49 protein-coding genes and 3 pseudogenes (1 of these 52 running past the window's edge) are annotated in these 57,671 nt (G+C 61.9%); 26 read left to right on the forward strand and 26 right to left on the reverse strand.

Translation table 11 applies throughout. The features are described from left to right. The 6 genes and pseudogenes from ABJ363_14695 to ABJ363_14720 all read left to right on the forward strand — a co-directional run. Nucleotides 1-3,718: choice-of-anchor C family protein (locus ABJ363_14695; protein ID MEP4380245.1), on the forward strand; the 3,718-nt coding region annotated here is incomplete at its 5' end. Nucleotides 3,719-3,813: 95 nt separating this feature from the next. Beyond that, complete coding sequence (locus ABJ363_14700; protein MEP4380246.1) at nucleotides 3,814-4,587, forward strand: sulfite exporter TauE/SafE family protein; 774 nt, start codon at nucleotides 3,814-3,816, stop codon at nucleotides 4,585-4,587. Nucleotides 4,588-4,726: 139 nt separating this feature from the next. Further along, nucleotides 4,727-4,975, forward strand: a complete 249-nt coding sequence (locus ABJ363_14705; GenBank protein ID MEP4380247.1) for a hypothetical protein — start codon at nucleotides 4,727-4,729, stop codon at nucleotides 4,973-4,975. A 12-nt stretch (nucleotides 4,976-4,987) separates the two neighbouring features. Continuing rightward, nucleotides 4,988-5,371: pseudogene (locus tag ABJ363_14710) on the forward strand (redoxin domain-containing protein). A gap of 268 nt (nucleotides 5,372-5,639) precedes the next feature. Then, on the forward strand, nucleotides 5,640-5,888 hold the full coding sequence (locus ABJ363_14715; protein MEP4380248.1) for a hypothetical protein: 249 nt from the start codon (nucleotides 5,640-5,642) through the stop codon (nucleotides 5,886-5,888). Between the two features lie 12 nt (nucleotides 5,889-5,900). Beyond that, nucleotides 5,901-6,284, forward strand: a pseudogene (locus ABJ363_14720) (redoxin domain-containing protein). Between the two features lie 144 nt (nucleotides 6,285-6,428). Here ABJ363_14720 and ABJ363_14725 read toward each other — a convergent pair. Next, nucleotides 6,429-6,887: a PAS domain-containing protein gene (locus ABJ363_14725; GenBank protein ID MEP4380249.1), complete on the reverse strand. Its 459-nt coding sequence runs from the start codon at nucleotides 6,885-6,887 to the stop codon at nucleotides 6,429-6,431. Nucleotides 6,888-7,044: 157 nt separating this feature from the next. On the opposite strand from ABJ363_14725, the gene ABJ363_14730 reads away from it, so the two are divergent. Beyond that, the gene (locus tag ABJ363_14730) at nucleotides 7,045-8,736 is read left to right on the forward strand and encodes an AMP-binding protein (protein ID MEP4380250.1); all 1,692 of its coding nucleotides are present in this window, start codon (nucleotides 7,045-7,047) and stop codon (nucleotides 8,734-8,736) included. Between the two features lie 97 nt (nucleotides 8,737-8,833). On the opposite strand, the gene ABJ363_14735 is transcribed toward ABJ363_14730, so the two are convergent. The 3 genes from ABJ363_14735 to ABJ363_14745 all read right to left on the reverse strand — a co-directional run bounded on the left by ABJ363_14735 (nucleotide 8,834) and on the right by ABJ363_14745 (nucleotide 12,681). Then, the gene (locus ABJ363_14735; GenBank protein ID MEP4380251.1) at nucleotides 8,834-9,484 is read right to left on the reverse strand and encodes a flavin reductase family protein; all 651 of its coding nucleotides are present in this window, start codon (nucleotides 9,482-9,484) and stop codon (nucleotides 8,834-8,836) included. A 439-nt stretch (nucleotides 9,485-9,923) separates the two neighbouring features. Further along, nucleotides 9,924-11,372: a Si-specific NAD(P)(+) transhydrogenase gene (sthA, locus tag ABJ363_14740; protein MEP4380252.1), complete on the reverse strand. Its 1,449-nt coding sequence runs from the start codon at nucleotides 11,370-11,372 to the stop codon at nucleotides 9,924-9,926. A gap of 103 nt (nucleotides 11,373-11,475) precedes the next feature. After that, nucleotides 11,476-12,681, reverse strand: a complete 1,206-nt coding sequence (locus ABJ363_14745; GenBank protein ID MEP4380253.1) for an FAD-dependent monooxygenase — start codon at nucleotides 12,679-12,681, stop codon at nucleotides 11,476-11,478. A 116-nt stretch (nucleotides 12,682-12,797) separates the two neighbouring features. On the opposite strand from ABJ363_14745, the gene ABJ363_14750 reads away from it, so the two are divergent. The 4 genes from ABJ363_14750 to ABJ363_14765 are packed head-to-tail and all read left to right on the forward strand — an operon-like array spanning nucleotide 12,798 to nucleotide 15,593. Next, a complete protein-coding gene (locus tag ABJ363_14750; GenBank protein MEP4380254.1) occupies nucleotides 12,798-13,553 on the forward strand; it encodes an IclR family transcriptional regulator in 756 nt (251 codons plus the stop codon). Beyond that, the gene (locus ABJ363_14755) at nucleotides 13,550-14,083 is read left to right on the forward strand and encodes a phosphonopyruvate decarboxylase (protein ID MEP4380255.1); all 534 of its coding nucleotides are present in this window, start codon (nucleotides 13,550-13,552) and stop codon (nucleotides 14,081-14,083) included. The genes ABJ363_14750 and ABJ363_14755 overlap by 4 nt, the downstream gene beginning before the upstream one ends. 1 nt (nucleotide 14,084) lies before the next feature. Then, nucleotides 14,085-14,675, forward strand: coding sequence for a thiamine pyrophosphate-dependent enzyme (locus tag ABJ363_14760; GenBank protein ID MEP4380256.1), 591 nt, complete (start codon nucleotides 14,085-14,087; stop codon nucleotides 14,673-14,675). 39 nt (nucleotides 14,676-14,714) lie between these two features. After that, on the forward strand, nucleotides 14,715-15,593 hold the full coding sequence (locus tag ABJ363_14765; protein MEP4380257.1) for an NAD(P)-dependent oxidoreductase: 879 nt from the start codon (nucleotides 14,715-14,717) through the stop codon (nucleotides 15,591-15,593). Between the two features lie 25 nt (nucleotides 15,594-15,618). On the opposite strand, the gene meaB is transcribed toward ABJ363_14765, so the two are convergent. The 7 genes from meaB to ABJ363_14800 all read right to left on the reverse strand — a co-directional run bounded on the left by meaB (nucleotide 15,619) and on the right by ABJ363_14800 (nucleotide 22,744). Further along, nucleotides 15,619-16,506: a methylmalonyl Co-A mutase-associated GTPase MeaB gene (meaB, locus tag ABJ363_14770; GenBank protein ID MEP4380258.1), complete on the reverse strand. Its 888-nt coding sequence runs from the start codon at nucleotides 16,504-16,506 to the stop codon at nucleotides 15,619-15,621. Next, nucleotides 16,503-17,645 carry a CoA transferase gene (locus tag ABJ363_14775; protein MEP4380259.1) on the reverse strand — a complete coding sequence of 381 codons (1,143 nt, stop codon included), beginning with the start codon at nucleotides 17,643-17,645 and terminating at the stop codon, nucleotides 16,503-16,505. Before ABJ363_14775 ends, meaB begins: the two co-directional genes overlap by 4 nt. Beyond that, nucleotides 17,642-18,040 (reverse strand): cobalamin-dependent protein, encoded by a 399-nt coding sequence (locus ABJ363_14780; protein ID MEP4380260.1) that lies wholly within the window; start codon nucleotides 18,038-18,040, stop codon nucleotides 17,642-17,644. The genes ABJ363_14775 and ABJ363_14780 overlap by 4 nt, the downstream gene beginning before the upstream one ends. Nucleotides 18,041-18,051: 11 nt before the next feature. Continuing rightward, the gene (locus ABJ363_14785) at nucleotides 18,052-19,692 is read right to left on the reverse strand and encodes a methylmalonyl-CoA mutase family protein (protein MEP4380261.1); all 1,641 of its coding nucleotides are present in this window, start codon (nucleotides 19,690-19,692) and stop codon (nucleotides 18,052-18,054) included. A gap of 4 nt (nucleotides 19,693-19,696) precedes the next feature. Further along, a complete protein-coding gene (locus tag ABJ363_14790; GenBank protein ID MEP4380262.1) occupies nucleotides 19,697-20,470 on the reverse strand; it encodes an enoyl-CoA hydratase/isomerase family protein in 774 nt (257 codons plus the stop codon). A gap of 47 nt (nucleotides 20,471-20,517) precedes the next feature. Then, the gene (locus tag ABJ363_14795; protein MEP4380263.1) at nucleotides 20,518-21,549 is read right to left on the reverse strand and encodes a 2-oxoglutarate and iron-dependent oxygenase domain-containing protein; all 1,032 of its coding nucleotides are present in this window, start codon (nucleotides 21,547-21,549) and stop codon (nucleotides 20,518-20,520) included. A gap of 82 nt (nucleotides 21,550-21,631) precedes the next feature. Beyond that, nucleotides 21,632-22,744, reverse strand: coding sequence for an LLM class flavin-dependent oxidoreductase (locus ABJ363_14800; GenBank protein MEP4380264.1), 1,113 nt, complete (start codon nucleotides 22,742-22,744; stop codon nucleotides 21,632-21,634). Nucleotides 22,745-22,937: 193 nt separating this feature from the next. Between ABJ363_14800 and ABJ363_14805 the strand changes: the two genes are divergently transcribed. Both ABJ363_14805 and ABJ363_14810 read left to right on the forward strand, forming a co-directional pair. Next, a complete protein-coding gene (locus ABJ363_14805) occupies nucleotides 22,938-23,717 on the forward strand; it encodes a citryl-CoA lyase (GenBank protein MEP4380265.1) in 780 nt (259 codons plus the stop codon). A gap of 5 nt (nucleotides 23,718-23,722) precedes the next feature. After that, nucleotides 23,723-25,054 (forward strand): AMP-binding protein, encoded by a 1,332-nt coding sequence (locus ABJ363_14810; GenBank protein ID MEP4380266.1) that lies wholly within the window; start codon nucleotides 23,723-23,725, stop codon nucleotides 25,052-25,054. A gap of 7 nt (nucleotides 25,055-25,061) precedes the next feature. Here ABJ363_14810 and ABJ363_14815 read toward each other — a convergent pair whose 3' ends face one another. Beyond that, nucleotides 25,062-25,694, reverse strand: a complete 633-nt coding sequence (locus ABJ363_14815) for a YbhB/YbcL family Raf kinase inhibitor-like protein (protein MEP4380267.1) — start codon at nucleotides 25,692-25,694, stop codon at nucleotides 25,062-25,064. Nucleotides 25,695-25,814: 120 nt separating this feature from the next. After that, entirely contained in the window at nucleotides 25,815-26,783 is a 969-nt protein-coding gene (locus ABJ363_14820; protein MEP4380268.1) for a lipid A deacylase LpxR family protein, read from the reverse strand. A 167-nt stretch (nucleotides 26,784-26,950) separates the two neighbouring features. Between ABJ363_14820 and queA the strand changes: the two genes are divergently transcribed. The 6 genes from queA (at nucleotide 26,951) to ettA (ending at nucleotide 32,583) form a co-directional block, all read left to right on the forward strand. Then, complete coding sequence (gene queA, locus ABJ363_14825) at nucleotides 26,951-27,979, forward strand: tRNA preQ1(34) S-adenosylmethionine ribosyltransferase-isomerase QueA (protein ID MEP4380269.1); 1,029 nt, start codon at nucleotides 26,951-26,953, stop codon at nucleotides 27,977-27,979. A 66-nt stretch (nucleotides 27,980-28,045) separates the two neighbouring features. After that, entirely contained in the window at nucleotides 28,046-28,510 is a 465-nt protein-coding gene (gene queF, locus ABJ363_14830; GenBank protein ID MEP4380270.1) for a preQ(1) synthase, read from the forward strand. Nucleotides 28,511-28,516: 6 nt separating this feature from the next. Next, a complete protein-coding gene (gene queG / locus ABJ363_14835; protein MEP4380271.1) occupies nucleotides 28,517-29,659 on the forward strand; it encodes a tRNA epoxyqueuosine(34) reductase QueG in 1,143 nt (380 codons plus the stop codon). 31 nt (nucleotides 29,660-29,690) lie between these two features. Beyond that, nucleotides 29,691-30,191 carry a hypothetical protein gene (locus ABJ363_14840; GenBank protein MEP4380272.1) on the forward strand — a complete coding sequence of 167 codons (501 nt, stop codon included), beginning with the start codon at nucleotides 29,691-29,693 and terminating at the stop codon, nucleotides 30,189-30,191. A 9-nt stretch (nucleotides 30,192-30,200) separates the two neighbouring features. Continuing rightward, entirely contained in the window at nucleotides 30,201-30,806 is a 606-nt protein-coding gene (locus ABJ363_14845; protein MEP4380273.1) for a YciI family protein, read from the forward strand. Between the two features lie 97 nt (nucleotides 30,807-30,903). After that, complete coding sequence (ettA, locus tag ABJ363_14850) at nucleotides 30,904-32,583, forward strand: energy-dependent translational throttle protein EttA (protein MEP4380274.1); 1,680 nt, start codon at nucleotides 30,904-30,906, stop codon at nucleotides 32,581-32,583. Between the two features lie 37 nt (nucleotides 32,584-32,620). Here the strand turns inward: ettA and ABJ363_14855 are convergent, their stop codons facing one another. Together ABJ363_14855 and ABJ363_14860 are read right to left on the reverse strand one after the other, a co-directional pair. After that, nucleotides 32,621-33,238: an ABC transporter substrate-binding protein gene (locus ABJ363_14855; GenBank protein MEP4380275.1), complete on the reverse strand. Its 618-nt coding sequence runs from the start codon at nucleotides 33,236-33,238 to the stop codon at nucleotides 32,621-32,623. A gap of 12 nt (nucleotides 33,239-33,250) precedes the next feature. Beyond that, nucleotides 33,251-34,048 carry a VacJ family lipoprotein gene (locus ABJ363_14860; GenBank protein ID MEP4380276.1) on the reverse strand — a complete coding sequence of 266 codons (798 nt, stop codon included), beginning with the start codon at nucleotides 34,046-34,048 and terminating at the stop codon, nucleotides 33,251-33,253. Between the two features lie 412 nt (nucleotides 34,049-34,460). Here ABJ363_14860 and ABJ363_14865 point away from each other — a divergent pair, with 412 nt between their 5' ends. From ABJ363_14865 to metH, 3 genes and pseudogenes are all read left to right on the forward strand, one after another. Beyond that, complete coding sequence (locus ABJ363_14865; protein ID MEP4380277.1) at nucleotides 34,461-35,429, forward strand: metalloregulator ArsR/SmtB family transcription factor; 969 nt, start codon at nucleotides 34,461-34,463, stop codon at nucleotides 35,427-35,429. Nucleotides 35,430-35,437: 8 nt separating this feature from the next. After that, nucleotides 35,438-36,346 carry a methylenetetrahydrofolate reductase [NAD(P)H] gene (gene metF, locus ABJ363_14870; GenBank protein MEP4380278.1) on the forward strand — a complete coding sequence of 303 codons (909 nt, stop codon included), beginning with the start codon at nucleotides 35,438-35,440 and terminating at the stop codon, nucleotides 36,344-36,346. Next, nucleotides 36,343-40,109, forward strand: a pseudogene (metH, locus tag ABJ363_14875) (methionine synthase). The gene metF and the pseudogene metH overlap by 4 nt, the downstream one beginning before the upstream one ends. Before the next feature lie 21 nt (nucleotides 40,110-40,130). On the opposite strand, the gene ABJ363_14880 reads toward metH, so the two are convergent. The 11 genes from ABJ363_14880 to ABJ363_14930 form a co-directional block, all read right to left on the reverse strand. Further along, nucleotides 40,131-41,363 (reverse strand): amidohydrolase family protein, encoded by a 1,233-nt coding sequence (locus ABJ363_14880; protein MEP4380279.1) that lies wholly within the window; start codon nucleotides 41,361-41,363, stop codon nucleotides 40,131-40,133. Between the two features lie 4 nt (nucleotides 41,364-41,367). Then, nucleotides 41,368-42,588, reverse strand: coding sequence for an FAD-dependent monooxygenase (locus ABJ363_14885; protein MEP4380280.1), 1,221 nt, complete (start codon nucleotides 42,586-42,588; stop codon nucleotides 41,368-41,370). A gap of 38 nt (nucleotides 42,589-42,626) precedes the next feature. Beyond that, nucleotides 42,627-43,721: a ring-opening amidohydrolase gene (locus ABJ363_14890; GenBank protein ID MEP4380281.1), complete on the reverse strand. Its 1,095-nt coding sequence runs from the start codon at nucleotides 43,719-43,721 to the stop codon at nucleotides 42,627-42,629. Nucleotides 43,722-43,777: 56 nt separating this feature from the next. Beyond that, nucleotides 43,778-45,202, reverse strand: a complete 1,425-nt coding sequence (locus ABJ363_14895; GenBank protein ID MEP4380282.1) for an amidase — start codon at nucleotides 45,200-45,202, stop codon at nucleotides 43,778-43,780. Continuing rightward, on the reverse strand, nucleotides 45,180-45,947 hold the full coding sequence (locus ABJ363_14900) for an ABC transporter permease subunit (protein ID MEP4380283.1): 768 nt from the start codon (nucleotides 45,945-45,947) through the stop codon (nucleotides 45,180-45,182). Before ABJ363_14900 ends, ABJ363_14895 begins: the two co-directional genes overlap by 23 nt. Beyond that, nucleotides 45,944-46,774 carry an ABC transporter ATP-binding protein gene (locus tag ABJ363_14905; GenBank protein ID MEP4380284.1) on the reverse strand — a complete coding sequence of 277 codons (831 nt, stop codon included), beginning with the start codon at nucleotides 46,772-46,774 and terminating at the stop codon, nucleotides 45,944-45,946. Before ABJ363_14905 ends, ABJ363_14900 begins: the two co-directional genes overlap by 4 nt. A 52-nt stretch (nucleotides 46,775-46,826) precedes the next feature. Then, complete coding sequence (locus ABJ363_14910) at nucleotides 46,827-47,813, reverse strand: ABC transporter substrate-binding protein (GenBank protein ID MEP4380285.1); 987 nt, start codon at nucleotides 47,811-47,813, stop codon at nucleotides 46,827-46,829. 81 nt (nucleotides 47,814-47,894) lie between these two features. Continuing rightward, complete coding sequence (locus ABJ363_14915) at nucleotides 47,895-49,751, reverse strand: hydantoinase B/oxoprolinase family protein (GenBank protein MEP4380286.1); 1,857 nt, start codon at nucleotides 49,749-49,751, stop codon at nucleotides 47,895-47,897. Then, on the reverse strand, nucleotides 49,748-51,850 hold the full coding sequence (locus ABJ363_14920) for a hydantoinase/oxoprolinase family protein (protein ID MEP4380287.1): 2,103 nt from the start codon (nucleotides 51,848-51,850) through the stop codon (nucleotides 49,748-49,750). The genes ABJ363_14915 and ABJ363_14920 overlap by 4 nt, the downstream gene beginning before the upstream one ends. Nucleotides 51,851-51,994: 144 nt before the next feature. Beyond that, nucleotides 51,995-52,897, reverse strand: a complete 903-nt coding sequence (locus ABJ363_14925) for a LysR family transcriptional regulator (GenBank protein ID MEP4380288.1) — start codon at nucleotides 52,895-52,897, stop codon at nucleotides 51,995-51,997. A gap of 69 nt (nucleotides 52,898-52,966) precedes the next feature. Continuing rightward, nucleotides 52,967-53,218 (reverse strand): DUF1127 domain-containing protein, encoded by a 252-nt coding sequence (locus tag ABJ363_14930; GenBank protein MEP4380289.1) that lies wholly within the window; start codon nucleotides 53,216-53,218, stop codon nucleotides 52,967-52,969. 139 nt (nucleotides 53,219-53,357) lie between these two features. Between ABJ363_14930 and ABJ363_14935 the strand changes: the two genes are divergently transcribed. From ABJ363_14935 to ABJ363_14950, 4 genes are all read left to right on the forward strand, one after another. Continuing rightward, nucleotides 53,358-54,266, forward strand: a complete 909-nt coding sequence (locus ABJ363_14935) for a transcriptional regulator GcvA (protein MEP4380290.1) — start codon at nucleotides 53,358-53,360, stop codon at nucleotides 54,264-54,266. Nucleotides 54,267-54,415: 149 nt separating this feature from the next. Continuing rightward, nucleotides 54,416-55,708 (forward strand): PLP-dependent transferase, encoded by a 1,293-nt coding sequence (locus ABJ363_14940; protein ID MEP4380291.1) that lies wholly within the window; start codon nucleotides 54,416-54,418, stop codon nucleotides 55,706-55,708. Between the two features lie 193 nt (nucleotides 55,709-55,901). Further along, nucleotides 55,902-56,987 (forward strand): GGDEF domain-containing protein, encoded by a 1,086-nt coding sequence (locus tag ABJ363_14945; protein MEP4380292.1) that lies wholly within the window; start codon nucleotides 55,902-55,904, stop codon nucleotides 56,985-56,987. A gap of 83 nt (nucleotides 56,988-57,070) precedes the next feature. Beyond that, nucleotides 57,071-57,671, forward strand: partial view of a chloride channel protein gene (locus tag ABJ363_14950; GenBank protein ID MEP4380293.1) — the 5' portion only. Its footprint extends 1,169 nt past the window's final position; the window shows 601 of its 1,770 coding nt (coding positions 1-601); its start codon is at nucleotides 57,071-57,073; the stop codon falls past the right edge of the window.

Here is a 57,671-nt window from a genome sequence, read left to right on the forward strand (position 1 = left end):
TCTCGGCGCGGCGGTTTCCCTGTCGGGCACCGACATCACCTACAACCCGGCCGGATTGCTCGACAGCCTGGCCGAAGGCGAGGTCGTTACGGACAGCTTCACCTACACGGTCAGCGACGAACATGGCGCGACCGACACCGCGACGGTGAGCTTCGAGGTGTCCGGTGTCAACGATGCGCCGGTGATATCTCTCCTGCCGGGCAACGACGCCGGCACGGTGGTCGAGGATGATGCGGCCAACACGGTCACCGGTCAGCTGACCGGCAGTGACGTCGACAATGGCGCGGTGCTGAGCTGGTCGGTCGACGGCGGCGGCGCGGGCACCTATGGCGCCCTGAGCGTGGATTCCACGGGCCAGTGGACCTATACCCTCGACAATTCCACGCCCGCGCTGGAAGACCTCGACACGGGCGAGACGGCGACCGAGACCTTCGATGTCACGGTGACCGACGAGCATGGCGCCACCGACACCCAGACGGTCACGGTCACCATCGACGGCAACACGGACAACGTCGCGCCGATGGCCCAGGACGACGCGTTTAGCGTCGGTGAAAGCGGCCTGCTGGTCGATGACCTTCTGGCGAATGACAGTGATGCGGATCCTTCCGACGTCCTGACAATCACGTCTGCGAACGGCATTGCACCGAACACGGCGTTTACCCTGACGTCGACGGGTGGTCGCGATGGTATGGCGATCGTGGCACCGAATGGCGCACTGAATGTGGCCTTCGATACGGCTGGCGGGTTCGAGGATTTGGCCGCGGGCGAAACAGACACGGTCGCGTTTGATTACACGATTACGGATGGCAACGGTGCATTCGATACCGCCACGGCGACCATCACGATCCAAGGCGAGAACGATGCGCCGGTGATCGACGCGGGGGCATCGGATCTGTCCTCGAGCCTGCAAGTCGGCTTCTCCTTCTCCGAGATGCTGGATGCGCACGGGATGCTGGACCACTTCACGGCACCGGTGCGTTCGGCGTCGGTGATCGATGTCGGCGGCACGGATGTGCTGGCCATCGGCACGGGCCTGACCCGCCACGAGATGATCGATATCCCGCTTTGGGGTGCGGGGGATCTGGATCCGAACACCGTTGTCGATATCAGTATCGATGCAGTGGTGCAGCGCGACGGCAGCGATCAGGACATCATGTTCGGCGTGCGGGATGCAGATTCTTATGTCGGTTTCTGGAGCACGAACGGCTTCACCGGCGGGATATTCGCAGATTCCTTTGCAGGCAGCGGACCTTTCGGGGTCGCACATCCCGAGAACCCGCCAATTACCGACCGTACCGTCCTGTCGGGTCCCCAGCTGGACGATTTCACTCTCGATATCCAACTAGACGGTGCGTCGGATCAGTTGACCATAGCGGGTGTTGCAAGCGGCGATCTTGGCGACTGGGTCAGCACCGACGGGGCGGTGTCGATCGTGGTCGGGGGCGGCGCAGGTGCATCGTACTACCGGGTGGAGAGTCTCGACTATGCGGTCGATGTGCAGCGCCTGAACGACACCGGTTCGATTGTGTTTGACGATGTGGATATTGGCGACACGCACAGTGCGTCGATCACGGGTGTGAACCTGACCGGGAACACCAACGGCATCACGAACGCGACCTTCGAGGGTTTCCTCGGCCTGGCGACGACATCGGCCAACGGGGCCGGATCGCCGGGTTCCATTGACTGGACCTTCTCGGCCGACGACGGTCTGTTCGAGCACCTGGCCGAAGGTGAGACGCTGGAAATCGCCTACGACGTTACGGTCGATGACGGCAACGGTGGCACTGATTCCGAGACCATCACGGTTATCATCAACGGCACGAATGAGGGCCCGGTTGCGAATGCGGATGCCGCGACGATCGGTGAAAGCGGCTTTGTGACCCTCGATCTGCTTGGGAACGACACGGACGTGGATGGCGATGCGCTGACCATCGTCGATGTGGATGGTCAGGCGCCCTCGACGGCCTTCTCGGTCACCTCGGCGGGTGGTCGCGCGGGCCAGGCGATCTTCGAGACGACGGGTGCGCTGAACTTCGCATTCGATACGGCGGGCGGCTTCGAGGACCTGGCGGTCGGCGAGACGGACACGATCACGCTCGACTACACGATCTCGGACGGCAATGGCGGGACGGATACCTCGACGGTGACGGTGACGGTCAACGGCGAGAACGACGCGCCGGTGATCACCCCCATCGATACGGCGGTCAGCCTGTCCAACGGCAGCTTCGAGACAGCTCTGAACGGGGTGACAGACTGGAGCGTGACTTTCGGGGACCTCGATCGGGTCGGGACCTCTGTCTGGGATCCGTCCGACGGCTCCTTCAGCCTCGACCTGAACGGCTTCAACCCGGCGGGAATTTCGCAATCCTTCGCCACGGAAGCCGGCGTGACCTACACCGTCACCTTCGACATGGCAGGGAACCCCGGCCAGCAGACCGTCAAGGATCTGCGGGTGTCGGCGGATGGCACGAGCCAGGACTACAGCTTCGACAACGCGGCCGATGGCGGCACGTCGAACACCAACATGAACTGGACGGAGAAGAGCTTTACGTTCGTGGCCGTTGATGACGATACGCTCCTGGACTTCTCCAGCCTCGTGCCGTCCGGCGCCTGGGGACCGACCCTCGATAATGTTCGGGTGACCCGCGACGGGTACTTCGTGCAGGAAGACGGGACCCTCAGTGTGTCCGGCGATTTTGATGCCACGGATGTGGACAATGTTGCGCCGCTGACCTGGTCCGTCGCCGGCGGCGGTGCGGGCACCTACGGGGACCTGTCGATCGATGCCAACGGCAGCTGGAGCTACGATTTGCGCAACGGCGATGCGAATGTGCAGGCGCTGGCCGAGGGAGAGTCCCATGACGAGGTATTCACTGTCGTCGTGACCGATGAGCATGGCGCGACGGACACGGAGAACGTGACGGTGTCGGTGGCCGGTGCCAACGACGCGCCGGTTGCGGATGATGATCTATCGTTCTCATTCGGTAGCGGTTCGAAGACGGTCAACGTGCTCTCCAATGACGTCGACATCGATGGGGATACCCTCTCGATTACCGGTTTCTCGGGTGCACAGAATGGCAGCGTTGTTGATCTCGGAGGCGGGAACTTCCAATACACGCCGGATTCAGGCTTCTCGGGGCCGGATGCCTTTGGCTATGCCATCGCCGATGGAAACGGCGGCACGGCAACCGGGTATGCGGGGGTCTATTCCAACCTGGCTGGCGGGATCGTCTCGATTTCGGGTGGCGACTTCAATGACAATATGGGCGGCGGATCCAGTGGTGATATTCTTTATGCCGCCGGCGGAAACGACTCGCTCGATGGCGGCGATGGCGACGATCTGCTCATGGGCGGCCTCGGCAATGACACCCTATTGGGTGGCCGACACGAGGATGTGCTGCTCGGCGGCGCCGGCGATGACACCCTGAACGGCGGCAGCCACGAAGATTTCCTGGCGGGCGGGGATGGCGATGATTTGTTCGTGTTCGCGAACGATGAGAGCGAGGATGATGGCGACATCATTGGCGACTTCGAAGCGGGAGCCGGCACCGAAGACCGGATCGATGTGTCTGCCTTCGGGTTCACCGATCTCGCGGATCTGCTGGCGTCAACGACGGATGTGGGTGCGGATACCGTGATCGACCTCGACACCGATGACAGCCTGACGCTGATCGGTGTACAGATGGCCGATCTGCACGAGGATGACTTCATCCTGTAGAGTGGTACGCTGCTCTTCACGGTCATCTCGCAGGTTCGAGTCCCGGCGGGTCCGCCATATTCTCCGCGATTTCGCGGCTTCGGAGTTTTGTTTCCTTGGAATTTCTGCCTGCGGGCTTTCTTCCTGCCGATATCGATACGACGGCGGCGGTCGCGCTAATTGCCGCGACGTTCATCGGCAACATCATCTCGGCCGCCATGGGCATCGGCGGCGGCATCATATTGCTGGCGGTTATGGCCAACCTGATGCCTGTTGCCGCAATCATCCCGGTTCACGGGGTGGCGCAGCTGGGGGCCAACATCTTCCGGGGCGGTGTCCAGCGCGCCCATATCGACTGGCTGACCTTCATGTGGTTCGGTCTGGGCAGCATCGTCGGGGTGGCCGTGGGTGGCAGTGTTGCGGTGGCGCTGCCGGCCAACGTCCTGCGCGGTGCGCTGGGCATATTCATCATCTACACCGTCTGGGGGCCGCAGCTGAAATTCTTCGGCGAGGGTAACCTGATCTCGGTCGTTGTCGGCGCGGTCTCAAGTGTGCTGACCATGTTCTTCGGCGCGACCGGGCCCTTTGCCGCGGCGCTGCTCAGGCAACGCGGGTACACGCCACAGGGCCTGATCGGCACCCATTCCGCCTGCATGGGCGCACAGCACGCCCTCAAGATCGTCGCCTTCGGGCTTCTGGGGTTCGCATTTGCCGAGTGGTTGGGGCTTATCGCGATGCTGCTCCTGGCCTCGCTTGCCGGCACCCTGATTGGCAGTTACGCGCTCCGCCGGATGTCTGCGGATGTGTTCTCGACCCTCGTGAAGATGGTGCTGACGATCCTGGCCGCAAACCTGCTGGCCGTGGCCGTGGGCCTCTATTCCATCACCTGATAATCGCGTTTTCGCACAGGTCTATGCACGTGCCGTCACAAGTCATTGATTGCTTGGTCACGGGTGCGTCGCTGGCCGGGGACCGGAATCGCGTGTAGTGTTCGAACTGGTCGATTAACGGCCGGAAAGAGGGGTAATCATGAGTTTAGCAGAGAAGCTTGCGGAGATTAGTGCCGCGGGCGCCAAGCGGATGCCGGAAGAGGTGCGCGCGACCATGGGCAAAGCGACCCAGGAGTTGCGCGAGTCCGGCATCATGGACAAAACCGTCAAGGTGGGCGACACGTTGCCGCCCTTCAGTCTTCAAAACGCCAACGGCGAAATGGTGAATTCCGCCGACCTGCTGTCCAAGGGGGCTGTCGTTCTGACGGTGTTCCGCGGCCACTGGTGACCGTATTGCAATGCAGAGCTGTATGCTATGCGTGACATTGTAGACGGACTTGACGAAGCCGGCGCCACGTTGGTCGCCATCACCCCTCAGCTCGTCGAGCACAACAAGGCCATGACCGAAAAACATGGTCTGAATTTCGAAATGCTTTCCGACCCGGGTAACTCCTACCTCGCGGAACTGGGCCTCAAGTTCGAGATCCCGCCCGAGGTGAAGAAGATCTACCAGGGTTTCGGGCTCGATATTCCGGGCACCAACGGCGACGACAGCTGGACGCTGCCGATGCCGGGCCGGATTGTCGTCGATTCGAGCGGCGTTGTTCGCGCGACCGACATCGACCCGAACTATGCCTCCCGGCCGGAGCCGGAGAAGACGCTGGCGGACGTTCAGGCCCTGTAGCCGAACCGACAGCTTTTCGAAGCGTAACGGAACCCCATCCGCGATCTGCCGCGGGTCGGGTTTTGTTTGGGAACTGGTCGTGAATCGGTTGTTGCCCGACCTGTCGTTGATTGGAAACGCGATGGATCAGAATTTGGATGCTGCGGGCGCTCACTGGTTCGGTCGTCACAAGTCATTGATTGGCCGGTCACGGGCCGTTGCTGGCTGGACCCTGTGATTGCGTGTAGGGTTCTTGTCGGTCGATTAACGGCCGGAAAGAGGGGTAATCATGAGTTTAGCAGAGAAGCTTGCGGAGATTAGCGCCGCGGGCGCCAAGCGTATTCCCGCGGAGAAGCTAGCCATCCTTAGCGCCGCGACGAAGGCACAACGCGAATCAGGGGTTCTGGATCACACGATCAAGGTCGGCGACAAGCTGCCGCCCTTCAGTCTCGAGAACGCCGACGGAGCCATGATCAACTCCCTCGACCTTCTGTCCAGGGGAGCTGTCGTGTTAACGGTGTTCCGCGGCCACTGGTGACCTTATTGCGTTGCAGAGCTGTATGCTTTGCGCGATATCGTACCGGCCCTTGACGAAGCTGGCGCTTCACTGGTCGCCATCACCCCTCAGCTCGTTAAGCACAACAAGTCCATGACCGAAAAGAACGATCTCAATTTCCACATGCTGTCCGATCCGGGCAACACTTACCTGGCGGATCTCGGTCTCAAGTTCGAACTCCAACCGGACGTCAAGGAAATCTATCAGGCAGTCGGGATCGACGTTCCAGGCACCAACGGCGACGACAGCTGGACGCTGCCGATTCCGTGTCGGATCGTCGTCGATTCGAGCGGCGTTGTCCGTGCGACAGACATCGACCCGAACTATGCCTCCCGGCCGGAGCCGGAGAAGACGCTGGCGGACGTTCAGGCGCTCTAGCCGAACCGACAGCATTTTCGAAGTGTAACGGAACCCCATCCGCGATCTGCCCCGGGTGGGGTTTTGTTTGTCTCGCGCAGGGACGCGCGAGGGCGCAGTTCGAGAATTCGGGCCGCAGTTCCGACTTCAGACCGTGGTGCCTGTTCAAACGACCTTGAGCATCGAACTTTCGGGAAATTCCCGGGCGGATTGTTCCACGTTGTATCGCATCATTAAATGGTCAGGCCGCTTACGCAAAGGTTCCTGGACACCGAGGAAATGTGTCAGGTCGCCTTCCGACGAGAAGCTCGGCGCAACGTTGACGCGGAACCAGAACGGTTTGCCGTTCGCCGCGTAATTCAGGATATCGACCGTCGCAGGCCGGCCATGGACAATGGCCCGGTGCAGAAACGCGCGCGCCTCGGGCGAAGTATCGGGGCCCTGCAGCATCCGGCAGTTCTGGCCGATGACTTCGTCACGGGAATAACCCGTATGTTCCAGAAAGCCGTCGGTGACATGTGTAATGGATTGAGCCGGATCTTTCATATCGACAATAACGCAGCAACGATCGGCCATTTCGCCATTGATGCGGCGCGTTGCTTCGAGAATGTAGCTGCTTGCCATTTGAGGGGAGCCTTGGAGATATTGAAATTAACCGAAATCAGCAGACGCCCTTCGCTGAGAGAAAGTACAATTATACCATTTTCGTGCTACCGGCGAATCCTCATCCCCTATGTTTTGCCGCCGTCGTAGTATGGGAGAAACGGGGGGAGTTAAGGCAATGCCGTATCGCCAAAGCTATGTTCACGGCGCCTCGGATGTGCCGTTGATCGGCGACACGATCGGCGCGCATTTCGATGCTGCCGCAGGACAATGGGCGGAGCGGGACGCGCTGGTTGTGCGCCATCAGGACATCACATGGTCATGGGCCGAACTCAAGGCGCGCGTCGATGATTTCGCCGCCGGGCTGATCGAGCTGGGGCTGGAGCCGGGTTCGCGCATCGGCATCTGGTCGCCCAACAATGCCGAATGGGTGATCACCCAGTTCGCCACGGCCAAGGCGGGGCTGATCCTGGTCAACATCAACCCGGCCTACCGGCTGGCCGAGCTGGAATTCGCCCTCAACAAGGTCGAATGCGGAGCCCTGATTACGGCGGCCCGTTTCAAGACCAGCGACTATGTGGGGATGATCCGCGAGCTCGCACCCGAGATCGACAGCGCGGACGCGGGCGCGCTCGTGTCGGCGAAGCTGCCCCATCTCAAGACCGTCATCCAGATCGGTGCGGAGGATGTCGCCGGGATGTACGGGTTCAATGACGTGATGGCGATGGGCGCCACGGCGGGTCATGACGCGGTGGCGGCGCTGGCGGGGACGCTTCAGTTCGACGACCCGATCAACATCCAGTTCACCTCGGGCACGACGGGCTCTCCAAAGGGGGCGACGCTCACCCACCACAACATCCTCAACAACGGCTTCTTTATCGGCCGGACGATGGCGCTCACCGAGGTGGACCGAATCTGCATCCCGGTGCCGCTGTATCATTGTTTCGGCATGGTGCTGGGGAATCTCGCCTGCATGACCCACGGCGCTGCCATGGTCTATCCGTCCGACGCGTTCGACCCGCTGGCGACGCTGGAGTGTGTGGCGGCCGAGCACTGCACGGGGCTCTACGGCGTGCCGACCATGTTCATCGCCCAACTCGAGCACGCGCAGTTCGCCGAGTTCGACATGTCGCGCCTGCGCACGGGCATCATGGCCGGCTCACCCTGCCCGGTGGAGGTGATGAAGCAGGTCATCGAGAAGATGCACATGGACCAGGTGACCATCGCCTACGGCATGACCGAGACGAGCCCCGTTTCAACCCAGACGGCGGTGGACGACCCGCTCGACCGCCGGGTGGGTACGGTGGGGCGGATCCACCCCCATGTGGAGGTGAAGATTGTCGATGAGGAAAACCGCATCGTCGTGCCGGGGGAGACCGGCGAGCTGTGTACGCGCGGTTATTCGATCATGCGCGGATACTGGAACGATGCCGAAAAGACCGCCGAAAGCATCGATGATGCCGGCTGGATGCACACCGGCGACCTCGCGACCATGGATGCGGCCGGCTACTTCAACATCGTCGGGCGCATGAAGGACATGGTGATCCGCGGCGGGGAGAACCTCTACCCCCGGGAGATCGAGGAGTTTCTGTACCGCCACCCCAAGGTCTCGGATGTGCAGATTTTCGGCGTGCCCGACGAGAAATACGGCGAGGAACTGTGTGCGTGGATCAAGCTCGCCGAGGGTGAGAGTGCCACCGATGACGACATTCGGGACTTCTGCAAGGGCCAGATCGCCCACCTCAAGATCCCGCGCTACATCAAATTCGTCGATGAATTCCCGATGACCGTGACTGGCAAGATCCAGAAATTCGTGATGCGGGATGTGATGGTCGAAGAGCTGGGGTTGGCGGAATCAGAGACGGCTTAGAACCGGAATTCGTCATACCCGGGCTTGGGCCGGGTATCTTTTCGACTGGAGCATTGAGATGCGCGGATCAAGTCCGCGCATCACGAAACGGGCAGCCTTACTGCACCGGTTCGTTCGGGTGGGCCACATCCGGCTGGATATACGGTGCCTTCATTTCGTAGATGTCATGGGTCCGGCAGTAGCGCGGGCCGCCGAGACGCCCCACCGGGTGGAGCGTGTGCGGGTTAACGTATTTGTCGTCGAGCATCAGATCCTCTCGGACATGCCAGCGCAGGACCCGGCCGATGACCAGGTCGGTGACCCACTCATCGCCGAACTTCAGGACCTGCTCGAAGGTGCATTCCATGGCGACCGGGCAGTCCTTGATGCGGGGTGCCGGCACCAGGTCGGACGGCACGGTCTCGAGACCAATTTCGGCGAATTCGTCCTGGTTTGCTTCGTAGTTGGCCGAACTGGCGTTCATTTTTTCAGCAAAGTCGTCGGTGACGGTGTGGACCACGAAGCCCTTGGTGGCCTGGATATTCGCCGAGGTGTGTTTGGGCGCGTGGGTCTTCTCGCTGACGGCCATCGAGACCAGCGGCGGGTAGTGGGAGACGATGGAGAAGAAAGAGAAGGGTGCGAGGTTGGGCACGCCGTCCTCGTCCACGGAGCTGACCCAGGCGATGGGGCGCGGGACGATCGAGCCGATCAGCAGGCGGTAGCATTGCTGGTGGTCGATCTCGTCGGTGTTGAAAATCCTGTAGGCCATAAAGCGTCTCCATCTGGAAATTCCTCCCCATGCTGCGCATGTCGAAGCATGAAGGCCGAAATGTCGCTCCTTCGACAGGCTCAGGATGGGGCATTCAGGCCGGGACATTGTACCGGTTGAGGGACGGGGATGCCCGCATCAAGTGCGGGCATGACGGGAAATTCGGGCGGGTTTGAAATCAGACCCTACGGCAGTTTAGCAATGCCCGTGTAGGGGCGGGTCCATGACTCGCCCGCGACAGCGGGCTTCTCCTTGACCGCATGGCGCCGGTGCCGGGGATCGGGTAGGGGGTGGCCTTGTTCTGGTTGTCATGGCCGGACTTGATCCGGCCATCCACGTGGTGATGTCACGTAACCAGGAGACGTGAATGCCCGCAACAAGTGCGGGCATGACGTCGTTTTCTTGAGGCGTGCGGGCCTGTCCGCGCGGTGGTGCCGGGCTATTCCAGCCGGTTGAGGCCGTCGAAGGCGGCGGTCTTGTAGCATTCGGCCAGGGTCGGATAGTTGAAGACCGTGTCCACGAAATAGTCGAGCGTGCCGCTATGGGCCATCACCGCCTGTCCGATATGGATGAGCTCGGCGGCGCCTTCGCCCAGGATACTGACCCCGAGAATCTCCCGGGTTTCGACGTGAAACAGGAGCTTCAGCATGCCCGTGGCGTCCCCGATGATCTGGCCGCGGGAGATTTCCTTGTAGAACGCCTTGCCGACTTCGTAGGGGACGCCATTGGCGGTGAGTTCCTCTTCATTGGCGCCGACCACCGAGATTTCCGGGATCGTGTAGATGCCGTAGGGGAACAGCTGGGCGACACCCGACACCGACGCGTCGAACGCGTGGCAGGCGGCGAGGCGGCCCTGTTCCATGGAGGTCGAGGCGAGGCTCGGGAAGCCGATGACGTCTCCTGCCGCGTAGATGTTGGGCACATTGGTCCGGTAATTCGCATCGACCGTCAGCCGGCCGCGTTCGTCGGCATCGAGGCCGGCGGCGTCGAGATTGAGTTCTCCGGTGGCACCCGTGCGGCCGACACTGTACAGCGCCTTGGACGCAACGACCTGTTTGCCGCTCTCCAGCACCACACGCACATGGGGGCCGCGCTTGCCCGCTTCCACGGCTATGGATTCCACACCTTCACCCAGGCGCAGTGTCACCCGGTTCTGGCGCATGAGATAGGCCAGCGCATCGGTGATCTCGCCGTCGACGAAGTCGAGCAGGCGGGGTCGCTTGTCGATCAGGGTCACGCGGACGCCCAGGGTGGCAAAAATGGTCGCGTATTCGAGGCCGATGACCCCGGCACCGATCACCACCAGCGTGCGCGGCAGTTCCTCGAGGTCGAGAATGTCGTCGCTGGTGAATACGGATTGCCCGTCGAAGGGAATATCGGGCGATCTGGTCGTCTCGGTCCCCACCGCGATGACAATCCTGTCAGCTGTGACCGCGCGCTGGCCGCGGCCATCGAAATAGTCGAGGCGGACCGTGTTGGCGTCGGCGAATGTGGCCGTTGCCTCGATCACGACAACGCCGTTGCGGCGCAGCTGGTGATGGGTGACGTCGATCTCGTTGCGGATCACATGATCAGCGCGGAACAGGAGATCCGACATGGCGATGTCGTGCTTCACCACATAGGACGCGCCGTACACGTTGCGTTCGCGGAAACCCGATAGGTGTAGAGCCGCCTCGCGCAGGGTCTTCGACGGGATGGTGCCGGTGTTGATGCATACCCCACCGACGACGGTACGCCGCTCGATGATGGCGGCCTTTTTGCCGAGCTTTGCGGCCTGGATTGCGGCGCGCTGGCCGGCAGGCCCCGACCCCATGACAATCAGGTCGAAGTCATGGCCATCGCCGTTCGTGGCCTGGCCGGCGATGTCCGGTATGGTCTGGTCAAGCATGTGTGGTCCCCGCTTCATACGGCGTTCATACGCCGGGCAGGAGATCACCATCACCGGGTTTGGTTAACAAACCCTTGGTCGGTACGGGTGTTTTCGTGGCGCGCTAGTCGAGCGCGTTGGCGGCCCGCAAACCCGCAATCATCGACGACCCCATCATGAAGCCGTAACTTTTCTGCGGGTCTTCCGCGATGGCGCGCATGGCGTCGTGAGCCTTCTGACGCTCGGCGGGATCTTTCTCGGCGATGAACTTGGTGTTCCGGATCGTCTGCTGTCGCACATCCTCCAGCGCGACGTGACGGCGCTGGCGGGTGTAGCGGTCGAGCAGGCTTTCGTCGGCCGCACCGCGCCATATCTGCCCCATCTTGTCGGCGAAGCTCACCGCGTCATGGACGCCGGAGTTCATGCCCATGCCGCCCATGGGGGAATTGATGTGGGCGGCATCGCCGCCGATGATGATCCGACCCTTGCGGAAATCCTCGGCGACCCGCTGGTGGATGGCCCAGATGTTCCGATGGAGCTCGACGACGGCGCCGGGCTTGCCGAAGAAGGCTGCCATGCGGGCTTCGGCCACGTCGTCGCGCACCGCCACATCGTCGGGCTCGCCGTCGCGTGACGAGAAGGCCACCCGCCAGTATTCGGGCAGGTGCAGGATCACGCACCATTCGTCGGGGTCGGAGATGTAGGCGACCCCGGCGATATCGGGCATTGCCTCGCTCACGTCGAACGTTGTGCCGTACTGCACCACCTTCTCGTCATAGGTAAACCCGTCGAAGCCGACGTCGAGGGATTTCCGGATGCTGGAGCGGGAGCCATCGGCGCCAAACACATAACGGCCGGTGAAGTGCTCTTCGCCGCCGGGTGTTCTGGCGCTCACCGTTACGCTGTCGGCGTCCTGCGTCGCGCCCAGAACTTCATGGGAGAATCTGATTTCGACATTGGGGTGGTCGGCAAGCGTGGCGTAGAGCGCCCGGTTCAGTTCCATCTGTTCGCATTGCACACGATAGGGATATTTCGTCTCGTCCTTGAGGGCGTCCAGATCGAACTCGGCGACGACGCCCGCGCGCCGGTCGCGGAACTGCCAGACGGGGGTGACCCGACCGTCATTCAGGACCGCGTCCACCATGCCGAGTTCGTCGAGATATTCGAGGGTCGGCGGGTGGAAGGTGGTGGCACGGCGATGATCCTGCGGGGCGTCCTGTTGTTCCAGGAGCAGAACCGGAATGTCCTGTTTGGCCAGCGAAAGCGCCGCGATCAGCCCGGTCGGGCCGCCGCCGGCGACAATGATCCGGTCGGTGGGATTGGATGACATGCCTAGGCACCGCGATTGGATGAACGGGATACCCGTTTCTACGCCATTGCCGGGACCGGGAAAAGCCGGGTCGGACGCGCTTGACCGTGTAGTTTCACACAGCCAAACTCAATTTCATGAACATGAATGACGGTGTGAAGACAGCGGTTCGTACCGTAAACCTTTTCGAGGCATTCTCGCGTCGCAAGGGCCCCATGACACTGACCCAGATCGCGGAGGCCCTGTCGGCGCCAATCAGCAGCTGTCACGGGCTGGTCCGGACGCTCAGCGCCAAGGGATATCTCTATACATCCGAGCGAAATCGGACGATCTATCCAACCAAGCGATTGCTGGAAATCGCCGACATCATTGCCGCCCATGATCCGGTTCTCGAGAGCATCGTCCCGGTGTTGGATGCGCTGCGCGACGAGACCAACGAGACGATTCTGCTCGGCCGCCGCCAGGGCGAGATGATCCTCTATCTCGACGTGATCGAGGGGGGACAGACATTGCGCTATTCCGCCGGGGCCGGCGATATCAAGCCCCTGCATTCGAGCGCCATCGGCAAGGCGTTTCTCGGCCGGCTCGACGATGGAGAACGCGCGGCCCTGGTGGCCCGGCTTCCGCTCGACCAGCGGACGCCGAACACGATCACCGAGCGCGCGCGCCTGGAGGCCGATCTCGCCGACGGCATCGCCAAGGGCTATTTCGTGACGCGGGGGGAGAACGTCGTCGATGTGATGGGGCTGGCAACGACGGCAGATGTGTTTGGGGAAATCATGGGAATTGCGATCGCTGGACCTCTGGTCCGGATGGAAGCCGGCGAGACCAAGCTCGCAGCACAGCTTCTGTCCGCGAAGGAGCGGCTCGAGAAGCTTGGGGGAAGTACGTGAGTGATACGGACAATCAAGACTGGGCCGATGCATTGTATGGCGTTCTGGTGCAGCAGAATATTCGCCAGGTCGCCTATGTGCCCGATGCAGGGCATGCGCGGCTGATCGAACGCTGCGAGGCCAATCCGGATATGCAAGCCACTGTGTTGACCACCGAAGAAGACGGTGTCGCGCTGCTGGCGGGCGCCTGGCTGGGTGGCGACCGCGGGGTATTGCTGATGCAATCGAGCGGCGTGGGCAACTGCGTGAACATGTTCACCCTGATCGAGAATTGCCGGCTGCCGCTGGTGACGCTCATCACGATGCGCGGTGAATGGGGCGAGTTCAATCCGTGGCAGGCCCAGATGGGGCAGGCGGCGCCGGACGTGCTGACCCGGATGGGTGTGCAAGCTCACCGGGTCGATGATCCCGATGACGCCGCGCCGACCCTCGATGCGGCGATCCGGCAATCCTTTGACGGGATGCTTGCCTCGGCGGTGCTCCTGTCCCAGCGTCTGATCGGCCGCAAGGCCTTCACGGAAGGAGGCTGACATGGCCAACCTCCAACCACGCCTGGACCGGCGCGAAGCTGTCGCGCGGCTGCTGCAGGACCGCGGCGAGTTGCTTGTGGTTACCGGTCTCGGCTCGGCGACCTATGATTGCGCGGCCGCCGGTGACGATCCTCGCAATTTCTATCTCTGGGGCGCCATGGGTGGCACGGCGGCTTTGGCGCTCGGTCTGGCGCAGGCCCAACCGGGCCGCCCGGTCGCCGCGATCACCGGCGATGGGGAAATGCTCATGGGCCTCGGCAGCCTGGCGACGATCGGTGCCGCCGCACCGGCGAACCTCTCGGTCATCGTGCTCGACAACGAGGTTTACGGCGAGACAGGCGCCCAGCCCACGGCGACCGCGCACGGGGTCAGCCTCGTGGAAGTGGCGCGCGGCTGCGGGATCGAAGCGCTAGAGGATATTCGCGACATGAACGCGCTTGGCACATTGGCGACACGCATGCAGTGCTGCGAGGGCACGTTGTTCGCCAACATCAAGATCGAGGCCGGCGAGCAAGAACGGGTTTTGCCGGCGCGGGACGGGGCTTATTTGCGCTCGCGGTTCCGGGAATCTGTATTGGGCACCGGCCCCTGAGGCCGGGAGATGCGAGATTGATACTGGAGGGAGCACATCATGGCTGAAAAGGTTGGAATTCTGGGACTTGGATTGATCGGCAGCCTTGCGGCCGAAATCCTGATGCCGGAAGGCTACGAATGCGCCGCGGTGCGCCGTCCGAGTACCAAGAGCTTCCCCGACACCGGCGGCGAACTGTTCGATACGGCGCGGGAGCTTGCTGCGTGGGCCGATGTGGTGATTTCGGCTCTCCCGAGCACCGATGCCTCCCGGACAGCTCTGGAGGGCCCTGACGGCCTGTTGGCCGGGGCCCACGAGGGTCTGACGATCATCGAGATGAACACCTTCCCGGTGGTCGAAAAGGAACGCATCAAGGCCCAGGTCGATGATACTGCGGCGAAGATCATCGACTGTCCGGTCAGCGGAACACAGCCGATCATCCGCGCCGGCAACGGTGTCATCATGATGAGCGGCGATGCGGCGTTATGTGACGCGGTGAAACCGATGCTCGAGAAGATTTGCCCCAAGACGTTCTTCGTCGGCGAATACGGCACCGGCATCAAGCTCAAACTGATGATCAATTTCATGGTTGGTGCGAATACGGTGGCGCTGGCCGAGGGCATGCTGTTCGGCGCCGAGATGGGCCTCGATCCGCAACTGATTATCGATATCGTCGGCCCGAGTGCTGCCGGTTCGACGGTCTTCAACATGCGCTCGGGAATCATCAAGGACCGGGCTTGGCAACCCTGTGCGGGTCCCAGCAAATTGTTGTGGAAAGACCTCGATATCGTCGAGGAACAGGCCGATGCGCTGGGCCTGTCGGCACCGCTGCTGCGGACCTGCAACGATTATTACAAGAAAATCGAGAAGGCCGGTCGCCTTGAGGACGAGTGCGCGGTCGTCTACGAGATCCTCGAGAGCGAGATCAACAAGGCCTGAGCCGCCGCGGACCGGAACGAACGGGCTAGCGACCCAGCCGGGCAATAATTGCGTCGAGTATTTCGCCGGGATCTTGGTCAAGGAAGTTCTCGTCGACCGCCTCGAGCACCTCTTCAATGCGCCGTGAGATGAGCGCCTGTACCTGATAGCGCGCGCGGGCGCGTCGCGCGCTTGTCGCGTCGCCATGTTCGCTTCGCCATGCCTCGTGGGCGTTGATGGCCTCGTCGAGGACGGCAAAGCCGTCCGGGTCGTCGCGGGACGTCATGATGACGGGCGGCGTCCAGCCATTGGTGCTTTGATGGTCGGCCACCTGTTTGATCTCGGCGGCCATCAGGTCGGCACCCGGAAGGTCGGCCTTGTTCACCACATAGACATCCGCCATTTCGAGAATGCCCGCCTTCATGGCCTGGATGGCGTCGCCGGAATGGGGGACCAGGATGAGGACCACCGTGTCGACCAAAGTGCGGATGGAGTATTCGGCCTGTCCGACGCCCACCGTCTCGACGATGATCTCGTCGAACCCATGCCCTTCCATGGCGTTCAGCAGATCGGCAGTGTTGTTCGCGAGGCCGTCATGGGCGCGGCGCGAGGGGATCGAACGTATGAAAATATCCGGGTCGTCGGCGATGGCATCCATGCGGATCCGGTCGCCGAGAATCGAGCCTTGGGTGACGGGGCTTGACGGGTCGACCGCCAGCACCGCGATCTTCCGGTCAGAACGCTTGCGGAGCTGGGCAAGTCTGGCGATCAGCGAGCTCTTGCCGGCACCCGGCGCGCCGGTGATGCCGATCCGGGGCAGGTTCCCGGCGGATTGCTCGCTCTGTTGTGCCAGGGTTTCGGCGACATCCGCATTGGCGATGCGCGAAAGCGCGCGACTGAGGTTTCGCCGCGGATTGCCTGATGCGCCGCTCATTTGGCTGCGGTGGCGGGCGACATGCCCAGAATTTCGTCCGTATGCTCCCCGAGCAGCGGCGGTAAGCCGTATCGGGGCGGGTGATCGGCCATCTTGATCGGGTTGCCGACCACCCGCAGCGCACCGTCTGGTGTGGGGATCACAGCAATCATCTCACGTGATGCGGCCATGTTGCCGTCGAGCGCGCGGTCGAGGGTCTCAACGCCCGAGACAACGAGGCCCTCGGTACCGAGGGTCTCGACCCAGTGTGCGGTGGTTTCTGACTTCAAGAGTTCGCCGACGACGCCGATCACGGCGTCGCGGTTTTCCGAGCGCGCGCTCATGGTTGCAAGGGTCGGGTCGCTTGCCTGGTCGGCCCAGCCGACGACCTCGCAGAATTTCCGCCAGAACTTGTCGGTCGAGATGAACAGCATCAGGTACCCATCGCTGGTCTCGAAGACCTGGGCCGGCACCATGTAGGGATGGGCGCTCTGCGCTGTTCGCTGCGGGACGATGCCGTGGTTGAGGTAACCCGAGGCCAGATAGTTGAGCTGGGCCAGCATGGTATCGAAGAGGGAGACATCGACCTGGCCGCCCTTGCCTTCGATGATTTTCGCCAGCAGGCCGATCGCACCCATCATGCCGGTTGAATTGTCAACGGCGGAGTACCCCGCCTTGGTCGGGGCGGTGCCCGGGTCGCCGGTCAGGGTCATCACGCCGGTGAGCGCCTGCACGATATAATCGTAGGCAGGCTTGTCGGCGTAGGGTCCGTCGAGTCCGAATCCGGTCAGCGCGAGGCAGACGAGGTTGGGGTTGTGGCGCTTCAGATCGTCGTAGGTCAGACCGAAACGCCGGATGGTGGCCGGGCGCAGATTGGTGATCACGCCCCGGGCGCCGGTGGCGAGGTTGCCCAGTTCGGCCTGACCGGCGGGCGTGTTCAGGTCGAGGACGATGGACCGCTTGTTGCGGTTGAGGCTTGCGAAATAATCGTTGTAAGGCCCCGTGAATTGCTTGGTGATGTTGCGGGCCATGTCCCCGCCCGGCGGCTCGACCTTGATGACGTCGGCGCCCAGATCACCCAGAATCATGCTGCAGAACGGGCCCGCGAGGACATGGGCGACCTCGATGATCCGGACGCCTGCGAGGGGGCCGCCCGTCATGTGCCCAGATCCGCTTCGATGGCCGCCACCACCGCATCCACGGTCATCTCGGCAGTGAAAATGCCGCGCGCACCGGCGCTGCGCAAATCGTCATGGTCCTCACCGGGGATGGTCCCGCCGACGAACAGGTGAATGTCGCCGGCGTCGAGTTCCGCCAGGCAGCGCAATGTCTCCTCGACAAGTTCCCGGTGGCTGCCCGAAAGGATCGACAGACCAACCGCGTCCACATCCTCGTCCACGGCGACCCGCGCGATATAGTCGGGGCTGCGCCGCAGGCCCGTGTAGATCACGTCGGCGCCGGCGTCCCGCAAGGCCAGGGCGATGATTTTCGCGCCCACGTCGTGCCCGTCGAGACCCGGTTTCGCGATCAGGATACGTTTTCCGTTCAGGCTCATTGTCGTCGGTCCTAAAGCCGTACCGGCTCTTCGAATTCGCCCCATTGCGTCTTCAGGGTCGCCACCAATTCGCCGACCGTCGCGTAGGCGTGGCAGCAATCGATCAGATAGGGCATGAGATTCTCATCATCCTTGGTAGCAGCGGCTTCCAGGGCGGACAGAGAGGCCGCGACGGCGCCATTGTCGCGACTGTCACGAACCTTCTCGAATTTGTCGACGACGCGCGCCGAAGCCTGCGGGTCGAGCTTGAACAATTCAGCGACGCCGTCCTTCTGGTTTTCGCGGCGGAAGTAGTTCTGCCCCACGATGACCGTCTCGCCACTGTCCACCTTGCGTTTCCGATCGGCTGCGCGCTGCGCGATCTTGAGCTGCAGCCAGCCATCCTCGACGGCCTTGGTGACACCGCCATAGGCCTCGATCTCGTTGATCACCTTCATGACTTCATCCTCCATCCGGTCGGTCAGCCATTCGACGTAGTGGCTGCCGCCGAGTGGATCGACTGTGCGGGCAATCCCGGATTCGTGTGCGACGATCTGCTGGGTTCGGACGGCAATCTCGGCAGAGTGTTCGGTCGGGATCTGGTAGGCCTCGTCGAAGGCGGCGGTGAAGATCGACTGGGCACCGCCCATGACGGCGGCCATATTCTCGATGCCGACCCGGACCACATTGTTGTCGGGTTGGGCGCCGACCAGGGAAGAGCCGCCGCACACGACGCCGAACCGAAACATGAGCGCCTTGGGGTCCTTCACACCATAGCGTTCGGTCAGCAATTTCGCCCAGAGCCGCCGGCCCGCGCGGAACTTGCAGACCTCCTCGAAGAAATCCATGTGCACGTAGAAGAAGAAGCTGAGGCGGCGCGCGAATTTCTCGACATCGCCGCCGCGTCTGATCAACTCGTCGATATAGGCCAGCCCGTTGGCCAGGGTGTAGCCCATCTCCTCGACCGCCGTGCAGCCCGCGTCCCGCACATGGGCACCGGCGATGCTGATCGCGTTGAAGCGGGGCGTTTGTTCGTAGGAGAACAGGATCGTGTCGGCGATCAGGCGCATCGACGGGCGGACCGGGAAGATCCAGGTGCCGCGCGCCACATACTCCTTGAGGATGTCGTTCTGGATCGTACCAGTCAGCTTTTCGCGCGGGACGCCCTGCTTGTCGGCCACGGCGCAGTACATCGCATAGATGATCGAGGCGGTACCGTTAATGGTGAACGAGGTCGAGATACCGGCAAGATCGATGCCGTCGAACAGAATTTCGGCTTCCGCGAGGTTCGACAGGGAAACGCCGACCTTGCCGACTTCGGATTTGGCGATGGGGTCGGTCGGGTCATAGCCGCACTGGGTGGGCAGATCGAGTGCCACGGAGAGACCCGTCTGGCCCTGGTCCAGCAGGAAGCGGTAGCGTTCGTTGGATTCCTCGGCGGTACCGAAGCCCGAATACTGGCGGATAGTCCACATCCGGCCGCGAAAGCCGTCAGGGAAAATGCCGCGGGTGAACGGATACTCGCCCGGCATCTCGGTTTCGCGGTCCGCCACCATATCCGGGGTGACGACCAACGGTACTTCGATTCCGGAGGGTGTTGCGGTCGAGGGTTTGTCGGGCGGGTCGCGGTGCGTGTCCGGGTGGTCCCCGCCGGCGCTTTTGGGCTCGTTCATCCGCCTATCCCTTCGACGGGAGGACTTTTTCGGCGGCCTCCCAATGATCGTCATGGACCCAGGTCTGCACGAACATGCCGGTCTCGATCGCGTGCATTTCCGCGCGCGACTCTCCGCGCCGATGGGAGATGCTGACGGCCTTGAAGGCGCGCATCGATTGCGGCTTTTGTTTGCGGATCGGAGAGAGGAAAGTCTCGATTGTGTCGTCGATATTCTCGTCGTCGGCGCCGATCGCGTCATACAGCCCGATATTGAGCGCCGTTGTTGGTTCGAGCATCTCGCCTGTGCTCACCAGCCTGAGGCCGCGCGCGCGGCCGACCAGGTCGAACAGGTCGGGGCCGCCACCCCAGGCCGTGGCGAGCGCGAGGCGGCCCTGGACGAAGCCGATGCGGGCATGGTTTGCCGCGACTCGAAAATCGCAAGACACCGCGAGTTCTGCGCCGCCGCCGAACGCATTGCCGTTCAGGCCGGCGATCACGGGGACCGGGAAGTCACGGATTGCGTTGAACGCGGTCTTGGCGTCGACTGCCATCTTCTCGGCTTCGGCTTCGGTGCGCAGCCCCGCCAGTTCGCGCAGGTCGCCGCCCGCGGCGAAGGTTTTGTCGCCCGCACCCCGCAAAACAGCGGCCACCAGTGTTTCGTCCCGGGCCGCCGCGCGAAATGTCTCGCCGATCGCATCGATGATCGAAAGTGCGAGCGCGTTGTGTTTTTCCGCGCGATTGATGGTGACATAAAGCACGCGGTCACGCGTTTTTGTCAGGATCTGTACGTTGCTCATGTCCATGCCTTCGTCACGCAGTACTCGGGTGTGAATGGAGAGGAATGCTAGTCCTCGTCCATTTCTGCCGTGCGGTAGATGTAGTTCCCATCCATGTAGGTGATGAAGAAGTCGTGGAACGACATCGGCTCGTATTTCGGTTCCTCGCCCGGTTGGATGCAGGTCGGGAACGGGTCGGCCACGGTCTCATCGTTGCAGTTGTAGAAAAACGTGAGCGCATACCGGTCCTTCAACGGCGGGACGACGCGATGCGGGGTGGCGATGAAGCGGCCATTCGTCCAGCGGTTGAAGAACTCGCCGGTATTCACGACGATCGCGCCACGGAGGGGCTTGATCTCCATCCATTTGCCCGATGGAGACATGACCTGCAGGCCCGGCACGTCCATCAGCGGCAGATAGGTCATCGAGCTGTGATCAGAATGCGGCGACAGTGAAAACTGTCCCTCTTCGGCCTCGACAGGCGGATACCAGGCGCAGCGGTTGTAATATTCTGGCTTGGAGAATTTGTCGGTGAAATAGTCGTCCGGCAATTCCAGCGCGCGGGCATAGGCCGGCAGCATTCGGGTCGCCAAACTGGCCATGGTCTCCTGATATTCCAGCAGCACCGTACGGAATTCCGGCAGTTCTTCCGGCCACTGGTTCAGGTTCCGGTGCCGGGTGTTGGCTTTCACCTTGGGGTCGTCGGCGGTGCGTTCGCGCATGAACGCCCATGCCTCGTTGAGGTCCTTCTTCTCGTTCTTGGCGATCTTCGACCAGCGCAGGATCAGTGACTTGTTGGGGATGAAGCCCTGATGATGGAAATCAACCCGGTACTTCATTTTGATGTCGTCCGACAGGGCGAACAAATCCGCGATCAGCTCGAAACTGCGGTCGATCAACGCCTGATCGATCCCGTGATTGATGATGCAGTAGAAACCGAGGCTTTCCTGGATCGCGCGCAGGTCTGTCGCAAATTGTTTCACGGCGTCCAGGTCCCCGGACAGATAGCCGCTGACATCGATGACCGGAATGCGCTCCTCGGCGATGCATTCCGCGACGTCGGGAGAAACGGCGCGTTCGGATTCAGCGGCAACGGACATGTGAGCCTCCGTAATACTTATGCCCGGCCACCCCGCACCGTGTTTGGGGTGCAGGGCGGACCGAACATGTCCATGAGACGGTCTATTGTGCGGCGGCGGCAGCCTCGTCTTCGGGAACCAGATCCGCGAGGTTCGGCATGACCTCCTTGGCGAACAACGACATGTTGTCGAGCCAATCCTGGAAGGGTTCGTAGACATACTGAACCTGCAGCACCGTGCCGAATCCGCCGGTGTCGTCATAGAGTTTGCGGAGCTTTTCGGTGACCGTGTCCGGGCTGCCGACGACCCAGATGTTGTCGCAGATGTATTCCGCCGTCAGGTCCTCGTCCTTGATATCTTCGTTCTCCTTGTAGAGATCGACGACACCCAGTGACTTGAGAACGTTGTACATGTAGTCGTTATAGGCCTTCGCCATGCCGCCGTTCAGCACATGATCGCGCGCCTCCGCGTCGGTCTTGGCGACGTAGATTTCGCGCGCGACCCGCCAGTCCTTGCGGCTCGGCGTACGCCCGGTTTCCTTGGCGCCCTGCAGGACCGCTTCCCAGTGGGTGTTGAGGTTGGCGGCCGGCAAATAGTTGACGCTCATCGGCATCCAGCCTTCACGCCCGGCAGTCACTAGCGATTCCGAGTATTTGTGAAGCCCGGCGACCGCGATCGGCGGATGGGGGTCCTGATACGGACGGATGTGATGGTATAGCGGAATTTGCGGCATCGGCTCGGGCACCTTGAACTGCCAGAACTTGCCGTTGTGCTCGAAGGGATCTTCCTCGGTCCACAGGCGGGTGATGGCGTCGATCGCCTCACGCATCCGTTCGCGATGCTCACCTTCCTGATAGTCGATATCGAAAAAGTGGAAATCGGTGGGGGCGCCGCCCGCGCCGATACCGAAATTCAGGCGTCCCTTCGACAGGTGGTCCAGATAGGCGATACGCAACGCCACAAGACGCGGATCATGCATCGGGAGAAGCACGACACCGGTGCCGACCCTGATCTGCTCGGTCTGGGCGAAGACGGTTGCGGCAAACAGATCCGTCGCGGGAATAGGCTCCCACGGGATCGTGTAATGTTCGCCCATCCAACCTTCGCTGTAGCCGAGCTTGTCGGCGTGGATATACGTCTCGATGTCGCGGTGATAGTTCCCGTTGACGTCTCCGCCGGGTGGGCGGAGTGGCATGCTGAACATTCCGTATTTCATGGTTTCAGTCTCCCTAGGACCCGGGCCGTGGGCGGCATGGCGCCGCTCTCATTTGTGGCTGGGTCCATTCTAGGGGCAGGGCGTTGGCGGGAGTCAATGATGTTCCAGCAACAGAATAGTAATTCGTATATGTGAATAGTTGTGGCCGCTTGGGTTAGACCCTATCGTCGCGCAGGACTTGAGGGGGACGACCATGTTGATTGGCAAGAAGGGCGAGGCCAAAACCGCTATCGAAACGGCGGATGTGAGCTCGATCACAGTGCGCGGGAAGGATCTGTGCAACGAGGTGATGGGGCATGCCTCGATCGCGGAGTTTTTCTTTTTCCATCTCACAGGTCGCGAGCCGAGCGCTGATCAGGCATTTTTCATGGATGTCCTCGTGGTGGGGCTGGCCGAGCATGGCCTGACACCGAGCGTACAAGCCGCCCGCATGACCTTGGCAGCCGCACCGGAGGCGATGCAGGGGGCGGTCGCGGCCGGCCTCCTCGGGGTCGGCTCCGTCATTCTGGGTAGTGCGGATATCTGTGGCGATATGCTCGACGATGCCGCGACCCGGATCGAAGGCGGGGAGACCCCCGAAGCCGCCGCGCTGGCGATCGCGCAAGCATACAAGGACGCCGGCAAATTCATTCCCGGGTTCGGTCATCCCATTCACCACCCGGTCGACCCCCGTGCGGTACGAATTCTCGAACTGGCCGATGAACGTGGCGTGTCGGGGCGCCATGTGGGGGCGCTGCGGGCTTTTCCGGGCGCCGTGGCTGCGGTTTGGGGCAAACCGTTGCCGATGAACCTTCAAGGGCCGATGGCGGCAGTGCTCCTTGATCTCGATTTCCCCAAGGCCGCAATCCGGGGCATCCCCATTCTGGCCCGCACGGTCGGCCTGATCGGCCATCTGAACGAGGAAATGGAACGCCCGATCGGGTTCCTGCTGGCCCATCATGGGGAAGAAGCCATCTCCTATGACGGGGAGTAGAACGGATGCCGGCCGGCGCGCTCTTTGATCCCGAGGCCGAGACCCGGGACCCCGCAGACCAGAAACGGAAAGACGAACCGGTCTATCGCCGGCAGATCGAGTATCTCTTTGCGCGGTCGGAATTTTATCAGGCAAAGTTCAAGGAAGCGGGCTTCAGGACGCCTGAATCGATTGGCGGTCTGGACGAGCTGCGCCATCTGCCGCTCACGGTGAAAGATGAGCTCCGCGCGAGCCAGGCCGAGCATCTGCCATTGGGCAAGCAGCTTGCGGCACCGCTCGATGATGTGGTTCGGATCTATTCGACCAGCGGCACCTCAGGCACCCCGCTCTATATTCCTGTCACGCTGGGCGACCTCAAACGCTGGATTCACACCTCGAACCGAAGCTATTTCGCCGCCGGCATCCGGCCCCACCACCGGGTCGTCACCACGTATAATTCCGGCCCGTTTGCGGCGGGTGCGGTGCATGAATCCATGATCGCGTTGGGTGTTCGCATGGTGCCGGTGGGGAGCGGGAACACCGAGCGGCTCCTGACCGCGTTGGAACGGTTTCAGGTGCAGGCCATGCCCGGCACACCATCCTATTTCCTGTATATCGCCGAAGCCGCGCGCGCGCGCGGGATCGATCCGGCAGCCTGCGGGCTCGAAACACTGGTGGCCGGTGGGGAGCCCGGTGGCGGTGAACCCGAGGTTCGCGCCCAGATCGAGGGGGCCTTCAACGCGAAGGTGCATGAGGTGCTGGGGCTCGGTGAGCTTTCGATCTCGATGTTCGGCGAAGGCCCCGAGCAGGATGGGATGAACTTCCTGGCCCGCGACTATATCCATATGGAGCTGATCGATCCGAAAACGGAAGAGATTCTGCCGTTCGAAGACGGGGTCCAGGGCGAGCCGGTCTACACCCATTTACAACAGGAAGCCGCACCCCTGCTGCGCTATCGCTCACGTGATCATGTCACCGTGAGCATGGGCCCGGTCGCCAGCGGCCGCACGGGTCCGCGAATACGTTGCATCGGGCGGACCGACGACATGCTCATCGTGCGTGGCGTGAATGTCTTTCCCAGCGCCATCCGGGAGGTGGTGAGCCTGTTTCGTCCGGAGGTGAGCGGCATCATGCTGGTACGCCCGAAGAAGAAAGGCGTCCAGCAACTGCCACCGTTGCCGATCCATGTAGAGGCAGCCGACGGCAGCACACCGGGAGCGGGCCTCGGGGCGGCCATCGAAAAGACGATCCGCGAGAAGCTGGTGGTCACGACAAAGGTCGAGATCGTGCCTTTCGGCAGCCTGCCGCGCACCGACTACAAGACAAAGCTCGTGGATGACACCGACGCGGCGACCTGATTGCCGGTCAGGCGATCGCCGGGTTCAGCGTGTATTCGCCCACAACCTGCCCGCTGGCGAGGATGTGCCCCTCCATGGCCGCCAGCGCGTCGCCGCCGCTGAAGATCCCGCCTAGGCCGAGCGTCTCGACATCGAGCGCATACACCGTGAACACATACTCATGCATGATTTCGTCGTTCCAGGGCGGGGCGGGGCCGTCATATCCGCCATAATCGCCCGCCATGTCCGGGTTCGAGGCCATGAACATGCCGAAATCGTTGGCGCCGCGTACGCCATGCGCCGCAGGTCCTGTCGCCTTGCCCTTGGGCACGACCGCGTCGGATTCGGCGCCCTTCGGCACGCTGGTTGTGGACGCGGGAATATCGACGAGGACCCAGTGCATGAAGTCCATGCGCGGCAGGTCCGCGGAGATCGTTTTGCCGTCCTGATTGGCATCATCGAACACCGTCGGGACACTGCGATCATGCATGATGATCGCGTAGGATTTGGTCCCGTCGGGGCCGGCACTCCAGCTGATGGCCGGGCTGATATTCGCACCGAAGGTGAAGGGTTCGCTTTCGGTGCGGACGCCGAAGGCGAATGCCTCGGGTATCCGTTGACCTTCGGTGATGCCGTCGATGCTGAGGCTGAGAGCCGTCATGATTCATCCCCCGTGATGGTTGCTGTGAGCCTGATCCTTCAGGGCCCGGGAGCTTAGCATGCGGGGATGGCCTGAAAAGACCGGCTCGGCACAGGCGCGGCACCGGCGCGGCGGCTGTGCCTAGAAATTCGCCGACAGGCTGATCGCACCGAACCGGTCAGCCTGGCGCTGTCCCTCGAATTCCCGGGTCCGGAGTATCTGGGTCACGGCCAGGCGCACGCCGCGATAGATGAAGGCGAGGCCGACCTGCGCATCCCCGACCAGATGTCGTTTGTCGACACTGTGGCTTCTGGCAAACGTGTTTCCGTCGAGGAAGATGTCATGGGCGACGCCGCGTACCTGGATGCCGGCAAAGGCGTACCAGGCGAGGCCGGATTGCTTGTCCACTGCCGCGAGACCGCTGAGCGATGGGCGGATGAGCGGCGGGCCATAATCGACGTCGAGATTCTGTCCGACCCGAAGTATGGCGCCAGCGCTGGCGAAGGTCATCACGTTGCCGACGCTGCCGCCGATATGGGGGATGGCACCGACCTCGACGCCGAACAGATTCCATGGGTCAGGGCGCCAGCGGCGTTCACCGATCAGCATCACGCCGGGCTCGTTGTCGAGTTGGTGGCCCCAACCGTTCGAACGGCCGACATTTATCAGGTCATGTACGCCGTTCTGTACCTGTCGGCCCAGGGCCAGGGGGCCGACGATACCGAGATTGAGTTCCACCGTGTCGAGCCTGTTGGTCGAAGACGACGCCGGGTCGCGTCTGGTTTCGGCGTGGACGGATATGGCGCCGTACAGCCAGCCGGCATAGGGGCGGTCATCGGTCACCAGGCCGGAGGTGGTCGTGTTTTCCGGGGTAAAGATGCTCTGTCCGAATGCCGCGCCGACCCGGCCCTGACGCAGGCTTGCAAAAGGATAAAGCGTCTCGAGTACATCCTTGACCCAGATCGGGTCGTCGTCACGCGCACCGGAAACCCAGGACAGGCGGAATCCGTTGGTGTAATGCCGGTCGGTGTTGGCGATCCGGTCATTCTCCCACTGGACGCTGTAGGTATCTTTCGTCGTCTGCGCGTTCGCCTGTACTGTTGCCGCCACATTGGATGCGGCAAGACAAGCGCCGACCAGGGCGAAAATGCTAAAAACAGGCGGGGACAATCCGGGCACCATGGGGACGCATCTTTGTTGAAACGAATTGCTTGCAAGCTAATGGCAGCCACGCGGACATGGAGTCAATCATGCGCCTGGATCCAGATGCGACAACGATGAGAACATCCGAATTCGATTTCGAGCTCCCGGCGGCACGGATCGCGCAACGACCGGCGGAGCCGCGCGAATCCGCGCGCCTGCTCGATCTGCGCGACGGCATGTCAGACCGTGTCGTTCGGGACCTGCCGGGTCTGCTCGATCCCGACAGTCTGCTGGTGGTGAACGATACCCGGGTGATTCCCGCGCAACTCGAGGGCCGTCGTGGCGAGGGGCGGATGTCGGTGACCTTGCACAAGCGCCTGAGCGATACCGAATGGCTTGCCTTTGCGCGACCCGCTAAACGGCTGAGGCCCGGAGATCGCATTGATTTTGCCGAAGGCTTTGCCGCGGAGATGATCGGGCGACGGGATGGCGGCGAAGTGCATCTGCGCTTCGATATGGACGCAGCGGCGTTTCGCGATGCGTTGGCGAACCATGGCCGGACCCCGCTCCCGCCCTATATCAAGCGCTCCGATGGCCCCGACGGGCAAGACGCCCATGATTATCAGACGATGTTTGCCGCTCGCGAGGGTGCCGTGGCGGCCCCGACCGCCGGCCTGCATTTCACCCCCGCGCTGATGACCGCGCTCGCGTCTGCCGGCATGGAGATCGCATCGGTGACCCTGCATGTGGGGGCGGGGACGTTCCTGCCCGTGACGGCCGAGGATGTGCACGAACACAAGATGCATGCCGAATATGGCGAAGTGGACGCCGATGTCGCTGCGCGGGTCAACGCGGCGCGGGCGGCCGGGAGGCCGGTCGTGTCGATCGGCACGACCGCGCTCCGGATTCTCGAAACCGCCGTTGATGCAGAGGGTTTGGTTTCGGCGTTTCGCGGCGACACAAGGCTCTTCTGTGTGCCCGGATACGAGTTTCGGGCCGTCGATCAACTTTTCACGAATTTCCATCTGCCGCGCTCGACGTTGTTCATGCTGGTCTGCGCATTTGCGGGAACGGAACATATGCGTGAGGCTTACCGCCACGCCGTCGATGCGGGATACCGTTTCTTCTCCTATGGGGATGCGACATTGCTGCGGCGGGCCTGACCCTATAGATGCCTCGGCAAGTATGAGATGATTGCCCCAAAGGGCCTTGCACAAGGGTGCGGTGACATGAATGACGAAGTCTATGACGGGCTGACGCAACTCGGCAGTCCGTCGAAATTGCCGGCGTCGCCGGAAGAAGCCAGTCTGGAGCGGGTGCCTAACCCGAAGCCGGGGACCACCTACCTGGTGCGGTTCGCCTGCCCGGAATTCACGTCCCTGTGTCCGATCACAGGCCAGCCCGATTTTGCCCATCTCGTGATCGACTATGTGCCCGACGGCTGGCTGGTCGAGAGCAAGTCCCTGAAGCTGTTTCTCGGTTCCTACCGCAACCATGGCGGATTTCACGAGGCGTGCACTGTGGATATCGCCCAGCGGATCGAAACATTGCTGGATCCGGCCTGGCTCCGGATCGGCGGTTACTGGTATCCGCGTGGCGGCATCCCCATCGATGTGTTCTATCAATCCGGCGAGCCCCCCGAGGGGTTGTGGTTGCCCGATCAGGGGGTCGCGCCCTATCGCGGGCGCGGCTAGGCCTGAATGTCGGATGCGGCGGCCGCTTTGCGCATTCGCGAGAAGGCGACGGCGCTCGGCTTCGATGCGGTTGGTTTTGCGCCTGTCCGTCTCGCGCCCGAAGTTCGCGAGAATCTGGCAACGTTCCTGGCCGAAGGCCGGCACGGCGACATGGACTGGTTGCCGGCCAAGTCCGAGCGACGGCGCGAACCGGCGGCGCTCTGGCCCGAGGCACGCTCCGTGATCGCACTGGGAATGGCCTACACCCCCGGTCCCGGTGCCTTCGAGAGCCTGAATCAAACCGGTATCGGCCACCTGTCGGTGTATGCGCGCGGGCGTGACTATCACGACGTGATCAAGAAGCGCCTCAAGGCGTTGGGCCGATGGATTTGCGAAGAGTTTCCGGGCGACGTGAAGGTATTTGTCGATACCGCACCGGTCATGGAAAAACCCGTGGCGCAGGCCGCGGGTCTGGGCTGGCAGGGGAAGCACACCAATCTGGTGTCGCGCGACCATGGGTCATGGTTGTTCCTGGGGGAGGTGTTCACTACCCTCGACCTGCCTGACGACATGGCCGCCGACGATCATTGCGGGTCGTGCCGCCAATGTCTCGATGCGTGTCCGACAGATGCGCTGCCAGCGCCCTATCAGATTGATGCGCGTCGATGCATTTCATATCTCACAATCGAACATAAAGGACCCATCGACCGCGAGTTGCGTCCGCTGATCGGCAATCGGATTTACGGTTGCGACGATTGTCTTGCCGCCTGTCCGTGGAACAAGTTCGCCGCTGCGGCACCCGTGACCGAGTTGCGCGGGCGCGAAGAATTCGCTGCGCCGCGATTGACGGATCTTGTCCGGTTGGATGATGGGGCATTCCGCGCCTTCTTCTCGAAAACTGCGATCAAGCGTGTGGGGCGGGACCGGTTCGTCCGAAATGTATTGACCGCGCTGGGCAATGTGGGCGGCGAGGGCGCTGCCGACGCGGCCCGCGAACGGCTGAAGGATTCATCCCCGCTGGTGCGCGGTGCGGCCGTGTGGGCGTTGTCGCGTCTTTTGTCTGAGAGCGAGTTCGCGGACTTCCGTGCGCAGCATATGCCTGGAGAGGCCGACAGCCATGTGCTCTCGGAGTGGGCGACAGAGGAGACTTCCAACGACGGGCTGCGCTAGTCTCGGCGAAACCATATCAGGGAGAAGACAGATGAGCGTTTCGGTATCGGATTTTGTCCACGAGTTCGTCGCGTTGCATGACGATGAAGTGGAGTGGCAGGCGGGTGAGGGCGCGAACGAGATTTTGGCTTTACCCGCAGGCGTGGAGGTCAAGATATTCAACTATGATGCGGCGATGGGTCGGGTCGATATGAAAGTCCGCTTCCCGCCGGGCTATGTCGAACCCGAGCACAGCCACAAGAGCTGGCACTCCATTGTGGTGCTGGCCGGCCGGATGTGCGTGGCAGGAAAGGATTTGCGCCCGGGCGACTATGTGTTCGGCGGCAATACCCCGCACGGTCCCTATGAGTATCCCGACGGCTGCGAGGTGTTCATCGTGTTCATGGGCGAGGGCACCCAGCATGAATGGGATGAGGAAAAGCATCTGGCCCATGAGAACAGCTGGGATGCCGAGACCGACACCGGCAAGGACGGAGTCGCCAAGCAGGCAGCCGCGCGGTCGAGCGGCAAAGTCAGCGCGGATTCGGAGTAGGGCACAGTCATGCCGACATATTTTTTCTACTGCCGTGACAAGCCGGATACCCGTGAAACCCGGAAAGCGATCGTCGAGGCGCATTGGGCGTTCATGGATACCTATGCCGACCGGATGGTCGCGCGTGGACCGACCCTGGCAGATGACGGCGAGACCCCGACCGGCAGCATGCATATCGTCGAACTCCCGGACGCCGAGGCGGCGCGGGTGTTCGCCTATGACGAGCCCTATGCGAAGGCCGGCGTGTTCGAAGACATCATCGTTCGTCGCTGGCGTAACGCGCTCGGGCAAACCATGTGGGACTTCGAAGGCGATCCGGAAAACAATCAGCGGTTTCTGCTGATCGGCCACGGGCGTCCGGACAGGACCGCAGAACGCGATGGTCTTCTCGAAGCCCATCGTGAGTATTTTATCGACGGCGGTTACCTGCCGCGGTTTATCGAGCGTGGGCCCCTCTACAATGACGATGAAAGCGAATGGGTCGGGAGCGCCATGCTGATTGAGTTCCCCGATCGTGCAGCGGTCGAGGAAATGCTGGCGGACGAGCCCTATTGCAAGGCGGGCCTCTACACGAGTGTCGATATTCATCCCTGGCGGTTCGGCGGGCGCCACTAACGCGCCACCACAGGGTGATTGACGAACCGTTGCGCCGCGCGCGCGGGCGGCTTACATAGACGCCCGTCAGCCAACCCAACCTGTTGAGAGTGTGCCCGTGAACACCCCCCAGTATGTCTATGTCATGAAGGGCCTGACCAAGGTCTTCCCTGGCGGCCGCAAGGTCGTCGAAGATGTCTGGTTGAGCTTCATGCCCGGCGCCAAGATCGGCGTCCTGGGGCTGAACGGCTCCGGCAAATCGACCCTGCTCAAAATCATGGCGGGCCTTGATGGCGAGTATCAGGGTGAAGCCTGGGCGGCGGACGGCCTGAAGGTGGGATTCCTGCCGCAGGAACCCGATCTCGACCCTGACAAGGATGTCATGGGCAATGTCATGGATGGCGTGGCCGAGACCAAGGCGCTACTCGATCGTTTCAACGAAGTGAGCATGCGCTTCGGCGAGGATATTACGCCCGAGGAGATGGATGCACTGATTGCGGAGCAGGCCGAACTCCAGAACGAAATCGATGCCAGCGACGCATGGGAGCTGGACCGACAGATCGAGATCGCCATGGATGCTCTGCGATGCCCACCAGGTGATGCCGATGTCTCGAACCTCTCGGGTGGCGAACGGCGCCGGGTCGCGCTCTGCCGGCTGTTGCTGTCCCGCCCCGATATGCTTTTGCTCGACGAGCCGACCAACCATCTCGATGCGGAATCCGTCGCCTGGCTCGAGCGTTTTCTGGAAGATTATCCGGGCACAGTGGTTGCGGTGACCCATGACCGATACTTTCTCGACAATGTCGCCGGCTGGATCCTCGAACTGGATCGTGGCAAGGGGCTTCCCTTCGAAGGCAATTACAGCGCCTGGCTGGAAGCGAAAGAGAAACGCCTGGCCCAGGAAGAGCGTGAAGAATCATCACGCCAGCGCACGATAAAACAGGAGCTGGAGTGGGTGCGTCAGAGCCCGCGTGCACGCCAGGCCAAGAGCAAGGCGCGCGTTGATGCCTATGAGAAACTCGTCGCGGCCAGCCAGGACAAGGCGCCCGAGGGTCAGCAGATCACCATTCCGCCGGGACCGCGCCTGGGTGACCTGGTGATTGAGGCAGACAACATCCGCAAGGGTTTCGGCAATCACCTGCTGATCGACGATCTCAGCTTCAAGATGCCGCCAGGGGCCATCGTCGGGGTGATTGGGCCGAACGGCGCGGGTAAAACCACGTTCTGCCGCATGGTGACGTCGCAGGAGACACCCGATTCCGGCGACTTCCGGATCGGCGATACCGTGGTGATGGGGTATGTGGACCAAAGCCGCGACGCGCTGTCCGCGGAGAAGACGGTGTGGGAGGAGATATCCGAGGGGATCGATGTGATCGAGCTCGGCAAGCGGAACGTACAGAGCCGGGCCTACGTCGCTGGGTTCAATTTCAAGGGATCGGATCAGCAAAAACCCGTCGGGCAGCTATCGGGCGGTGAACGCAACCGCGTACATCTGGCGAAAGTTCTGAAATCCGGGTCTAACTTCCTGATGTTGGACGAACCGACCAACGATCTGGATGTCGACACATTGCGCGCGCTCGAAGAAGCGCTGCTGGAATTCCCCGGATGCGCGATCGTGGTCAGCCATGACCGCTGGTTCCTCGATCGGATCGCGACCCATATCCTCGCTTTCGAGGGTAACAGCGAAGTCGTCTGGTTCGAGGGAAACTACGAGGCCTATACCGAGGACCTCAAGCGCCGTCGCGGCGCAGACGCGGACCAGCCGCACCGGATCAAGTACAAGCCGCTACAGCGCTGAATTCGGAGGCGTACTGGCGAGGCGGGGGAGACGGCGCCTAGCTGTCCCGCATCTTGCGCAACTGCTCAAGCAGTGACGACAATTTGCGGCCATTATTGAGAATGACCGAGTTGAACTCGTCGCGTTGCGTGTTCGCCATGCTGAAGCCCGCGACCTTCACATCCACGATCTTGATGACGTCGCCCTGGCTGGCAACGCGCCATTCGATCTGGACGGGCGAGGTGGGGCTCGTGAAGAACTGGCTGGAGACCAACGCTACCTTTTCCGGACCGTTGCTCGGCTCGTTGGTCGCGCCGCGGACCTCGAACGACTGTCCGGAATAGAGAGAGAAGCGGTCTGCCCAGGTGCTGACGATCACGTCCTCAAAGAGCACGAGATATTCCTCGCGTTCTTCTTTGGAGGCATTGCGCCAGTAACGGCCCAGCGCAAAGCGGGCGATGGCGTCCACGGCGAAGCCTTCACGGAACAGGCTCCTGAACTGCGCGCGCCGGTCCTCGCTGGTGATCTCGGCGTCTGTCAGGGTCGTGATGGCACGATCGGACAGGGACTTGATGAATGAAACGGATTTGTCCAGATGATCGTCGGCCTGCGCGGCGGGCGCGACGAAGAGCAATGCGAGGACAATGACGAACGCCGGGTTGACACGGGCGATCATGGGAGCGGGCCCCTACTTGCCTGACGCGGTTTCTTTGGTGTCCGATTTCTCTTCCAGGTCCAACCCAAGCGTTGGAGCTGGCTGAACCGGCGCGGTTTCGCCGTTGCGGACCTGCGCTTCACGCTGCTGACGATACAGACTGCGCACGGCCGCGTAGTAGTCCACCGAGTTAAGCTGCAAATCCCGAACCTGGTTTACGTTGTTCGAACGCCGCACCACCGCATTGCCGGCGGCACGACCGATCGTGACCGGGGTGTCGGTGATCCAGCCGACCGGATCGAAGAAGAAATCGCCGACCGTGCCGAACGTATCCCGCACCGAGGACGGTCCGATCAGCGGCAGCATGACGTATGGGCCCTGTTCGAAGCCCCACACGGCGAGTGTCTGGCCGGCGTCTTCAAAGACGGGCTCCTGGTCCGGCATCGTGTTGCCGAGAAGAAATGTCGGAAGCGCCGTGAAGAAGCGCGTTGCCGCAAGATTTGCCCGCTCCATATCGCCCTGCAGGAGTGAATGCAGGAAGCTCAGGGGCATGAACAGATTTGTGATGAAGTTCTCGACCGGCGGCTTCAGCTCATCGGGAAACAAGTCCCGGTAGGTGACGGCCGTCGGCTGCAGGACCAACTGGTCTACCGCCACGTTGGCCGAGAAGACCAGGCGGTTTGCCGGCTCGAACGGGTCGTTCGCTTTCTCGAACTCGGCAAGTGCTTCCTTGTCGTCACTTGGCGGAATCGCGCAAGCCGTCAGCGTGCCCATCAGCAGCGCGGCAAACAAGATACGAGAAGGCTTAAGATCAATTAGTGTTTTCAACATTATCTCTATTCCACATCGCAAGTCCGGCTCCCTTACCCAGAAAAAAAGCCAGTTGTGCGACCTGCACACAAAACCACCGCCTCATCATGCCCCGATGCCCTTGCGGGAACCTTAACGAGTCGCCCCCGCGACAGGTCTTGATCAGATCGTGTGATGAATTTGCTACCACAGCCCTTGAAGCAGCGCCACACGACAAGCAAGCAATCAGGCTGGTGTCCGAGTTATTGTTGCAAAATAGATACAGTTTGCGGCGACGAATCGGACACAACCACGAGATTACACTAGAAAACATAAATATATAAATATATGTTTATGTCAATGGTCGTGCGAATCGATGGGTGTCGCGCCGATTCGCCGCCGTTCCGATCAAACCATTCCGGCAACCAGTTTTCGAAAGAGTAATCGCATCTCCATGGACCAGGTCCTTGCAATTCTGCGTGCGGCTGGAGAGCCAAACCGCCTGCGTATCCTGGCCCTGTGTGCCCAGGGTGACTTGACCGTCAGTGAATTGACGAGAATTCTCGGGCAGAGCCAGCCGAGTATATCCCGTCACCTGAAGCTCCTGTGTGATGCCGGACTGCTGGAGCGGCTGCAAGAAGGGAGTTGGGCGTTCTTCCATCTCGCTTCGGGTACCCCCAGTGCCGACATTCTTCGTTTGCTGATTGACGAAATCGAAGATTCCGACGGCCTTGTCGCACGGGACCGGCAGCGCCTTGGCGAAATCAAGGACGCCCGGGCCAGGCTTGCGGAGGCCTATTTCCGGGAAGCCGCCGGCTCCTGGGATCAGATTCGCGCGCTACATGTCGATGAGGGCGTGGTCGAGGGGGCGATACAGGATCTGTTGACCGACGAGGTCCATGACACTTTGCTGGATATCGGCACCGGGACCGGTCGGATGCTGCAGTTGCTGGCGGGGCGTGTGCGCGAAGCCGTGGGCGTTGACCAGTCGCGTGACATGCTTGCCGTGGCGCGGACCAATCTCTCGGAACCCGAATACCGGAATTGCAATGTGCGTCAGGCGGACATGTATCAGCTGCCTTTCAATGATCAATCTTTCGATCTGGTGATCCTGCACATGGTCCTGCATTTCGCCGATGAGCCCGGCCACGCCATCAAGGAAGCCGCACGCGTCCTCAAGTCGGGCGGTACTTTCGTGGTGGTGGATTTCGCTCCGCACGAGATGGAGGCATTGCGTGACGACCACGCCCATCGGCGCCTTGGCTTCCGGACGGAAGAGGTCGGTCGCTGGGCGGCGGAACAGGGTTTGCAGGTCACCGACGTCCGCACCCTGCCGGGGACCTCGCTCAACGTCACACTTTGGAAAACCCGGCGGCCCGCAGATGTGCAGTCTATCGATATCCGCCCACGCGCCTCCGCCTAGGAACAGAAATGGCATCCTCGACAAGCAACATTGAACAGGTCGCTACAGACCGCCGTATTTCCGTCAGTTTCGAGTTTTTCCCGCCGAAAACCGCGGCGATGGAAAAAACCCTCTGGGACACGGTCTGCGATCTTGCGCCGATCAACCCGTCGTTTGTTTCGGTGACCTACGGCGCGGGCGGTTCGACGCGCGAGCGAACCCATGCGACCGTTTCCCGAATCGTCACGGAGGCAGGGCTGACGGCCGCCGCGCATTTGACATGTGTCGCCGCCACGCGCGCGGAGATCGAGAGCGTCGCGCGCGACTATTGGGCCGCAGGCGTCCGACATATTGTCGCCCTGCGCGGCGACCCCCCGGAAGGCGCGACGGGCTACTCCCCCCATCCCGATGGATATGCGTATGCGGCGGACCTGGTCGAGGGCCTCCACTCGGTTGCACCTTTCGAGATTTCGGTGGCGGCTTACCCTGAAACCCATCCGGAGGCGCCAAGCGCGGATTTCGATATCGATATTCTGAAGCGCAAGGCCGATGCGGGTGCCGCCCGCGCAATCACCCAATTCTTCTTCGACAATGGTGCGTTTTTGCGTTTTCGCGACAAGGTCGCGGCGTCGGGGATTGATATCCCCGTGGTGCCGGGGATCATGCCGGTCGGTAACTTCAAGAGCATGACCCGGTTTGCCGCCATGTGCGGCGCCAGCGTGCCGGATTGGCTGGCGGAGGCATTCGAGGGGCTGGACGATGACCCGGCCGGCCGGGTCGAGGTCGGCGAACGTGTCGCGAGTGAACAATGCCACGAGCTGCAGTCCCACGGGATCACCAATTTTCATTTCTACACATTGAACCGCGCGGACATGACCCATGCGATCTGTCGCAATCTGGGCGTGGCGGACGGCGGTTCGGAGACCAAGGCAACATGATCCAGATGCGAAGCAAGAAGGCGCTTGCCGACGAACTCGCCGAACGTATCGTCGTCCTGGATGGGGCAATGGGAACGGAGATTCAGGCCCTGAAGCTGGTCTCCGCAGATTATCACGGCAAGCATTTCGAAGGTCTCGGGAATGACCTGACCGGCAACAACGATATCCTCAACCTGACAGCCCCGGACGCCATCCGGGATGTTCACCTGAGCTATCTGGCGGCGGGCGCGGACATTGTGGCCACCAACACATTCAACGCCACCACGGTCTCTCAGGCGGATTACGCCATGGAAGAGTATGTGGTGGAGATCAATGCCGAGGGCGCGCGCCTGGCCCACGAGGCCTGCGATCAGGTGATGGAGAACGAACCGGGCCGGAACTGCTGGGTGGCCGGTGCGATCGGCCCGACCAACAAGACCACGTCGATCTCGCCGGACGTTAATGATCCGGGATTTCGTGCGATCGACTTCGACACGCTCAAGGACTCCTACAAGCAGGCGGCACGCGCGCTGCTGGTGGGCGGTGTCGATCTGTTCCTGATAGAGACCATCTTCGACACATTGAACGCGAAGGCCTGCATATTCGGGCTCGAGGAACTGTTCGAGGAAACCGAAGAGCGGCGCCCAATTCTTATTTCCGGCACGATCACGGACCTGTCGGGCCGGACCCTCACCGGCCAGACGCCGGAAGCATTCTGGAACTCGGTCCGCCATGCCCGCCCGCTGACCATCGGGCTCAACTGTTCGATGGGCGCCGAGGGTATGCGTCCTTATCTGGTTGAGCTGTCCCGGATCGCGGACACGTTTATCTGTGCCTACCCCAACGCCGGGCTGCCGAACGAATTCGGCGAGTATGACGAACAGGCCGATGAGACCGCCGGCTTTGTGCGCGAGTGGGCCCAGGAAGGGCTGTTGAACATTGTCGGCGGCTGTTGTGGCACCACGCCGGCGCATATTGCGGCCATTCGAAAGGCCGTCGACGGGCTCGCCCCGCGTACCGTTCCCGAACGTCCGGCGGCGATGCGCCTGTCCGGGCTCGAACCCTTCACGGTTTCGACGGATGCGCGCGAAGAGGTGTCGGCATGAGTGCGAGCGGCAGCCAGTTCGTCAACATCGGCGAACGGACGAACGTCACCGGATCGGCGCGGTTCCGCGAGCTGATCACCGCCGATGACTACGATACGGCGCTCGAGGTTGCGCGCCAGCAGGTCGAGAACGGCGCCCAGATCATCGATGTGAACATGGATGAGGGCATGCTCGATTCCGAGGCGGCGATGGTGCGTTTTCTCAACCTGATTGCCGCCGAGCCCGACATTTCGCGCGTACCGGTGATGATCGATTCCTCGAAATGGTCGGTGATCGAGGCCGGGCTAAAATGCGTACAGGGCAAGGCGATCGTGAATTCGATCAGCCTCAAGGAAGGCGAGGCGCCATTCCTCGATCAGGCACGAAAGATCCGCCGCTACGGTGCCGCGACGGTGGTCATGGCGTTCGACGAGGATGGCCAGGCAGATACCGCAGAGCGCAAGTTCGACATTTGCGCACGTTCCTACAAGCTGCTCACGGAAGAAATCGGATTCCTGCCGGAGGACATCATCTTCGATCCCAATATTTTCGCCGTCGCGACGGGTATTGAAGAGCATAACGAGTACGCCATTGCGTTCATCGAGGCGACGAAGCGTATTCGCGCCGAACTGCCCCACGCCCATGTCTCGGGTGGTGTGTCGAACCTGTCTTTCTCGTTCCGCGGCAACAATGCGGTGCGCGAGGCGATGCATGCCGCGTTCCTTTACCACGCCATTCGTGCGGGCATGGATATGGGAATCGTCAACGCTGGTCAGATCATGGTCTATGACGATATCCCGGCCGACCTTCTGGAGCGGATCGAGGATGTGCTCTTCAATCGCCGCGACGATGCCACCGACCGGCTGCTTGAAGTCGCGGACGAACATCGCGAAAGCGGTGCGGCGGCGGCGGAAAAGAACCTCGAATGGCGCGAGAGTAACGTCACCGAACGCCTTGAGTATGCGCTGGTGCACGGCATTGCCGATTTCGTGGTGGAGGATACCGAGGAGGCCCGCCTGGCCGCCGAGCGTCCCCTGCATGTGATCGAGGGCCCGCTGATGGACGGCATGAATGTGGTTGGTGACCTGTTCGGTGCGGGCAAGATGTTCCTGCCCCAGGTGGTGAAGAGCGCCCGGGTGATGAAGCAGGCCGTCGCCCATCTGACACCATTCATGGAGGAAGAGCGTGTGGCCTCGGGTGCTGCGTTCGAGGCGAACGGGAAGATTCTCCTCGCGACGGTGAAGGGCGATGTCCACGATATCGGCAAGAACATCGTCGGCGTGGTCCTCCAGTGCAACAGCTACGATGTGGTGGACCTCGGGGTGATGGTGCCGGCGGAGAAAATTCTTGCCACGGCCCGGGACGAGAAGGTCGATATCATCGGCGTGTCCGGTCTGATCACCCCAAGCCTCGACGAGATGGTGAGCCTGGCGCGCGAGATGAAGCGCCAGAATTTCGAGTTGCCGCTACTCATCGGCGGGGCCACCACAAGCCGGTTGCACACGGCGGTGAAGATCGACCCCGGGTACGACCACCCCGTCGTCCACGTGAACGACGCCTCCAAGGCGGTCGGCGTGATGAGCAATCTGCTGTCGAAGACCGCGCGTGACGGGTTTGTCGATCAGATCAAATCCGAATACGAAACCGCGCGTGAGAAACATGCCGGCAGCGGTCGGGAATCGAAGCGTCAGACCATCGAGGGTGCGCGCGCCAACCGGGCACCGATCGACTGGTCCGGCTATCAGGCGCCGGTGCCCTCGTTCCTCGGCACACGCGTGTTCGAAACTTACGATCTGGCCGAGTTGCGCGAATGCATCGACTGGACGCCGTTTTTCCGGACCTGGGAGCTGGCGGGAAAATTCCCGGATATCCTGCAGGATGACATCGTCGGTGAGGCGGCGCGCGATCTGTATGACGATGCGCAGGAGATGCTCGACCGGATGGTCAATGAGGCGTGGTTGAAACCGCGTGCGGTCGTCGGCTTCTGGCCCGCCAACGCCGACGGTGACGACATCACCCTGTATCGCGACGGCGCGCGGGCGGAGCCGCTCGCCGAGATTCATACGCTGCGCCAGCAAATGATGCGCGGCAACAATGCGCGGCCCAATTTCGCACTTTCGGATTTCGTGGCACCGGCCGACACGGGCGCGACCGACTATTTCGGTGGTTTCGTGGTGACGGCGGGGGCGGAGATCGACGGGATCGCGGCGCGCTTCGAGAAGGATAATGACGACTACAATTCGATTCTCGCCAAGGCGCTGGCGGACCGGCTGGCCGAAGCCTTCGCGGAACGCATGCACCAGCGGGTGCGAACGGAGCTATGGGGCTACGCGCCCGATGAGGGCCTTTCGAATGCCGAGCTGATTTCCGAGGAGTATCAGGGAATTCGTCCCGCGCCCGGTTATCCGGCTTGTCCCGATCACACGGAGAAGCGCACCCTGTTCGATATACTGGATGCCGAGGCGGCAACGGGTGTGTCGCTGACCGAAAGCTTCGCCATGTGGCCGCCATCGACGGTGGCCGGGTTCTATTTGTCCCATCCCGACGCACGATATTTCGGGGTCGGGCGGATCGAGCGTGACCAGGTTGAGGACTACGCCCGGCGCAAGGGCATGGATGTCGAGACGGTGGAACGCTGGCTGGCGCCAAACCTCAACTATAATCCGGACGACCATGCGGACCGCGACGCGGCGGCTTAGGCAGCCGGGGCGTCGCGAGCATTAATCGTCAGCAATCATTCGCCGTGTTTCTGTTTCCGCCACGACCCGGCCTGTTCGGATGACGTAGCGGCGATCCGGTTTCTGCACGATGGCTTCAAGGGGCGTTCGAGCATCCAGGATCACGAGGTCGCCCACGCAACCCGGCGTCGTTCCATAGTCCTTGAGGCCCAGGACCTTCGAAGCGCTGCCCGTCGTCATGGCGAACACCGCCTCGATTTCGTCGGGCTGGCTCATATGCGCGGCGTGGGCCAGCAGGAAGCCCAGTTCCAGCGGGTCGTCATGCCCGAACGGGTAGAACATGTCGCGCAGATTGTCCTGCCCGAACGCCACGTTGACTCCGCGGTCCAGCAATTCCTTCACGCGCGTGATGCCACGGCGCTTGGGGTGAGAATCCCCGCGGCCCTGGAGCATCAGGTTGGTGGCCGGGTTGGTGATCATGTGGATGCCCGCCTCGGCGACCATGTCCATTACACGGTCCGCATAGTCGTCGGGATAGGCGGCCAGCGCGCAGGTGTGCCCGGCCACGACCCGGCCCTGCCATCCATGGGCGATCGTGGCCTCGCAGAGCATCTCGAGCGTACGTGCGTTGGGGTCGTCTGTCTCGTCGATATGCATGTCGACGTCGCAGTCATGGTCGCGGGCGATCGCGAACGCAATTTCGATATGCTCGCGGCTCTCTTCGGGCCCGGCCTCGTTGAAGGGCATGCCGCCGATCTGATCCGCACCGCGGTCCATGGCCTCACGCAGCAGCGCCTCGGCGCCGGGATCCCCGACAATGCCTTTCTGCGGAAACGCGACGATCTGCAACTCGACGAGGTTCGAGAAACGTCTGCGTGTTTCCAGGAGGGCATCGAAGGCGATCAGCCCACAGCTCGTGTCGATGTCGATATGGGTACGCATCCGGGTCACGCCGTTGGCAACGGCGGCCCGGATGATCTGTCCGGCCCGGGTGACAATGTCTTCGGTCGAGTAGCTTTCCTTGCGGGCACCAAGGATTTCGATGGCCTCGTCGAGGGAGCCGCTGACATTCACCGGGATGCTGTCAGCGAGCATCACCTTGTCCAGGTGGATATGCGGCTCGATGAAACCCGGCACGCAGAGGCGGCCTTCCGCGTCGATGGTCTGGGCGCCGGTCGGGTCGACGCCACCGAAATCCACATACTGACCATGGGAAATGGCCAGGTCGGTGGGGCCGGGCTGGCCCCAAACCGCTGCGTTTCGGATGATCAACATGGGACTAGAGATCCTGTTCGATGACATGTTCAACGGGCCGACCGCTGACCCGGATGATGCGCTCCAGGGGCAGGTTCAGGGACGGGTCGTCAGTCGGGCTATCGAGCCCGCGCCGGATGAAGGCGCCGAGGTTGCGCGCATGGTTGAGTGCAAGTTTTCCGGCAGGTAGCCGTTCGGCCTCGTAACGCGCCATGGCTTCGGGAATGCTGTGGCACTCGGCCAGGGCGTCGGCGAGCGCCAGGGCATCCTGACCGGCCTTGAGCACGCCGACGCCGACATGCGGGCGGGCGACGAATGCCGCATCCCCGATCAGGGCCACATTGCCGAATGCCAGATGATCGTTGTCCACATCGTAGATCGGTTGCACGGTCGTTGTTTCCGCGCGCATCACCGCCTCATGGAAATTCTCCGGCATCTCGCGGCGCGCACTCTCGCGTACCGTCTCCACATGCTCGGGTCGCATGCGGTGCGGGGGTATGCCGTATTCATATGTCTTGCCCGAGGCGTCGGTCAGGATATCGGCGAGTTTTTCGACCGAAGCCGGGTGATACCAGAGATAGGTGTAGCGGCGTTTACCCGGTTCCTGGGAGCCGTCCGGCCCGTCGATGGGGTAGCCGATCAGTTGGCTGCCGGACATGAACAGGAACGCGTAATGGCTGAAGATATCGGCGCGGAATGTTCCGGACAGGTCGGATTCCGGGGTGGTCCCGCGCCAGGCGACATAGCCCGCATATTCCGGCTGAATCTCCGGTGCGACGATTTGACGTACGGTCGAACGGAACCCGTCGGCGCCAATCACGACATCGGCGTCGAATGTGCGGCCTTTGGTGGTGCGGACTGTCGTCCTGCCACCTGTTGTCGCCATCTCCGCAAAGATGTTTCCGCCGTGATACTGCGCAGGAGGAAAACGCTCCAACAGGGAGAGATAGACCTGGTTCCAGGCGCAAAGCTGCTGGTCGAGTTCGAACTGCGAAATAATCGCGCCGGTGCGGTCAAACGCCGTGCGCCCGGAGACATCGATGCCCCCCGACATCCCGCGTGGCACGTCGAGAAGATCGAGCAAATCCTCCAGTTCCGCGTGGCGCGCGATCCCCTGGCCCCGTGAAGCCAGACTCTCGGGCGCGGTCTCCAGAATGTCGACGTCCCAGCCGCGGCGGATCAGGTAATTGCCGGCGAACAGACCGCCGACCGAACCACCGACAATGACAGCGCGTTTGTTTTGCATGGCTTCTCAATACAAAGAAAAACGCACGCGCGGAACCGCTATTCCCCGAGATCAACGATGGCGACGACCGGACCACCACCCTGGGGGCCCTGATGCATCGCGTCCACCGACACGAAAACGGCCGGGTCGCCGATAGCGGTCGCCGCGACCCCGCCGACCGCGGCCTTGGAATGGCGGTGATGATGCACATCTGAGTCATCGAGCATAATCTGGCGGCGGCCACGCAGGCGCGCGCTCGGGTCGGCCTCGCATTTCATGAAGCAGTTGACGACCCTGCCACCCAGATCTTCGGACCGGGGCCGGTCGGGGAGTTCGAGGCCGGCATCGCGGATGGCGTCATAGATGCCGTCGATATCCAACGCGTCCTTCATCACCGAATGGCCGATCCGATAGCGTCCGCCCGCGCCGGCCTTGTTGCCGAACAGGACGATTTGCGCGCGGTCGAGTTCGACCCCCGAGGAGCAGGACGCCACCGCAGAATACAGGTCCATGTTCTTGCAGATGTCCTCGGGCTTCGGCATCTCGATTTCACCCAGCGCCACCGCGATGCCCAACCCCGTGGTGCCGTTGGACACACCCATGGAATCATGAACCTCGCAGGCAACCGTCTCGCCGCGCGCGTGCGCATCCTGCACGCCCTCGACCGTCAAAAGCGGTGTTTTGGTCTGGACGTAGTGCACGTCCTTCGGGTCGGAAATGCCGGCATCCGCCATCGCGTCGCGCACGGCATCGGCAACCTTCTCGACCATCGCAAGGCGGCCGATATCCTCGGGGAAAAGTTCCGCGCTCATGGCGGTGCCCATGACAATGCGGTCCTTGTCGGCGGGGCCGGTGGTGCTATTGCGGGCGAACGCCACGGCATGCGGCGTGATCACGCCGTCGCAACCGCCCGACCAGACCATGGGGATTTCCTTTATCTCGTCCTCGGACCGGCTGCCGTGGTTCATCAGCACGGCACGGTATGCCTGGTCGGAGAGAATGCGGGTGAAGTCGTTAACCCCGCCATTTCCCTCGGTCTTGCCGATGACGGCGACGATGTCGTCGGCGGCGATCTCGCCGGAGGCGATCCACTCGTCGAGGCCGGACGCGTCGGAAACCGACTTTATCTCAATTTTTCGTACCTCTATGGCCATTTTACTTCTCCTTGTTCAAACCTGTTTCTCGACCCGACCGGCGCGCCGGCGGGTGCTCAAATCGTTGCCGGCGGCCAGCCCACCGGACGCGTAAGTTGTAGCAGTTTCGCGACGGCGAGAATGGTCGGCTCACCCAATCGTGGTCCGATGATCTGGAGGCCGACCGGGAGGCCCGATCCGCTCAAACCCGCGGGTGCAGACCCGGCGGGAAATCCCGTTAATGTGATCAGGAAGGCTTGGGCGATCCAGTCGATGTAGTTCTCCAGCCGCACACCGCCGATCTCTTCGGGATAATTCTGTTCAACCGGGAAAGGCAGAACCGGTGCGGTCGGCGTCAGGATCACATCGTAGCGTGAGAGATACTCGCGGACATTGTGCCAGACTTGCGCCCGAACCTGTTCCGCTTGTGCGGTCGCGCGTACGTCCCGTGTCAGCCCGTCGCGGATGTTTCCGGCCAGGTTGTCGCCAAAGCGGTCGAGATGCTCGAGACGCCCGAGTTGCTGGCCGACCATCCACGCGCCGCGCAGGACCTTGAAGGCTTCGCGCCCCGCCGACAGATCGAGCGATATCTCATCGACCGAAGCCCCGGTCTGGCGCAGGGCGTCGACGGCTGATTCGCAGATCGCGGCAACCTCGGGGTCAATACCGATCCCGGCGATGTCAGGCGCGTAGGCGATCCGCAGACCGGACGGGTTTTCGTGGGTCTGCATCTCGGCCAGGCAGCTGGACCAGGGCGGTGCCACAGAGATCGGTGACATGGGGCTGAAGCCGGCCATGCCGTCGAGCATCAATGCCGCGTCTTCCGCTGTTCTGGCCAGAGGCCCGTGCACCTGCCCGGGATCGAAGGGCAGCGGCATCGGATGATTCGGAATCAGCCCCGGTGTGGTTCGCAATCCCACGATGCCGCAGAACGCCGCGGGAACGCGCAGGGAGCCGCCGAAATCCGTGCCATGCGCCAACGGCACCATGCCCGTGGCGACGGCGGCGGCGGAACCGCCCGATGAGCCGGCGGGGCTGAGATCCGTGTTCCAGGGATTGCGGGAGGCACCGAACACGTCGTTGACCGTGTTGGCACCGGTCGCAAATTCAGGTGTATTGGATTTGCCGAGGATTATCGCACCGGCCGCTCGAAGCTGTGCGACGACCGTGGCATCCTCGGTCGGTACGTTGTCGGCGTAAACCGTGCAGCCATAGGTGGTGCGCATGCCAGCGGTCGGCGTCACGTCCTTGATGACGACCGGCAGTCCGTGCAGCGGCCCCAGTGCCGCGCCCGAAAGAATATTCGCTTCGGCCGCTTTCGCCGCCGCGCGTGCCGCCTCGACGCCAAGCGTCACGATGGCATTGAGTGCGGGGTTTCGCCTCTCGATCGCGTCCAGATGTGCGTCGAGTATTTCGACCGGGCTGACGCTGCCGTTGGCGATGAGATCACGAAGGGTGCACGCGGTCTCCCGCGTGAGATCAGCGCCCGGACCAGTGGACATAACGCCGCTCGATCAGCAGGAACAGGAGATTGAAACTATAGCCGAGCGCGCCCGCGACGAAGATCGCCGCATACATGCGCGGCATTTCAAACAGCATCTGGTTGTCGAGGACGTTGTGGCCGAGCCCGTCGACGGAACCGATGAACATCTCCGCGACAATGACAATGATCAGCGCAAGCGAAACGCCGTTGCGCAAGCCAACGAATGTCTGCGGCAGAGACTCAAACAGCATGACATCGGTCAGCACCCTGAATCTGGGTGCGCCCATCACCTTGGCCGCCTGGAGCCGGGTCTTGCGCGCGTTCATCACGCCATAGGCCACGTTGAACAGTATCACCAGGGCGGCACCGAAGGTCGCGACCTGGATCTTGGTGGCGTCGCCCGGGCCAGAAATCGCGAGGAACAGGGGAAAAACAGCGCTAGCCGGGGTAGAGCGAAAGAAGTCCACGACGAACTCGACCGAACGGTAGAGCCCGATTGAGGAGCCGAAGATGATACCAAGCGGTATGCCGATAATTCCGGCGTAGAGAATCGACAACGCGGTTCGTTCGATCGTGCGGAAGAAGTCGAAGAGCAGTTGTCCGCCGGTCATGCCCTGCCAGACGGCGACGAACATGGATGCGGGTGAGGGCAACAGGACATGGTCCACCACTTCCACCCAGAAGGCGATCTGCCAGACCAGCAGCAGGATGGCGACGCCGACCAGCGGTGTGAGGGGGCCGAGAAATTTGCTCAGGGTTTTCATGTGCCGCGCACCAGCTTCTGGAAGACCTCAAGGCAATGGGCCTTCACGCGGACAAACTCGTCTTCGGATATCGTGGCGGCGGAGCGCGGCCGAGGGATGCCGACATTCACATAGTCTGCGACCTCGGCCGGGCCGCGCGAGAGCAACATCACGTCGTCGGCCAGATACACGGCTTCCTCGAGATCGTGAGAGACGAACACCATGGTCGTCTTCGTGTCCATGAACAGCGCCTGGAGCTGGTCACGCATAAACAGGGTCATTTCGTAGTCGAGCGCCGAGAAGGGCTCGTCGAGGAAAAGCACCTCGGGCTCGATGACCAGCGAGCGCATGATCGAGACGAGCTGCTGCTGGCCGCCGGACATCTGATAGGGGTATTTGTTCAAATCGATGGTAACGCCGAGGCGTTCGACGAGGCGTTCCACGCGCTGCTTCTGTTCCGCGCGCGGAATATTCCGGAACTTTAGCGGGTAGCGGATGTTGTCGATCGACCGCATCCATGGAAACAGCGCCTCCCGGTAGTTCTGGAAGACATAGCCGAAGTTTGTATCCCGTAGCCGCTTGCCATCGAAGCGGATCGTGCCCGTGTCGGGCTCGGTCAATCCGGAGATCAGGTTGATCAGGGTCGACTTGCCGCAGCCGTTCGGTCCGAACACGGACACGAAGCGGCCACGGGGTATGTCGAGGTCGAAATTGTCGTAAATCACGGCATCGCCAAAGGTCTTCGACAGGCCGCGGATCGTGATATGTGCGTCACCCGACCCGCCAGCGGCAGACAGCGGCGAAGACACCCCCGCTCGGGAGGAGTGAGCGGTTTTGTCTTCGGCCATCTGGTCTGTCTCGCTGGCGTTCATATCCGGTCGGTTCTCGGTCGCGTCGCGACTAGAACGTCTTCAGATACTTTGTGACATCGACCTTTTCGGACAGCACGCCGCTGTCGGCAACGAAGTCGATGAATTGCTGATATTCGGCCTTGTCCCCGTCGGACAGGTCGCTGGCCATGACGAAATTCACCAGCGGTACCGTCGGCGCGACGGCCTCGGGCGTGAAGGTGTTCTTGACCAGATGCGCGCGTACCGTGTTGTCCTTCGCGATATCGGCCAGTGCACGGGCCCAGGCTGCCGTGAAACGCTTTGCCACGTCGGGCCGGTCCTTGAGGAACTCACCCGTCAGTGCCGTGCCCGCGACCCAGGCGTCGGCGTCATCCTTCCCGAGGACGTAGGTGGCGATCAGGCCGGACTCGAGAGCCTTCGCGGAACCCTGATTTTCCATCAGCGTGACGGCAGGCTCGAGCGTATAGCCGGCGTCATAGGTGCCGGCCTGCATCGCCGTGACATGCTGCGGCATGGCGAGCTGGTCAAGCTGGTAGTCGCCTTCTTTCAGGCCGTTCGCGGCGAGAACCGCCTTGGCCATCATGATATTGGCTGGTCCGGGGGCGGACATGATCTTGGCACCCTTCAGGTCCGCGATGCTGGCGGCATCAAAGCCCTTTCGGACGACGAATGTTTCCATCTTGAATTGCTTGTTCTGGCTGTTGATGGAGACATAGTTCACCAGACCCGGCTTCTTCAGGTTGGCATTCATCCCCTCGATCGTGACCAGATTGGCTGCGACATCGATGTCATTGGTGATCATCGCAGCAACGAGCGCGGGACCACCGATCAAGCGGACCATCTCGGCGTCGATATCGACGTCCTTGAAGTAACCGCGTTCAAGCGCCACGAAATAGGGCAGTGCCGACGTGACCGGGAACACGCCCACTTTTACTTTGTCCGCGGCGCTCGCGCCGACGATCCCCGTCAGCGACAGTGCCGCGACCGCGGTCAATGTCAGTGCGGTGCGTCGTGTCAAATTTCTGAAACTTATCATGGTACCGTCCTCCTGTTCCTGTTGGTTCTCATTGGATGGTTCAAATCGCGTTTTCCGCGGTTCGGTCTCTTCTCGTGCTCGTCAGGACCGTTTCTCAAACATCTGCATGCCCGGCCCGCGATTGATCATCTCCAGCGGTTCCGTGCGGGATGCGCGTATTTCGGCGCGCAGGTTATGCGTTGCGTCATCGTCGATCTGCGGCTCCGTCGGACCGTCGGTGACGATGACGCCGTAGTCGTTCTTCGCGCCGTCCCGGGTGACCTTGCCCTGGATGACGTCATGCAGCACGGCCGCGGTGTCGCGATCGAGAGGATCGCCCCAGCCGCCACCGCCGGTGGTGCGCACGCGCAGGATTTCGCCGGCCTTGATAGGCTCGTTGTCGACCAGGCCGCCGAGTTTCTCATTGCGGCCCTCGGCGTCGACATAGGCCCCGAACGGCTGGCCGGCCTGGCCGCCATTCACGCCATAGCAACCCAGACGCACGCGATCTGCGGTGACGATGGTGCTGCAGTCCAACAGCATCCGGTATTCCTTCTCGTAACCGAGACCGCCACGATATGTTCCCGCACCGCCGGAATCCGCCCACAGGCCCAGTTTCTCGACCAGGATCGGGAAACGGGTCTCGGTGAACTCGGCAGGCTGATTGCGGGAATTTGGCACGATGTGGATCGCGTCACTACCGTCGGCGTAGTAGCGCCCCCCGCTGCCGCCGCCGAGAACTTCGCGCGACAGGAAAGGTTCGCCATCCAGATCGTCGCCATAGAAACCGGTGTAACGAATGGTTTCCTGATCCGCCGGCATGCGGCCCTGCTCGACCGCCTGGGCGACACAACCGGCCAGCAGGCCGATCGAGCGCAGCAGCGGGAACGAACGGGCGTTCGTGGCGGCGGGCCGAATTGGAGTGATCAGGGTGCCCTTGGGCGGGAAAATCACCTCGATGATCTGGCACACACCTTCGTTGCAGTGAATTTCACCCGCGCGTTCAGGTGTGTCGGCCAGATTGCGCAAGACCGGCGCGATCCATTTGATGAGGAACTTGCCGTCCGCATAGTCGGCGGGCCAGTTGATGGGGCCGAGCGCCTGCGGGTCGGTGCCGTTGAAATCCAGGACGATCTTGTCGTCTGTCTTGGTCATGGTCAGGGCGAGCTTGTGCAGGCTCGGGTCGGTCAGGCCGTCATGCTCCACATAGTCTTCCCATGAATATGTGCCGTTCCTGATCTTTGGAAGTAGTTCGTCGCGAAACACATTCGCGCAATTGTCCAGGATGGCCTGGAAACACGCCTCGACGGTTTCGCGGCCGAATCGGTTGAACAGCTCGGCCATGCGTTCGGCGCCCATGATGCAGGCCTGGATCTCGGAATCGACGTCGGCTGCCAGCATCTCCGGAACGCGGGTGTTGCGGCGGATGATCTTGAGGGCTTCCTCGTTGCGCACGCCCGCATCGACGATCTTGATCGGTGGGATCATCAGGCCTTCCTCGAAGACCGAGACGGCCGTGCCCGGCATCGAACCCGGGACCTTGCCGCCGATATCGTCGTGGTGGCCGAAGGCCTGGATGTAGGCGACGACCGCGCCATCGTGAAACACCGGTACCGTCGAACACATGTCGGGCAGGTGGCCGATTGAGCCTTCGGTGTCGTAGGTGTCGTTCATGAAGAACACGTCACCGGGCTGCATCGTCTCTGGCGGGTAGTCGCGCACCACGGCGTCGGGCATCGCCGAATAGGAGCGCCCCGTCAGCTTTCGGCAATGTTGATCGAACAGTCCGACCCGGTAGTCATGGGCCTCGCGGATCATCGGGCTGCGCGCGGTCCGCTCGATCGCATACTCGATCTCGGCCTCGATCGAGTTGAGGGTGCCCTCGACGATCTGCAGGATGATGGGATCGACGGCGGTTCGGCTTGCATCTTTAGGCTGTTGTTCGGCGGCGTTGGTCATTGGATGCGCCCGATCTCGTCACGGGTTCTGCGGACGACGATGATGCCGTGCGCGTCGATGGTTGCGTGTTGGCCGGGGAAAATGACGGTGGTGGAACCGAATTCCTCGACGACTGATGGCCCCTCGATCCGGGTGCCGGCGGGCAGGCAGGTGCGGTCATACACGGGTGTGTCCCGGTAGCCGCCGTCGAAATAGACCTGGCGCGTGGTTTTGCGGGCGGTCTCCGCGTTATCGTCGCCCGTCTGCAGCTTAGGCAGGCTGGGCCGCTCGATCGTGCCGAAACCGGACAGGCAGAAGTTGACGATCTCGATCTTCTGTTCGCCGCGATAGGCATAGCCGAACGTGCGTTCGTGCGAAGCGTGGAAGGCCTCGGCCAGCTGTTGCGCCGCGCCTGCGTCAAATTCACCCGCCGGCGCGGTGACCCGAACTTCCATCGACTGCCCCACATAACGGACATCGGCCTCGCGGACATAGCGATGGCTCGACGGGTCGAGCCCGTCGCGGATCAGGGTCTCGCAGGCCTCTGCCTCGAGCTGACTGTAGATTTCGGCGACCGCGGCCGGGTCGATATCGTCTTCCTGGACCACCCGCGTGACGATGTGGTCGGAGCGCCAGTCGACAGCAAGCAGGCCGAATGCCGACAGGTTGCCGGGGTTCGGCGGGACGATGCAGGCGTCCATATCCAGAAGATCCATGACGGCGGGTGACTGGGCCGGGCCGGAGCCGCCGAAAGAGAGCAGGGCGAATGTCCGCGGGTCGATGCCGCGCTGGATCGTCATCTGCCGGATCATGTTCGCCTGGTTCCAGTTGGCAATCTCGATGATTCCGGCCGCAAGTTCCTCGACGCTCATGTCCTGGCCGAGCCGTGCGGCGAGGTCGGCGATACCGCTGCGGGCGCGGTCGGCATCGAGCATGATCCCGCCACCGATCAGCTCGGCTGGCAGGCGTCCCAACGCAAGGTTGGCATCTGTGATGGTCGGCTCGTCACCGCCGTTCGGGTAGCACATCGGGCCGGGCACGGCCCCCGCACTGATGGGGCCGACATTCAGATTGCCCTCGCGCGTGATCCACGCGATCGAGCCGCCGCCGGTCCCGACCGTTCGGATGTCAATCATCGGCAGGCGCACGGGGAAGGGGCCAACCGAGGCGTCCGTTGTAATGTGGGGGTCTCCACCTTCGATCAGACAGATATCGGTGGATGTGCCGCCCGCATCGAGCGTGACGACATCCGAAAACCCTGCAACCTTCGAAACAACGGCCGCGCCCAGCGCGCCTGCCGCCGGCCCGGACAACGCCGTTGTGATGGGTTTCTCGACCACCTGTTCGGCGCTGATCACACCGCCGGACGATTGCATCACCAGGAATGGCGGTTCGCGCAGGGTCGGGCCCAGTTCTTCGGAAACGTTGCCCAGATAGCGCGCCATGTAGGGTTTCACGAAGGCGTCGACGAGGGTCGTGACGGCGCGTTCATACTCTCGATACTCCGGGAGCACGTCGCACGACAGCGAGACGATTGCTTCGGGGTATTCGTCAGCAATGATTGCGCCGACCCGTCGTTCGTGGGCCGGGTTTGCATAGGAATGCATCAGGCAGACGCCGATGGCGCGCAGACCCTGTTGCCGCATGGCGCGGGCGGCGTCGCGGACAGAATCTTCGTCGAGGGCCTCCAGTTCGGCGCCCTTGAAATTCAGCCGGCCGGTAACTTCGCCGACATGATGCAGCGGCACGAGGCGGTCCGGTTTCACCCAGAAATATGAGTTGCCGTAGCCGTCGGGAACTGCCTGGCGCGCGATCTCCAGGATGTGGCGGAACCCCTTGGTGACGATCAGACCAAGGCCTTCGATCTGCCCTTGAAGGAGCGCGTTGGTTGCAACGGTCGTACCGTGGCAAATGACGCCGACGTCGGTCGGGTCTCCGCCTGAAATACCGAGCACGTCGTGAATTCCCTGGACCAGTCCGACTGCCGGGTTGGCCGGTGTGCTCGATACCTTTGTGACATACATGTCACCGGTCTTCGCATCGATCGAAACGATATCGGTAAAGGTTCCACCAGTATCGATCCCAACTCTCAAACTGCCCTTGCTCGCCCCACCGTCCATTGGAAAATCCGATTACATGTGTGTTTTCAAAAGAATAGGACAATTTATCCGATTCCTTTTGCAAGCGTATCGTTCAGGGGACGGGCGAGTCCAAGAGAGTCTCCCGATACACTTATCGGTAAAACCGATAACAGATCGTGTCCGTCACTGTTCTGCGTTGGCCAAAGCGTCGCTGAGAAACGCGAAGTAGCTTTCACGGCTGCGCGACATCGCCTGCCGGCGCCGAACGATGCAGAACCCGATTTGTCGATCCGGCGTGATGGCGCGGACGCCAAGGGTTGGGCTGTTGCCGCTTTGCAGCAGGGCGGATCGGGGGATGATCGCCACACCCATGCCGGCGGCCACCATTTCCCGCAGCGTATCGATATTGTCAGCGACCGCCCGGATATTCGGGTGGGCGCCGATATCCGCGAACATCGTCGTGACGATCCGGCCGTAACCGATGGTGAGTTCGTTGGTGATCAACGGCTCTTCGATCAGGTGGCCAAGGTCGATCGGCCCATCTTCTGCCAGGAGCGGGTGCGCGGCATGACCGATCAGTACCATCTGGATTTTGGCGATTGGTAGGGACATCAGTCCGGTCGGGAGTTCGTCCGTCGGTAGCTCGATGGCGACACCGGCATCGAGTTGATCGGTATGGAGTTGGTCGTAAATCCGGCGTGTGGGTGCCGTGACGATCCGCAACTGCACGTTGGGGAAGATGTCGCAGAAATGACTCAATGCATTCGGGACGACCAGCCCGGCCATGCCCGAGCCCATCCCCAGCGTGAAGGTTTCGAACCCCGCGCCGTTCAGTCTGCGGGCGGTATCGGACAGGCCCAGGAATTCCTGTGCGACCCGTTCCGCTTCCGCCAGAAAGCTGCGCCCGCGCTCGGTGGTTTCGACGCCGCGACCGGTGCGGTGAAAAATACGGAAGCCGATGTCGTCCTCGAGCGCGGCCACTTGTTCGCTGACGGAGGATTGGGAGATGTGCAGGCGTTGTGCAGCACCCGTGAAGCTGTGTTCCCGGGCTACCGCAAGCGCGTATCTGATCTGGCGAATATCCACGGGTGACGTCCAGGGTGCTGTCGAAGCGCGAACCTAAGCATTAACGGTCGTTGTGCCCGGGCTCAACCATTAGGCCCGCCAGGCCGGTTTCGCACTTTCCCGCTGTGCTGCGTTGCGCGTCACGCCGATATCCGCGAGCAGCCTTTGGTCGAGCTTGGAAAGCCGGTGTCGTTGGGCCGCGCGTTCGCGTATGGCGGGAAGCGTTCTTGATATCCGCGCCAGTCGAAATCCGATGCCGCGAGATAGTGCGACACAGACGGCGCGGCACGACGAACCAAGGCTTACATTAGTAAAAATAATAATAGGTGCAGTTTTTCTCATTTGTCACTCGCGATCCGGTCCGATACGATAAAATCCAATAAAAGTGGTATTAAGGAAGAATTATGGATGTGTTTATGGATGCCGGACAAAGCATCAAATTTCACATATTCATTAGAAAAATTGATGAAATCGGCCTGAAATGAGAGATTTGCCTTCGACGATGGCACTGCGCGCCTTCGAGGTTTCAGCGCGCACCCTGAGCTTTACCGAAGCGGCGCGGGAACTGAATCTGACCCAGGGTGCGATCAGCCATCAGGTGAAAAATCTCGAAGAGCAGCTTGGGGTAAAGCTGTTCCACCGCGATCGGCAACGCCTGCGATTGAGCGATGACGGCACGGCCTATCTGCCCTTCGTGCGCGAAGCCGTGGACCGGTTGCGTGCGGGTGCGGAATTCCTGTCGGCGCGTGAAGACAGCGGCGTTCTCACCGTCAGCGTGTCACCCAACTTCGCCGCCAAGTGGCTGGTCCATCGCCTCGGCGATTTTATCGCCGGCCATCGTGAGATCGATTTGCGGATCAGCGCATCGATGGAGCATGTCGATTTCGCGCGGAACGATGTCGACATGGCGGTTCGCCACGGCACCGGCGACTGGCCCGACCTGCATGTCACGCCACTCGCCCGGGAGGAAATTTTCCCGGTCTGCAGTCCCGAACTATTGCGATCGGCTCCGCCGCTCGAGCACCCGCGAGACCTTGCAAACCATGTGCTGCTACACGACCTCAGTCGAAACGACTGGCCGCTATGGTTTACCGCGGCGGGAGTGGAACCGATCGACGTGTCGCGCGGTCCCCAGTTCGATCAGACGAGTATGGTCATCGACGCGGCAGTCGAAGGCCAGGGTGTGGCGCTCGCGCGCCGGGTCCTGGCAGCGCGTGATCTGATCGCCGGTCGACTGGTGCGGCCCTTCGACATCACGTTGCCCGCGCCGTACGGCTATTACATTGCGTGCCCGAAATCGGTTGCGGACCGGGCGAAAATCGTCCTGTTCCGGGACTGGCTCGTCGCCGAGGCGGCATCGGACACGCGGATCCTCTCAAACGTCGCCTGACGGCGTGCTTTCGCTGCAGAGTTCTGCATGCTATGAGCGCGCAGATTTTGTGTATAAAGCGTTATAACACATAATAAATATGTGAAAAAACAGGTCTGCGTTCGGTCCCGTCTGGCCTGTCCGCGGCGTCCTTCCAGCATTCGGAGATCATGATGACAACGTCCAAGAACCCAGAAACGCTCGCGTTGCATGCGGGGCACCGGGCGGACCCGACGACCGGTTCGGTTGCGGTCCCCATCCACCAGACCACGAGCTATCAGTTCCGAGATACCGAGCATGCGGGAAACCTTTTTGCGCTCAAGGAACTCGGCAACATCTACACGCGGATCATGAACCCGACGGTCGATGTTCTCGAACAGCGCCTGGCGGCGATCGAGGGCGGTGTCGCCGGTCTTGGCCTTTCCTCGGGTCAGTCCGCATCGATGTTCTCTGTGATGAATATCGCGCGCGCCGGTGACAACTTCGTGTGCTCGACCGACATCTATGGCGGCACGTGGAACCTGTTCAAGAACACCATGCGGGACATGGGCGTGGAGGCGCGCTTCGTCGATCCGGCGGATCCCGAAGCGTTTCGCGCGGCGACGGACGACAAGACCCGCGCCTACTATGCCGAGACCCTGCCGAATCCGAAACTCGAAGTGTTCCCGATCGCGGAAGTCGCGGCGATCGGCCGGGAGCTGGGTGTGCCATTGATCGTGGACAACACGGCAGCGCCGCTCCTGTGTCGCCCGTTCGATCACGGCGCCGCCATCGTCATGTATTCGACCACCAAGTATATCGGCGGACATGGAACCTCGATTGGCGGCATCCTGATCGATGGCGGCAACTTCGACTGGGAGGCCCATGCCGACCGATTCCCGCTGCTCAATGAGCCCGACCCCAGCTATCACGGCGCGGTCTGGACCGAGGCGGTGAAGCCATTGGGGCCGATCGCCTACATCATCAAGGCGCGGGTGACCTTGCTGCGCGATATCGGCGCGGCGATGTCGCCGCAGAATGCGTTCCAGTTCATCCAGGGCCTCGAGACCCTGGCGCTGCGCATGGAGCGACATTGCGAGAATGCGATCAAGGTGACGGACTATCTCAAGGCCCATGACAAGGTCGAGAAAGTGATATTCCCCGGACAGATGGACGGTGTGGCACGTGAGCGTGCCGACAAGTATCTGAATGGCGGATATGGTGGGTTGGCGGGTATCGTCCTCAAGGGCGGTGACGAGGCCGGGCGCAAATTTATCGATTCCCTCGAGATGCTCTATCACGTTGCCAATATCGGTGACGCACGCTCACTGGCGATCCATCCGGCATCGACGACCCACAGTCAGCTCGATGCCGATGAGTTGCTGCAGTCCGGCGTGGTCCCCGGTTATGTTCGGCTGTCGGTCGGCATCGAGCATGCCGACGACATCATCGCCGATATCGATCAGGCGCTGGCGAAAGCCTGATCACCGCACGATAACGAGATATGGGGTGGCGCCTGGATAAGGGGCCGCCCCGATTCCGTTTGCGCCCGGCCTTGGCCCGAGTTGCCCGGGATTTTCACCCGGACTTCCGCCAATCCTCGTGCCGTTCGCAAGAATTTCTTAACCTCTGGCCGGCTATCCTATGCCTTCCACCGTATGAGTTTGGGAGGCGTTGGTGCCGAATACCGATGTTGCTGAGAGTCCGGCCAAGCTGGCGAATACCGCCATCGTGCGCATGGCGAAGCTCAAAATTCCGCCCACGCCCGAAAATTTCACCGTCTGGTACAGCTATCTGCGCGGCGATGACCCTGACGTCGTGCACATGATCGACCGCTATTTGGATTCCGGTGAGCCCTTTACCGAAGAACGCTGCAATGCGCTTCATTTGCGTTGTTCGGCCTTTGCGGCAAAATTGATTGAGGAAGAAGGCGAGGCGACTCTGCTCAATGCCGGTTCGAGCCTCGGAAAATCTGTCGAAACGGTCATGTCCCTGTTGGACGAAGCCGGCGCTGGCGCCGCGCGTTATGGCGAAGCCCTGGCGGGTGTCGATGGGGCGCTCGAAGGGGTCGAGGGTGGCGACCGGGTGCGGCAGATCGTGTCCGACCTCGTGGCGGAAACACATCTTGTCGTGCAGCAAAATCAGAATGTGAACGAGCGGCTCGAGCAGTCGAACCAGGAAATCGCGGAGCTTCAGAAGCGCATTTCGGATGCGCGGCGGGAGGCGATGAGTGATTCGCTGACCGGGTTGAACAATCGCCGCGCTTTCGATGAGCATCTGCGCAAGGGGGTTGCCGACGCCGAAGCGAACAACACGCCTTTGTCTCTCCTGATGCTCGATATCGACCATTTCAAAGCCTTCAACGACACCCATGGACATCAACTTGGCGACGAAGTGCTGCGCCTCGTCGCGCGATGTCTCGTCGATTGCACCAAGGGGCGTGATACCGCCGCGCGCTACGGGGGCGAGGAATTTGCGATCATCCTGCCCGATACGGATATGGAGGGCGCGATCGCCCTGGCAGAGCAGGTGCGCGAGACGGTCAACAGCAAGAAAATCGTCCGCAAATCGACAGGTGAATCCCTGGGGGGCGTTACTTTGTCCGGCGGTGCAGCGGTCTATATGGACGGAGATCTGCTCGAGGACTTCATCGAGCGTGCGGACGCCGGCCTGTACAAGGCCAAGGGCGAGGGGCGCAATCGCATCGCGGTCATAGAAGCGCTACAGGGATTGCGCGTCGTCGGTGGCCAAGACCTCGCATAGCTGCGATGTGTTAAGTCTTTGTGACGCCACCGGAATCCCCATGCTACAAGTCAAACGTCGGGTAGCCGTCTGGAGGGGAACCCGTGCGTCCACCAATCATCGTGCGAGCGCGGCTGAGCATTCGCCGGGTCCTGCGTAACGAACATCTGCTTTTAGCGGTCATGGCTCTCGTCGTGGGCGTGGCGGCGGCCTATGGGGCGTTGTTCTTTCGCCTTGCGATCGATCTCGTTCAGGAAATCGCATTCGGATTTCCCCTCGACGAAATGATGCCGTCCACCGATGCGCTGGCCTGGTGGCACATCATGCTGGTGCCATCTCTCGGTGGTCTGCTGATCGGAATTTTCCTGCATTTTGCTCACGGCGGGAATCGACCTCACGCGATCGCGCACGTGATCGAGGCGTCCGCATTGCGAGGCGGCAAGATGTCGTTGCGCGATGGCCTGGTGTCAGCTGTTGGCAATGCCGCATCACTCGGCGCAGGCGCGTCGACCGGACGAGAGGGTCCGCTCGTGCATCTGGGCGCAACGCTCGCGGCCTGGATGTCCGATCGACTGCATCTCGACAGGTCTCAATCGCGCACATTGTTGGGATGCGGTGTCGCGGCAGCGATAGGCTCGCTCTTCAATGCGCCAGTCGCGGGTGCCGTGTTCGCGATCGAACTGGTTGTCGGTAATCTGTCGCTCA

The sequence above is a fragment of the Alphaproteobacteria bacterium genome, assembly GCA_039980135.1.
Taxonomy (GTDB): Bacteria; Pseudomonadota; Alphaproteobacteria; order UBA6615; family UBA6615; genus UBA8079.

Bases quoted from the DNA above. Each gene is read 5' to 3' on its own strand.
- ABJ363_14940 (MEP4380291.1), top strand. From the start codon at position 54,416: ATGATGACAACGTCCAAGAACCCAGAAACGCTCGCGTTGCATGCGGGG.
- ABJ363_14935 (MEP4380290.1), top strand. From the start codon at position 53,358: ATGAGAGATTTGCCTTCGACGATGGCACTGCGCGCCTTCGAGGTTTCA.
- ABJ363_14750 (MEP4380254.1), top strand. From the start codon at position 12,798: ATGAACATGAATGACGGTGTGAAGACAGCGGTTCGTACCGTAAACCTT.
- ABJ363_14905 (MEP4380284.1), bottom strand. From the start codon at position 46,774: ATGGCCGAAGACAAAACCGCTCACTCCTCCCGAGCGGGGGTGTCTTCG.
- ABJ363_14785 (MEP4380261.1), bottom strand. From the start codon at position 19,692: ATGAACGAGCCCAAAAGCGCCGGCGGGGACCACCCGGACACGCACCGC.
- metF (MEP4380278.1), top strand. From the start codon at position 35,438: ATGGCATCCTCGACAAGCAACATTGAACAGGTCGCTACAGACCGCCGT.
- ABJ363_14930 (MEP4380289.1), bottom strand. From the start codon at position 53,218: ATGAGAAAAACTGCACCTATTATTATTTTTACTAATGTAAGCCTTGGT.
- ABJ363_14780 (MEP4380260.1), bottom strand. From the start codon at position 18,040: ATGAGCCTGAACGGAAAACGTATCCTGATCGCGAAACCGGGTCTCGAC.
- ABJ363_14810 (MEP4380266.1), top strand. From the start codon at position 23,723: ATGCCGGCCGGCGCGCTCTTTGATCCCGAGGCCGAGACCCGGGACCCC.
- ABJ363_14880 (MEP4380279.1), bottom strand. From the start codon at position 41,363: ATGTTGATCATCCGAAACGCAGCGGTTTGGGGCCAGCCCGGCCCCACC.
- ABJ363_14885 (MEP4380280.1), bottom strand. From the start codon at position 42,588: ATGCAAAACAAACGCGCTGTCATTGTCGGTGGTTCGGTCGGCGGTCTG.
- queG (MEP4380271.1), top strand. From the start codon at position 28,517: ATGTCGGATGCGGCGGCCGCTTTGCGCATTCGCGAGAAGGCGACGGCG.
- ABJ363_14860 (MEP4380276.1), bottom strand. From the start codon at position 34,048: ATGTTGAAAACACTAATTGATCTTAAGCCTTCTCGTATCTTGTTTGCC.
- ABJ363_14920 (MEP4380287.1), bottom strand. From the start codon at position 51,850: ATGGACGGTGGGGCGAGCAAGGGCAGTTTGAGAGTTGGGATCGATACT.
- ABJ363_14735 (MEP4380251.1), bottom strand. From the start codon at position 9,484: ATGGCCTACAGGATTTTCAACACCGACGAGATCGACCACCAGCAATGC.
- meaB (MEP4380258.1), bottom strand. From the start codon at position 16,506: ATGAGCGGCGCATCAGGCAATCCGCGGCGAAACCTCAGTCGCGCGCTT.
- queF (MEP4380270.1), top strand. From the start codon at position 28,046: ATGAATGACGAAGTCTATGACGGGCTGACGCAACTCGGCAGTCCGTCG.
- ABJ363_14800 (MEP4380264.1), bottom strand. From the start codon at position 22,744: ATGAAATACGGAATGTTCAGCATGCCACTCCGCCCACCCGGCGGAGAC.
- ABJ363_14895 (MEP4380282.1), bottom strand. From the start codon at position 45,202: ATGTCCACTGGTCCGGGCGCTGATCTCACGCGGGAGACCGCGTGCACC.
- ABJ363_14715 (MEP4380248.1), top strand. From the start codon at position 5,640: ATGAGTTTAGCAGAGAAGCTTGCGGAGATTAGCGCCGCGGGCGCCAAG.
- ABJ363_14705 (MEP4380247.1), top strand. From the start codon at position 4,727: ATGAGTTTAGCAGAGAAGCTTGCGGAGATTAGTGCCGCGGGCGCCAAG.
- ABJ363_14805 (MEP4380265.1), top strand. From the start codon at position 22,938: ATGTTGATTGGCAAGAAGGGCGAGGCCAAAACCGCTATCGAAACGGCG.
- ABJ363_14725 (MEP4380249.1), bottom strand. From the start codon at position 6,887: ATGGCAAGCAGCTACATTCTCGAAGCAACGCGCCGCATCAATGGCGAA.
- ABJ363_14900 (MEP4380283.1), bottom strand. From the start codon at position 45,947: ATGAAAACCCTGAGCAAATTTCTCGGCCCCCTCACACCGCTGGTCGGC.
- ABJ363_14890 (MEP4380281.1), bottom strand. From the start codon at position 43,721: ATGGCCATAGAGGTACGAAAAATTGAGATAAAGTCGGTTTCCGACGCG.
- ABJ363_14865 (MEP4380277.1), top strand. From the start codon at position 34,461: ATGGACCAGGTCCTTGCAATTCTGCGTGCGGCTGGAGAGCCAAACCGC.
- ABJ363_14845 (MEP4380273.1), top strand. From the start codon at position 30,201: ATGCCGACATATTTTTTCTACTGCCGTGACAAGCCGGATACCCGTGAA.
- ABJ363_14765 (MEP4380257.1), top strand. From the start codon at position 14,715: ATGGCTGAAAAGGTTGGAATTCTGGGACTTGGATTGATCGGCAGCCTT.
- ABJ363_14795 (MEP4380263.1), bottom strand. From the start codon at position 21,549: ATGTCCGTTGCCGCTGAATCCGAACGCGCCGTTTCTCCCGACGTCGCG.
- queA (MEP4380269.1), top strand. From the start codon at position 26,951: ATGAGAACATCCGAATTCGATTTCGAGCTCCCGGCGGCACGGATCGCG.
- sthA (MEP4380252.1), bottom strand. From the start codon at position 11,372: ATGCTTGACCAGACCATACCGGACATCGCCGGCCAGGCCACGAACGGC.
- ABJ363_14775 (MEP4380259.1), bottom strand. From the start codon at position 17,645: ATGACGGGCGGCCCCCTCGCAGGCGTCCGGATCATCGAGGTCGCCCAT.
- ABJ363_14745 (MEP4380253.1), bottom strand. From the start codon at position 12,681: ATGTCATCCAATCCCACCGACCGGATCATTGTCGCCGGCGGCGGCCCG.
- ABJ363_14815 (MEP4380267.1), bottom strand. From the start codon at position 25,694: ATGACGGCTCTCAGCCTCAGCATCGACGGCATCACCGAAGGTCAACGG.
- ABJ363_14760 (MEP4380256.1), top strand. From the start codon at position 14,085: ATGGCCAACCTCCAACCACGCCTGGACCGGCGCGAAGCTGTCGCGCGG.
- ABJ363_14790 (MEP4380262.1), bottom strand. From the start codon at position 20,470: ATGAGCAACGTACAGATCCTGACAAAAACGCGTGACCGCGTGCTTTAT.
- ABJ363_14855 (MEP4380275.1), bottom strand. From the start codon at position 33,238: ATGATCGCCCGTGTCAACCCGGCGTTCGTCATTGTCCTCGCATTGCTC.
- ABJ363_14730 (MEP4380250.1), top strand. From the start codon at position 7,045: ATGCCGTATCGCCAAAGCTATGTTCACGGCGCCTCGGATGTGCCGTTG.
- ABJ363_14915 (MEP4380286.1), bottom strand. From the start codon at position 49,751: ATGACCAACGCCGCCGAACAACAGCCTAAAGATGCAAGCCGAACCGCC.
- ABJ363_14840 (MEP4380272.1), top strand. From the start codon at position 29,691: ATGAGCGTTTCGGTATCGGATTTTGTCCACGAGTTCGTCGCGTTGCAT.
- ABJ363_14910 (MEP4380285.1), bottom strand. From the start codon at position 47,813: ATGATAAGTTTCAGAAATTTGACACGACGCACCGCACTGACATTGACC.